Source organism: Adhaeribacter rhizoryzae (assembly GCF_008629685.1).
Taxonomy (GTDB): Bacteria; Bacteroidota; Bacteroidia; order Cytophagales; family Hymenobacteraceae; genus Adhaeribacter; species Adhaeribacter rhizoryzae.
On the sequence record NZ_VWSF01000034.1, the window covers coordinates 1 to 51902 of the forward strand.

Consider the following 51902-nt stretch of genomic DNA (forward strand, 5'->3'; position numbering starts at 1 on the left):
CTTGCTCTTAGCCGGTAACCAGCACCAGGCGCGGCTGCGGTTTGGCAGGTACGATGCCAACTACGGGGTGTTGTTGCAAGGCGACGGCAAGGGTAAGTTTACCTATGTGCCGCCAGGGCAGGCCGGGCTGGCCATCAAAGGTGATGTGCGCAGTGTGCTCCAGCTAAATAATACTTTACTCTTCGGCCTCAACCAACAGCCTCTTAAAGCTTTTAAAATAAATTCCGGAAAATTTGAGCGGCCTTTATAAATTGTTTGGAATTTTTCGGTTAAAAACAAAGCCACTTGTAAATACGCATTAAATACAAATTCACTTATTATTAAGCAAATGAAACACCTATTAATTATAGTAATTTTCTTCAGTGTTGCCGGTTGTGCATCCCAGAAAAATATTGCCACCAATAAATGGATACAACTATTTAACGGCAAAGATTTAAACGACTGGCAAGTAAAAATTACTGGCTATCCGTTGCAGGAAAATTTTGGTAACACTTTCCGGGTGAACGATGGTAAATTGCAGGTGGGGTATGAGCAATACGATAAATTTAATGATCGCTACGGGCATATATTCTATAAGCAGAAATTTTCGGCTTATTTATTAGCTATGGAATATCGGTTTATTGGCGCGCAAGCAAATGGCGGGCCGGGCTGGGCCTTACGCAACAGCGGAGCCATGATTCATTCACAAGAACCTACAACGATGGGCTTGAAACAGGATTTTCCCATATCAATAGAGGTGCAATTATTGGGCGGCGACGGCCAGCACGAACGCCATACCGCCAATTTATGTACGCCCGGTACCAATGTAGTAATGAAAGATAAGTTGTTTACGCCTCACTGCATCGATTCTAACTCTAAAACCTTTCACGGCGAACAGTGGGTGCGCGTAGAAATATTAGTTTTAGCCGATTCTATGGTGCAACATATTGCGAACGGCGACACGGTACTAACTTATTATAAACCGCAGATTGGCGGGGGTAACGTAGGGAACTATGATCCGGCTGTAAAGAAAGATGGGCAGTTGCTGAAAGAAGGATATATCGCGCTGCAAAGCGAAAGTCACCCGGTAGAGTTCCGGAAGGTAGAGCTGTTTAACCTGGAGCCTTACCTGAAAGATCGGAGAAAATTGCGGCAGGTAATACAACAGCTAGCCGCCGAAAAAAGAGGCTCTACCGCTAACCTTAACTAAACGGGTAGTTTTTGTAGGGTAAAGCTTCGTTTTATACATACAAACAGCAGGAATATTCCTGCTGTTTGTATGTATAAAATGCCAATGCACGTATACTATTTATTATTTACCCAAAATTTGTTATGTGTGGCCGTTACTCTGTTGTTACCAAAAAAATTGCCAAAGATCACCGGCAAGCTGGCCGGTTTGGCGATATTCTGAATGACCCCAATTATAATGCAGCGCCATCGCAGCCGTTGCCAGTTATAACGAATACTAATCCGGAGAAAGGAGCTTTTTTATCGTGGGGATTATTACGAGCCTGGGCAACTACAGCCAAAACCAACCGCCCCATTAACGCCCGCGCCGAAACCCTCACCCAAAGTCCTATGTTCCGGAACTTAATTGGTCGCAAGCGCTGCCTGGTGCTGGCCGATGGCTTTTACGAGTGGAAAAAGATTATTCAGGCCCTAAATACGCTATTCGATTTGCCGCAATCTCCGGGAAAAGGAAAAATAATCCGGCAGCCGTACCGGTTTACATTGCAAAACGAAGATTTATTTTCTTTTGCCGGCTTATGGGACGAATGGGTAGATAAAAGTACGGGCGAGGTGTTGAAAACATTTACAATTATTACCACCGAAGCCAACAAACTGGTTAAAGAAGTACACGAACGTATGCCCGTGATACTTACGCCGGAAGCCGAAGAACTTTGGTTGAATAATGATGAACCGGTAAACGACCTTTTAGATTTGTTGCAGCCTTACGATGCTGACCAGATGAAAGCATATCCTGTTTCGGACCTGATAAACTCCCCGGTAAATAATAGCCCCGAAGTTATCAATTCTTTGTAAATACATAATACCTTAAAAATACATGAATAAATTTTTCTGCCGAAAGGCTGATTTTGTTCTAGTTGGTCGTAAAAGCTTAGTTATCAATTAATGAAGCTGATTAGCATTTGGATAATTGGAGACAACTGCTGCCCTTGCTGCGTGTTTTCACCAGCAAGTAGTCTGTCGGAAGATTTAGAATTGGCGATGATAACACCGCCAATGGCAGCTTGTTCTGTTTGAAACCGAAATACTAAACAACTTACTATAAAAGTATGTATATCTAACCTTGCCGCACCTTAACTTATAATTATGAAAAAAATTACCAAGAATTTTACCTACGCCTTGCTGTCTTTGGGTTTATTGGCTACTTCCTGTGTGTCGTCGAAAAAGTACGAAACGGCTCTGGCTATTAACCGCGAATTGCAGGCCAACCGCGATGCTTTAAGTAAGGAAAAAGCAGCCTTGGAAGAAGAGCGGAGTACATTAGCCAAAGAAAAAGCTGCTTTAGAAGAAGAAAAGAATGCCACCGAAAAATCGCTGAAGGCCAATTTGCAAAGCAGTAATCAGCGCGTAAACCAGTTAAGTTCCGACCTGCAGGCCCAGGAAGACCGCTTGCGCGAAATGCAAAGAATTCTAGCTGAAAAAGACCGGGCGGTAAATGATTTAAAAAACCGGGTAAGTCAGGCTTTGCTGGGCTTTAAAGCCGGCGACTTAACGGTAAATGTTAAAAACGGTAAAGTATATGTGTCTTTATCAGAACAGTTGTTGTTTAAATCTGGCAGCACCAAGGTAGATCCTAAAGGTCAGGATGCGCTACAAAAACTTGCTTTTGCTTTGAAAGATCAGCCAGATGTAAACGTACTCATTGAGGGCCACACCGACGATGTGCCCATTGCCAAAGGTACCGTGGGCATGAAAGATAATTGGGATTTGAGTGTACTCCGTGCCACCGAAATTGCCCGGATAGTAACCAATGCCGGCTTAGCTCCCGAACGGGTAACGCCTTCCGGGCACTCCAAATACGTGCCAGTGGTGGCTAATACCAACCCCGAAAGCCGACAGCTAAACCGCCGCACCGAAATTATTCTGACCCCTAAATTAGACGAACTGTTTAAAATTCTGGAGCAGAATTAAGTTAATTGGAAAATCAGCCAAAAGGATTTCTTATCAGCGGAAAAGCTTTTTTGATTCATAGGTAAACTAAAACCAGGTTGACGGAAGATTATTCATCAGCCAGAAGTTTCGTAATTTCCCTGTTTGTTATACCTGCTAATCAGAAATAACAACGTTATAAAACGAAACCTACGCTTACGTGTACATGATTGGTCATTCTGAGCTTGTTGAAGTATCTATTACAGTTAGAAAAAAGTAGATTCAGCTATTTCGACAGGCTTAGCATGACCGCAATATTTTGAGCGCAATGCCCAAAGAATAATGGTATAATTTCTGGGATAGAATAAATTTAAGCAGCGACTAAAGGTAGAAGCCCTATTCTTTATAATTCCCGGATTTTAATATTCCGGAAAGCTACCGGGTCGCCGTGGTCTTGCAGGGCCAGGTGGCCGCGGCGGACCTTTGCGTAATCGTGCGTAGCAAATTTGCTAGTAGCTAATTGTTCTTGCCAGGCCGGTGAATCAAACGTGTATTCAACTACTTTTTCGCCGTTAAGCCAGTGTTCTACGTGGCCATTATTTACTAACATGCGCACCTGGTTCCACTCGCCTGGCTTTCTGGCCGCCAGTTTTGTGGGTGCCTGCATGTCGTAGTTGGCGCCGGTTTGCTGCTTCGCCGTTAAAGGTACCGGATAATGGTGGTCGTCTATTATCTGAAACTCGGGGCCTGTATGCCAAATGGCGCTGTATTGCGGACTGTCTTGCACGTAAAAGAAAATGCCGCTGTTGCCTTGCGCGCTTAATAAATATTCTAGGGTTAATTCAAAGTTAGCAAACTGCTCTTCCGAAATAATATCGCCCTGTTTGCCGGGCGTAGTTAAGGCACCGTTGCTAGCCTGCCAACCTTTAATATAAGGCTGATTAAAATTACGCCAACCGGCAGTTGTTTGGCCATCAAACAACAATTTCCATCCGGTTAATTTTTCGGCTTCTGTTAGCTTGTTCATCGTTAGATCGGTATTGTTGGGCGGAATAAATTCTTTTTCGTGCTTACAAGCAGAAGTAAACAGGCAAATCAGGAATAAGAGCAAAACAGCTAATTTCACCTTTTACATCATTATAAATTATGGCTAAGCCTGATTAATTGCTCAAGGCGTGCGGTTGTTCACCAAATCATACTACCTGTTTTTCGCTTATAAGCTTTCTGCATATAAATATATGCTGATCTATATTCAGGTTAAAAGTTTTTGTTTACGAATATTAACAAATAGCTGATGGTTAAACCTCCTTAACTTTTACTTCTCCAGGAGAAATTGATATTATAGCCATAGTTAATAAGTATGTAAATATTAAACTGATTATATATTTGCTTCATGAGGCAACCCTGTACTTTACTTTTATTTATCTTTATCCTGAAAGTGGTTTCTGGTTGCTCTTCAAAAGAAATATTTTACTTTTCGGAACACACCAACAGCGTTAAGCAAAGTGAGCAGCTACGCGCAACCAATGTAGAGGCTACTCTACCCAAAAGCACCAGTCTGTTAATTTTGGGTCATGTATTTTGTGGCTTTATTTTATCTTTTGCTGGTGCTTTTTAATGCTTATAAAGCAAAGAAAAGGCCGGTATTAGCCGGCCTTTTGTTATGAATATATTACTAAGAGCGTTAAAATTATAAAGCGCCCGCAATAATTTCGTCAACCACGTTTGGGTCCAGCAGGGTGGAGGTATCTCCGAGGTTAGCTGTTTCGCCTTCGGCTACTTTGCGCAGAATGCGGCGCATAATTTTACCCGACCTTGTTTTAGGCAAACCGCTTACAATTTGAATTTTGTCGGGTTTGGCAATTTTACCTATTTCGGCTACCACACTTTCAATAATTTCGTCTTTTAAATATTGCTCGTTGGTGGGTTCATCGTGGGTGCAGATAACAAAGGCATAAATACCCTGGCCTTTAATGTCGTGCGGATAACCTACTACGGCGCTTTCTACCACGTGTTTGTTCTGGTTAATGGCATTCTCAATTTCGGCGGTACCAAAGCGGTGCCCCGATACGTTAATAACATCGTCTACGCGGCCAATAATGCGGTACATGCCATTTTTATCGCGCTTGGCGCCATCGCCGGTAAAATATAAGCCTTTGTAAGTAGCAAAGTAGCTTAGCCGGCAACGTTCGTGGTCGCCGTAGGTTGTCCGGATCATGCCGGGCCACGGAAACTTCACGCACAAATACCCTTCTACTTCGTTTTCAGTTATTTCTGCACCGTTCTGGTCTACCAGAATGGGTTGTATACCCGGCAAGGGGTAGCCGGCGTGGCTGGGCTTCAGCGGGCTTACATTAGCCAGCGCCGATATCATAATGCCACCGGTTTCGGTTTGCCACCAGGTATCTACCACCGGGCAGCGTTCTTTGCCCACGTGAATGTGGTACCAATGCCAGGCTTCTTCGTTTATGGGTTCACCCACCGAGCCCAACACTTTTAACGAATCGAGGCTGTAAGATAAAACGTGATCGAGGCCGGCTGCCATTAACGACCGGATAGCGGTTGGCGCAGTATAAAAAATATTAACGCCGTGCTTATCTATTACTTGCCAGAACCGGCCGGCATCCGGAAAAGTAGGAATACCTTCGAACATGAGCGTGGTTGCGCCTGATAAAAGGGGACCGTAGAGGAGGTAGGTGTGGCCGGTAATCCAGCCAATATCGGCGGTACACCAGTAGACATCGCTTTCCTGATACTGAAAAACGTTGCGGAAAGTATAATCGGAATAAACCATGTAACCGCCGCAGGTATGCACCACGCCTTTGGGCTTGCCCGTAGAACCGGAGGTGTAGAGAATAAACAGCGGATCTTCCGCATCCATTATTTCGGCGGTACAATCTTTGTCTACTTTTTTCAGTTCTTCGTGCAACCAAACATCGCGGCCTTCTACCATGTTTACGGCCCAGCCGGTTCGTTCTACCACAATTACTTTTTGTACGCTCGGGCAACTGGCAATGGCTTCGTCTACTACGCGTTTTACCGGAATTTGCTTAGCTCCGCGGTTCAGGCCATCGGAAGTTAATACCACCGTAGCCTGGGCATCGTTGATGCGGTCGGCCATGGAAGTGGCCGAGAAGCCCGCGAATATTACCGAATGAACCGCACCTACGCGGGCGCAGGCCAGGACACTAAATGCTAATTCCGGAATCATAGGCATGTAAATACATACCCGGTCTCCTTTTTTTACGCCGTTATTGCGCAGCACATTGGCCAGCATGCACACTTTCTCGTGTAGTTCGCGGTACGTATAGCGCACATAGCGTTCTTTCGGGTCGTTGGGCTCCCAGATTAAGGCTAATTTATTACCGCGGGTTTTTAAATGACGGTCGAGGCAATTTTCGGTAATATTTAATTTGCCGTTGATAAACCATTTTACACTGGGTTCTTCAAAATTCCAGTCCAGCACCTTGTCCCATTTTTGCTGCCAGGTAAACTGTTCGGCAATATTGGCCCAGAAGTTCTCAGGATTCTGCACACTTTCCTGGTAAGCCTGCTGGTATTCGTCAAAAGATTTAATGGTATAACTCATGGTGGATTCTATAATTAAATATTTCTCAATTTCTTTTCAGTTATGAGATGATTCAATTTGATATATATTATGAAAATCTTTATTTAATAATTTTTTTAGTTCTTGCTGAAAACCCGAACCTAGATTTTTCAAGAAGTTCAGTGTTGTCATTATTTCATAACTCTGAATAACTATCAATACCAAAAAAAGGATAAAGTACTCCTGTATCTATATTTTTATAAACGATTTTCCTAAGCCCTATTTTGGTTGTTCCCATATATTTAACAGGTTCATAATTTCCATATGGGATATCAATCATACCTTTATTTATAGCTACTTGAAAAACATCAATATTAGCCAAATCGGATGGAATATTATTATCATTAATTTTCCTTTCAACTGCTAAATATTTGAAAGTTGAACTATTAAGTTTGTTAGAGTTCTTAATTTTTGCATCTTCTGAAAAATAAAATTTTCTTCGAGGTAAATTTTCTGAGCTCATTAAGTTTTTATAATCTTCTATTGATTGACTTAATGTTTTATAATAATTTAAATATGGAATTACTTCAGGGTCATCAATAATTTTGAAGTGGTAATAATTTAAATCGTAATTAATAACATCCAAACCATCTAGTTCATCCAAATCAACTAAAAAGAATTCAAATGTATCTTTAATACACCATTCTATATAATGTGGGTCACACATAAAAACAATTCCAACTTCGTATCCTTTATAAGTTCCAAAATCAAATCTAGAAAATCTATCATAGAATGTGTATTTTACTTAAGGAAGAATTTAAGCAAAAAAATCAAACCTCTTTAAAATAGCTTTTTTCATTTATTCAGCACCAACACCTAAATAAGTTCGCAATTTTTCGCTCTCAAACTTTAATGCCGCTGATTTTTCGGGTTGCAGCAGCGAAACCACAATACCCACTAAAAACGCCGACGACATAGACACCAAAGCCGGATTTTTCAGCGGAAATATGGCTTCTTCGTTGTGCAGAATATCGACCCAAATGGTAGGGCTGAGCACAATTAAAACCAAAGAAAGAACGGCGCCGGTTAAAATACTCCAGACCGCACCCTGGGTAGTAAATTTTTTCCAGACGATAGACATGAGCAGGGCGGGAAAGTTGGCACTGGCAGCAATGGAAAAAGCCAGCCCCACCATAAAGGCTACGTTCTGCCCTTTAAATACCAAACCTAATAATATAGATAAAATTCCCAAAGCAATAGTAGCTCGCTTAGCCACTTTTATTTCGCCTTTTTCGTCGGATACGCCTTGTTTAACTACGTGTACGTACAAATCGTGCGAAATACTGGAAGCGCCCGATAAGGTTAAACCGGCCACTACCGCCAGAATAGTTGCAAAAGCCACCGCCGCAATAAAGCCCAGGAAAGCGGTGCCGCCGGTTTGTTCGGCCAGTAAAAGGGCTGCCATGTTGCCGCCTTTATCTATACCTTCAATAGTAGGCTTGCCCACCAGTGCCATGGCCGCAAAACCAATTAAAAACGTTAATAAATAAAAATAGCCAATAAAACCCGTAGCCACAAACACCGATTTTCGGGCGGCTTTGGCATCGGGTACTGTATAAAAACGCATGAGAATATGCGGCAATCCAGCCGTTCCCAGCATCAAGGCCAAGCCCAGAGACAACGCATCCCACGGGTTACTGATAAAACCACCGGGCGCCAGCATGGCATCGCCGTACTGCTGCGTTACTGAACTAAATAAATTAGCGGGGCTAAAACCAAATTTTGCCAAGGATAAAAGAACCAGCACGGTAGCACCGCTGAGTAATAAAACCGCTTTAATAATTTGTACCCAGGTAGTAGCCAACATACCCCCAAACAGTACATAGGCCGTCATGACAAAGCCTACAACCACTACCGCTACCTCGTAAGGCAAACCAAACAGTGTTTGAATTAAACCGCCGGCCCCTACCATCTGGGCAATGAGGTAAAACGAAATCGTAAGTAACGAACCAATAGACGAAACAATGCGAATAGGCCGTTGCCGTAAGCGGTACGCCACCACATCAGCAAAGGTATATTTACCCAGGTTACGCAGCGGCTCGGCAATTAAAAACATAATTAAGGGCCAGCCTACCAGAAAACCGATTGAATAAATAAGACCATCGTAGCCTTTGGTAGCCACCATACCGGCAATTCCTAAAAAAGAAGCGGCACTCATGTAATCGCCGGCCAGCGCCAGCCCGTTCTGAAAGCCCGAAATACTACGGCCGGCCGCGTAAAACTCAGAACCGGTTTTGGTTTTTTTTGCAGCCCAGTACGTGATGTACATGGTAACGGCCACAAACAAGAAAAACATTAAAATGGAAATCGGGTTGGCAGTGCCTAAAGTGGAAGCCGTAGTGGTGGTAGTTGCCTGTAATAACAGGGTGTGGTGGAGCATAAAATATTTATTAGGAGTTAAGTACTTTGTTTTTTAATTCCTGCACGGCTTCGTCGTAATTATTATTCGCCCAGAAAACGTAGATGCCGGTTAATATCCAGGCAAAAAGAATAATGCCCAAGCCAATGGGAATGGCCCAGGTTAAGTTGGGGCTGATCTTGGCCGCCAGCGATTCTTTGCTAAAAGCTACTACCAGCAAAAAACCAATGTACACGGCCAGCATAATTAGGGTAAGCACCAGTGATACTGACCAACGTTTGCTTACTAATTTTTTAAATTCCGGACTTTCAATTATTTCGTGGGCAGAATTGGGTTGGGGTTGCGCCATTATAATAGTTTTTAGATTAAGCCTTTATCTTTAAATAAATTTTAAAAGTAAAGCCGCTCTGGAAAGAACCTGTTAAACCTTTTAATTTATTGCCCTAAATATGATAATTTAGATTTGGATTTGCAGCAGGTTTTAACCACCTGAGGCAGAATTTTTTCTTTTACCGGTTTGTTGCACTGGCTGCAAAGGCAGCATAACATAAGCTGGTAAATTTACTTTTAATAAAATAATGCTACAGGCAAACTTTAGTGGTAAATTATTAGAGGCTGGTTTAGACGAAGCCGGCCGGGGTTGTTTAGCCGGGCCGGTGGTGGCGGCGGCGGTTATTTTGCCGCCCGATTACCACCACACACTGCTCACCGACTCGAAACAGCTAACCAAAGAACAGCGCGAAATATTAAGGTCCGAAATTTATAAAGAAGCGGTTTGCTGGGCAGTAGGAGAGGTGTCGCATACCGAGATTGACCAGTTAAATATTTTAAATGCGTCGTTTCTGGCCATGCACCGGGCGGTAGCCAAACTAGCTCTAACGCCCGAATATTTAATTGTAGATGGTAATCGGTTTAACGCTTACCAAAATATCGAGCACGCCTGCATTGTAAAAGGCGATTGCAAATATTTTTCGATTGCAGCGGCTTCGGTGCTGGCCAAAACGTACCGCGACGATTTAATGCAAACATTAGCGCTGGATTATCCGCATTTTGGCTGGGAGCATAACGCCGGTTACCCCACGGTTAAGCACCGCGCTGCCATTCGCGCCCACGGTACTTCGCCGCATCACCGTTTAACTTTCCGGTTATTACCCGAAGATTTATCGGCTGCAGAAAAAATAAAAAAAGCAGAACGAGTTGTTTAGGCATAAAAAAGCCTGCTGGTAAGCAGGCTCTGTAACTTTTAAAGCATTTGCAGGAGCTTATTTTATTTTTAATAAATCTAAAAATAAGCTGAAGCTATCGATGGTGGAGCCGTTTTTGCCTCCGAAAGAATCGAAAGTTAAAGGCTTTACAATGTAACCGCTAATATTTAAATTTTTGGCAGCAAACCGGTCAACGTCTTCGTTAGAGGTGGTCATAATAAAAACGTTTAAATCGTGCAGCAACGGGTCCTGCCGGATTTCGTTTAAAAACTCGATGCCGTTCATTTTGGGCATGTTAATATCCAGCATTACTACTTTGGGTAACGGTTCTATTTTGGGATAGCCTTCGCCCCGGAGCATCTCTAATGCTTCGCGCCCGTTGCGGGCTATGTGTAGGGGCAAGTTTACATTAATTTTTTTTAGCTCCCGCTCCACGTTCCTGATATCCAGGTAATCATCTTCTACTAATAATATACTTGCCTCTGAATCCATAGTATTTAGTCTTAATCACTGTTTTATTTTGGATTTTCAGGATTAGATTTGGGCCAGGTAAAAGTAAAGGTGGCGCCTTTGCCTTCGGCTGATTTTACCTCTATAATACCGCCGTGCCGCTGAATTATTTTTTTTACAATGGCCAATCCTACTCCTGTACTTTCCAGTGCATCCCGTTCCTGCAGTGTCTGAAAGATGACAAATATACGATCATGATATTCCGGATCAATACCCGGTCCATCATCGGTAACGGAAAAACGGTAATATTGTTCTTCTTCCAGGCACGTAACCCAAATCTGTCCGTGGGGCTTATCGTGGTATTTAATGGCATTACTCAGCAGGTTCGAAAATACTTGCTGCAGGGGTACGCGGGCGGCAAATAATACCGGCATACCCGGCACAATATTAACGGTAATTTCACGCGGTGGCGCAACCATATCTATGGTTTCAACCAGCAGTTGGTGCACATCTACTATTTCCTGGGTTTCCTGTATCCGTCCTACTTTAGCCAGTGCCAGAATGCCGTTTATCAGGTTTTCCATGCGGTGTACCCGAATGCGCATCAGCATTAAATATTCCTGAATATTCGGGGGTAAATCCTGGCCCATGTCTTCTTCTATCCAGCGCGAAGCGTTTTCGATACCCCGTAACGGTGCTTTTAAATCGTGTGATACCACGTAGGCAAACTGGTCGAGTTCCTGGTTTTTAGCTTCAAGTTCGCTAATGGTGCGGTGAATGGTGGTGGCCATTTTATTTAACGATACTGATAAATAACTTAGTTCGTCGCGGGTTTTATCGGTTATTTGAATGCGGTAATTTCCCTGCGATATCCGGTTGGCCAACCCAACCATGGTCATGATGCGGCGCGAAATAGTACGCGAAATATAATAGGCCCAGCCCAAGCCTAATAATATAGAAATAATGGTAAGAACCGTAGAGGTTATGCGGGTTTGGTTAATGCTGTTTTTTAAAATGGTATTGCGGGCCTCGCGTATTTTGTATTCAATGGCGTTAAAGCCCTTAAATAACTGACGCATGTCATCCATCATCAGCTTGCCTTTAAGGTTTAACACTTCTTTGCCACTGGGTAAACTTTGCAGGCTGGGGGTTGAATTTTGGGTACTTGCTTTTTTTTCAGCTATTAGTTTTTCGGTGTACGTGCGCTGCCAGCGTTCGTGAATGGTACGTACCTGCGCCAGTGATTCGCGTTGTACCGGCGAACTTTTTATTTTGGCGGCCAGTTCATTAAACATACCCGGAATATGTTTTTGCGCCTCGTAATAAGGTTCCAGAAATGCTTCGTTGCCGGTAAGCAAATAGCCCCGCAAGCCGGTTTCCATATCAATAATATTGCGCTGCAAAGCCGATGAAATGCGAATGACCACTTGCGATTGGGTCACGTAATCGCTATTATCCAGAATATCATCGGACAAGCGAAAGTTATGATAGATGCCCGCCGAAAAAATAAGAGAGATAAAGACGTAACCAGCAAAAATTTTGGTTGATAACTTCATGCGGTTTGGTAAATAACCAATCGGTTTCTGTTAATTTATTGCGTTGGGTTTGTTTGGGTTAAAATGCGGGCGGTTTCTATAATTAAGAAATTTCTGCTTTTTCCTGAATTTGTTGTAAAAGCTTTACAATATTTTCGGCCAATATTTCCAATTGTGGCAAACCCGCCAAAGCTTTTTCGGTTTGGTCTGCTTGCTTCAGGTTAACTAAATAAATGGCATGATCGTGAATATCGCGGTGTACTTTTTCCAGTTCATGCATTTCGGGCAAATTATTAAACCGGGTTAAGCCCACGTCGTAAATCCATTCGCCAAAACTGCATTGCCGGTAATTTAAGATGGGCCCCAGCGGTGTATCTGAGCCGTATAAATAAGATTTTACTTTCGATTTAAAAACAATGTGCTTGATTTTGGCCGATTCAAATACATATTTCAGGTCGCTCATAGTAAGAAAAGTTTTCAGGCCCAATTTTCTGTTACTGGCAAAGACCCGGTTGTTTAGCAAAAGTAAAAGAAGGATTTAATATTTTACTCTTTTAGCCGGTTTATGGTTAGCGTCCTAATCGTAACCTTGCAATATATCTGTTATTCCTTTTTTTTGAAGCTGGTTAAAATAAATTACTTTTGCGGCAGCTTTTGCCCATAACCTTAGCCCATGGATTTAAAAAAAGTTGCTCTGAACAGTGTGCACGTGGCGCTTGGCGCTAAAATGGTGCCTTTTGCCGGTTATAACATGCCCATACGGTATTCTTCTGACTTAGACGAACACCATACCGTGCGCAAAGCCGTTGGTATTTTTGATGTTTCGCATATGGGCGAATTTTTGGTAAATGGCCCCGCCGCTTTAGATTTAATTCAGCGTGTTACCTCCAACGATGCCGCCAAACTTACCCCCGGCAAAGTGCAATATTCCTGCTTCCCCAACAACCAGGGCGGCATTGTAGATGATTTATTGGTGTATTGCCTGGCACCGGCCGCATACATGCTGGTAGTAAATGCTTCTAATATTCAGAAAGACTGGGATTGGCTGAACCAACACAATACCGGTGGCGCCGAGCTAATAAATATTTCGGAAGAAACTTCTTTATTTGCCGTGCAGGGCCCCAACGCAATGGCCGCACTGCAACCGTTAACTTCTTTAGAATTAGCCGGCATGCCCTATTATACTTTTGCCGTCGGCGAATTTGCCGGCGTACCAAACGTAACTGTTTCGGCTACCGGTTACACTGGTTCGGGCGGTTTCGAAATATATTTGCCTAATCAACAGGCCCAACTAGTGTGGGATAAAATAATGGCCGCTGGCGAGCCTTACGGTATAAAGCCCATAGGTTTAGGTGCCCGCGATACCCTGCGCCTGGAAATGGGTTTTTGTTTGTACGGCAACGATATTAACGATACTACTTCGCCGCTGGAAGCTGGCCTGGGCTGGATTACCAAATTTACCAAAGCCTTTACCAATTCCGAAAACCTGAAAAAACAAAAAGAACTGGGTGTAGCGCGTAAACTAGTTGGTTTTGAAATGGCCGAAGCGGGCATACCGCGCGCGCATTACGAAATATTAAATGCTGCCGGCGAAAATATTGGGGAAGTAACCTCGGGTACGCAATCGCCTTCGTTGGGCAAAGGTGTGGGTTTGGGCTACGTACAAACTGCTTACGCACAACCCGGTATCGAAATATTTATTAAAGTCCGGAATAAATCGCTGAAAGCAAATATTGTGAAATTGCCTTTTTACAAGAGCGCCTAAAAATATAGCAGCAGCCAGTAACCAAAAATCCGGCTGCTTTTTTCTTTTAAACAAATTTATTAATTATTTATCTGCGGATTTCTTACCCAGAATATTCTTCCAAAATATGCCTTCGATTGATGTTTGTTTTAGCCCGGAATTGCTGCACCTGTATAATTTAAGCGGCAAAGTGGCAGTAGTGGTAGATGTGTTACGGGCTACCTCCTCTATGGTAACCGCTTTTGCCCACGGCATCGAAAAAATTATTCCGGTAAGTACCCTGGACGATTGCCTGACGCAAAAGCAAACGGGTTATTTAACAGCTGCCGAGCGCGATGGCCGCAAAGCCGAAGGTTTCGATTTGGGTAATTCGCCGTTCAGTTACATGGAAGAAAATATTAAAGGCAAAACCTTAATTATGACCACGACCAACGGTACCCACGCCATCCGGTTGTCTGCGGCTGCAGATAAGGTATTGGCCGGCGCTTTCCTGAACGTGGGCAAGGTGGCCGAATTTCTAGAAGCCGAAGGCAAAGATGTGCTGGTGGTTTGTGCCGGCTGGAAAGGCAATTTTAACCTGGAAGATACCCTTTTTGCCGGAGCCCTGGCCGAACGCCTGAAAGATACCTTCTCGGCGGCCAACGATGCCACCTTAGCAGCCCAACACCTCTACCGCCTTGCCCAACCCGATATGGCTGGTTTCCTGGCTAACTCCTCGCACGTGCAGCGCCTCAAGAATTTAGATATTACCGAAGACGTTACTTTTTGTCTGCGCGAAGATGTGTACGAAGTGGTGCCGGTATTGGCCGGCGACAGCCTGGTGCCGCTAAAAAGTTTGCCCGTAAGTTAAGTTACCTGTAAGCTAGATTATTTAAGTTTTTCGTTTTGCTGGTGCCGGTCGCGGTCGCGGTTGGTTTTCTTTTGCAGATTGGCTTCCAGCGCTTGGGTTAAATTTATCCCGGTTTGGTTAGCCAGGCAAATTATTACAAATAATACATCGGCCAGTTCATCGCCCAGTTGTTTGCCTTCGTCGCTTTTCTTAAACGATTGCTCGCCGTATTGCCGCGAGATAATCCGCGCCACTTCGCCTACTTCTTCCGTCAAGATGGCCATGTTGGTGAGTTCATTAAAATACCGCACGCCATTTTCTTTAATCCACTTGTCAACGGTTTGCTGGGCTTCTTGTATGGTCATTTTATTAGTTAGGGGTTAGTAGTTAGTAATTAGGTGTTAGTTAAGTTAAATTTACTGGCTTTTCTGGCGTGGATTTACTTTCGTGCTCGGTTTGCTGCTCAGGATAGTCACGGAAGTAAATCCGCGCCATAGTGAGGTTAGGGGTTAGTAATTAGTAATCTTAGAACTGATTCAAAAGATTCTCAGCTGCCCTGGCTGTGTCTTATGACCAGCCAGCACTAGTACATACCTTCTTAATTTACTGATGGTATAAACAGGTAATAGCATCAAAATATTGAATCCGTTAAGAACCCGCCTTAAAGTTTAACCGAAAATATTCAAAAACAACAAGCCTTACTCCCGGTTTTTAGAATCAATAATAATGGTTACAGGACCGTCGTTGAGCAGGCTTACTTTCATATCAGCACCAAAAATACCGGTTTGAATGGGTTTACCTAAATCGGTGGTTAAAACCTGGATAAACCGTTTGTAAAGCGGTACGGCAATTTCGGGCGGTGCGGCGGCAATGTACGAAGGCCGGTTGCCTTTTTTGGTGCTGGCGTGCAGCGTAAACTGACTGATAAGCAAAATATTCCCGTCTACTTCCTGCAAACTCTTATTCATCTTGCCGGCTTCATCGTTAAATATGCGCAATTGCACCGTTTTCCGGGAAAGCCACTGCAAATCTTCTTCGGTGTCGTCGGCGGCAATGCCGGCCAGCAACAGCAACCCTTCGTTTATAGCGCCGGTTACTTTCCCGTTAATAGTTACCGAAGCCTGACTTACCCGCTGAATTACCAGTTTCATAATATTTTAGTTGTGCTTTAAATTATTTATTATTTGCGTTTTTAAGATGCGACTGATTAGTTGGCCGAAGCGCCCGAAACCCTTGTGTTAGTAATTTTCCCCGCATTTCTACGTTAACTGGTAAAGCATAAGTACACGGCAAGGGCGCATTCCAACACATGAAGCCTTGCGCCGGCATCCAGATTATGGTATTATTTAGCTTAACTTTTTTTAGAGTTACTTCTGGTTGTTTAGCCGGCAAAATTAAGCGGCTTCGGAAAATAGTTTGCTGGTGCCGGGCTACATAAACGGCATCGCGTAAATTATTTAGCCACCAGAGCGCAAATAATAGTAAAACCAACCGATTTAAAATGGTAAATACCGACGCTTTAAGTGTAGTTAAAGCTAAATATATTGGGTAAAAAGCACTAATAAACAAGAAAGTAGAGCCAAACCGAATACTGGGAGCCAGCCAAAACCAATAAACCACGCACCCATAGTTAATGAGCCAGAGTAAATAATGCCGTTTAAGTAACTCAGACGAAAACCGGCGGCGGAAACCTGGTAGCAAGCCCAGAGCCATTAGCAGCGGCGAAAATAAGGCAGCCGTTAATAAAATTTGTTCGGTGGGGGAGTGGTCCTGGAACCAAATGGGTACCCATTCCTGAAATTTTAAATCCAAAATACCTTTCCAATCCGGGGAAAGCAAAATAGCCACGCTGTGCACCATGTCTTTCTCATCCTGTACCAATTGGCGGGGTACTTCCCAATCAAAAGCAAAAAGATCCAGTGCCGGTAAAGGAAAAATCAGGTAACCCGATAAAACAACGTTCCGGATAAGCCACGGCAGCACTATCCAGCTAAAAGAAGCAACCAAAAATAAGAGCCACTTGCGGTTTATTTTAATAGAACCAATATACCCTAAGTAAAAAATAAAACCCAAAGCCGGCGCCACCGATAGTTTTACGGTAACGCAGGTTAGAAGCAGCAAAATTAGCGCGGCCGGGTAAAAACTGTTTACCTGGTTGGTTGGCGGTTGGGCAGTTTGCAACAGCAGCAAAAATATAAAAGCCACCAAGATAGCCGCTGGTATATCGGGTGTGGGCGACGACAGCCAAACGTTAAAAAAATACAAGTTAAGCCAGAACAGGGCCGCTAAAAACAAGCCGATTTTGTTATTACGCTTTTCGCGGAAATTCTGAAATAGGTAAGCCAGGGTAATGAAGCCAAAAAGTAAAACCAGGTAGCTGTTTAGCGCAAAAATTGGCTGCCCAACTAAAGCAGAAAAAGAAAACAGCGCCGACCATAAAAAGTAGCTGGAGTTAAAAGCATACCGGCCGGCCAGATTGCCCAAGCCCGGTATAACTTTATACTGCTCAATCCACTTAATGCTTTGGGTATGGTAAATGCCTGAATCGTCGTTGACGGGCGTGGTAGTAGCCAGGTAACTTACGTAAAGCAGCAGTAAGCCGCCCCAGATAAGCCAGGCAAAATAATGCGCTTTCATTTTACCCCACCCCGTTAGCAGGTAGCGCAGGTATATTTTGCGTTTATAAATGCTATAACCCGCCGCCAGCAAACCTATGCCAATAGGCAAGCCAATATTTAACGGCCAGAATAAAGATAAACAAGCGGCTAAGCTATTTAAAACACAAAGCCCGGTTAAACTCAACAGGTAAGCCGGCGGCAAAGGCGAGTTAGTAGTATTTTTTTCTGGTTTAAATATTTCGTACAAAAACAGCCCGCCGGTAAAGCTGATGAAAAAAATATAAAGCCAGGATAGAAGAAGCGCTACCAAAAAGTTTTTTATACCGGTTAAATAAACCGAAAGATAAATAAAAGAATATAATAATATAATCGGGAAGCAGCGTGCGAGGTATGCAGCTTACTTTACAGCAATATAGCCGGGCATTAAAGCCAAAACCTTAAATATTGCAGCACGCCTGCCCAACTATTTAAAATAAATTCAGTTAGTTATTTTAATTATTTTTGCGGGTTATTTATTCTGTTGGATGCCGAAGAAACTACTTTTCTATTCTTTTGGATTGCTGGTGCTGGTAATTGCCGGTATGTATGGCTTTACCAAATGGACCGAATCAAGAGAAAAAGTAAACTTATGGACGCTGGTACCCGAAGATGCCGTGTTTGTGATAGAATCGTCGGGGCACGACAGCTTGTTGCAGCGTATTCAGGAATCTGATTTGTGGAATAATATTGCTTCGGTGCGGGCAATAGAAGCCATTAGCGAAAATATTGCGCAGCTCGATAGCCTTTCGGGTGGCCGCAAAGAAGGCGCTTCGCGTTTTTTAAAACGCAAATCCTTGCTCACCTCGCTACATGTGGTTAGTAAAACCAATTTCGATTTTGTGTTTTATATTCCGGTAAATACCGTTGGCGAACACCGGTTTATCAGGTCGTTGGTCGATAACATAGCCAAAAGCCCCGATTTTGAAGAAACATCCGAAGAATACCAGCAAATGCAGATTTTACATACCAAAAATGTAATTAACGGCGATAGCTTTTCTTTTTTTACTTATCACAACAACCTAATAATTAGCGCCAACCCCGAATTAATAAAAGAAATAATCCGGAAAGTAAACCGCAAACAGCTAACCTCGCCGGCCGCCGAATACGAAAGCATTAATTACCTGAGTCAGCCCGATGTATTTGCGCATGTTTTTGTGAATTACCGGCATTTACCGCAGTTTTTAAATATTTTTCTGGCCGATGCCCTCGAACCCGAAATAACGTATCTGGCTAGTTTGTGCCGCAGCAGCATGCTGGGTTTTAAGCACCAGCGCGGTAAAATATTCCTGAATGGCTTTTCGAACCCCGAGCCGCTGGCCGAATCTTTTTACAGCCGCATAAAAGAGCAGCAACCAAAGCCATTTTTGTTGCGCAATTTTTTACCCACCCGCACGGCTTTGCTCTTAACCTTTGGCCTGGATCGCCTGACTAACTTTAAACATATTCTGGCCGAAGATAAAAACACGAACTGGCCCGCCCGCCAGGTTATTCTGGCCGATAGCCTGACCCGCACGTTCCGGAACGAACTAGCCGTGGCGTACCTTACCACCGATGGCAAAGCAGGTGAGGCCGAAAAAGTAATATTTGTGCAGGGCGATAATCCGGCCAAAACCAACGGTATTTTAAATGCTATTATTAAAGAAAGCATTGCCGGTGCAGCGCCCGGCTCGGAGTGGGAAGTGGCGGGTAATTATACCATTAAACAAATTCCGGTACCACAGTTTCCCTTGTTATTGTTCGGGTCGGTGGCGCAAGGTTTTGAAGCATGTTATGTTGTGCAGGTAGATAATTATTTGGTGTTTGGGAAAAGTGTAAATGCCCTGCGCCAGGTATTAACCGATATTCAGCAGCAAAACGTTTGGGCCAATAACGAGCGGATGAAAGCTTTCCTGGAAAATACGCAGCAGGAAACCAACTTTAGTGTGTACCTCGATGCCGATTTAATATGGCGCATTTTGCGAAACAACGTCCGCGAAAAACAACAAAGCAGCTTGCTCCGCCACGAAACCCTGATTAAATACTTCAGCCAGTTGGCCCTGCAATACAGCCGGCAAGAAGACCAATATTATACCAGCCTGGTAGTTACCCACCCCGTAGCCACAGATACTGTTTCGCGCGAAATCCAAACCTTTAAACCGCAGTACAAGAGTAGTTTTGGCAGCGAATTAATTTCGGCACCTTTCCTGATGAATAGAAGCGTGGGCGGCGCTTCCCGCATTCTGGTTCAGGATTCATCGTTAACCTTACATGCTTTACGCGATAATGGGCAAATTGCCTGGTCCGATTCTTTGGTAGATAAAATTTTAGAACCTGTTTACCCGGTTACTTTTGGCAGCGATAAACGGGTAAAATATTTGTTTTCCAGCCGCAATATTATTCATTGCCTCGACCAGAACGGCCGCGATATTCAAAACTTCCCGTTTAATTTACCCGATTCGGTGCAGGTGCAGCGGCTAACCTTATTGCCGGAAAATAATGGTTTGTTTTTGGTACAAGACCAATACGGGCAATTATTTATGTTTGATATGGTGGGAAATTTACAGCCCGGTTGGGGACCCAAGCAAGTGGGCAGCCCCTTAGCCGCGGCCCCGCAATATTACAACGTAAACGGGCGGGAAGTAATTTTAACGCTGCACCAAAACGGCTACGTGTATGCTTTTAACCTGAACGGCCAACCTTACCCGGGTTTCCCGTTGGCTGTTGAAGGTAATTTCTCGGCGGGCGTATTTGCTAAAATTGGCAAAACTTTCCGAGCCAGCCAGGTTACTGCCGTTACCACCAATGGCAATATTTTAACCTTTAACCTGGCCGGGCAAGTACAGCAGCGCCAAAAATTACCGGCTAGCAATCAACCTGCCGAATACCAATTGGTGGCAGAACCCCAGGGCAAATCTTATATTGTGGTGCGGCAGGAGCCAGGCCAAATTAGTTTGTACAGCCAAACCCGGAAATTATTGCTCCAGAAAAATTTTATTACCTCTTCGCCCAAACTAATACAATATTTCGATTTTGGTACGCTCAACCGTATTTACGCAATAACCGAAACTGGCCCCGCTAAACTTTACCTCTATAACTACCGCGCCCGGTTAATTGGCGGCCAGCCCCTACCCAATAAATTACCCGTAGCTTTAGAATATAGAGAAGCTACCCAGACTTACACTTTATATTCTGCCCAAGGCAAAGAGCTGCACAAATTCTGGTTCCGGGATAAATAAACTGGATTATATATTTGCCAAACTACTTGCTGGTGCAAACACACAGCAAGGGCAAATGTTCATCAGATTAATAAATTGCTTAATAGCTTCAGAAGATAAAAAGAAAATAATACGGCGGAATTTTGGGAATCAAGCTTTAAAGATAAACAAACCATGTGGGGGTTTGAACCCGCAGATTCGGCTGTGGCAGCAGCAGCGTTGTTTAAAGAAAATGAGCTTAGCAAAATTTTAATTCCGGGGTTTGGCTATGGCCGAAACGCAAAAGTTTTTACTGATAATGGATTTGAGGTTACCGGAATTGAGATTTCAGAAACGGCAATTAACTTAGCAAAGAAGCACTACGGCAATAAGGTAAAAATATATCATGGCGCGGTAAGTGCGATGCCGTTTGACGAGGAAGTATACGATGATATTTTTTGTTATGCTTTAATTCATTTATTAAACGCACAAGAGCGCATAAAGCTAATAAAGGCTTGTTACGGGCAACTTAAACCTAACGGTTACATGGTATTTGTGGCCATTTCGAAGCAGGATAAAGCTTATGCCCAAGGAAAAAAATTAAGTAAAGACAGATTTTTATCCAGGCATGGCGTAAAACTTTTCTTTTATGATGCAGCATCAGTAGAGAAAGAATTTGGCAAATACGGCTTAACTGAAGTAAAAGAAATAAGTGAACCGGCCAAAAATACGGAGAATAAGTCCGCTCAAATATTCTGGCAAATAACCTGTAAAAAGAAGGCTTTACCAGTATGAATCTGTTTTACGCCAATTTCAAAAGTTGTTTTTTAAAGTCGGTTATTATTAACCCGACCAGCTCAACCAACCTTTGCGCCAGAAAAAATAAAGCTGAACCAATACCAGTAAACCCATCGCGCTGAGTACAATAATGTAACCGTACGGGTGGTACAACTCGGGCATATTTAATTTATTAACGCCGCCGTGCGGATTCTCGCGCGAAAAATTCATGCCGTACAAACTCGCAAAAAAGCTCAACGGAATAAAAATGCTCGAAATAATAGTAAGCACTTTCATGATTTCGTTCATGCGGTTGCTTACGTTCGATAAATAGAGTTCCGTGAGGTTGCCAATCATTTCGCGGTAATTATCAATTAATTCTATTACCTGAATGGTATGGTCCGAAGCGTCTTTAAAATAAGGCTGCATTTCTTCGTCGGGCACCATGTCCTCGTCGCGGAGCATTTCGTTTATTTTATCGCGCTCCGACCAGGCAATGCGGCGCAGTTTGTTTACTTCGCGCCGGATGTTCAGAATCTGGTTTAAGGTTTTTTTATCTGGTTGCTCAAATAAACTATCTTCCAGCGACTCTATGTATTCGCCTATCTGTACCAATACCACGAAATAATTATCGATAACCACATCCATAATGGCGTAAGCCAGGTACAAAACCGGCCTTTTGCGAAGCACACCTTTGCCGGCTTTAATGCGCTCCCGCAGCACATCAAGGCAATCTTCGTAATCGCTCTGGAAAGTTATTACACAATTAGTACCGGTGAAAATGGAAAGCTGGTCGTCGTTGATGCACTTATCTTTGGTGAAATTTATCATCCGGGAAATAATAAACAATCGGCCATCATCTTCTTCTACTTTGGGGCGTTGGTAGTCGTTTATTACATCTTCCATTTGCAACGGATGAATATCAAAATCCAGAATAAATTTTTCGAGCAAAGGCAGGTCGGCGTAGCCCCGTACATCTATCCAGTGGCGGGCATGGGGGTGTTGCTGGTAAAACTGGAAAAGTTCTTCGTAGGTACTAAATTCGTTTTCCGCGATAAAGTCTTTATCGAACGACAATAAAATTAAGCGCGGTTTTAAAGCGCCGGCCGGCACGTATAAATAGCCCGGCTTGCGCCCTACTTTATTGGCGGCAATGGTTTGTTGCAAAACTTTTGGTTTTAATTTATGAGTATCCATGCGGGTGCGGATATTTTATGGCAAGCTTTACGCAATATAACTACTGTTGGCTAACTTCTTTACCCTGCTTTTAAGATTAATTATCCGGCGCAAATTAAGAGGTCGGTCTTCTGAAATTATCTCTAGGTGGTTTTAAAAACAGGCTTTTAAAGAATTTGCACGCGGGCTAAACCGGTAAGTTTGCCCATTATTTCTGTTTGCAAATTTTTCCGGACGCTGAGCGTAAGGCGGCAATTAATATTAAAATCCTGGCTGAGCATTGGGAGCTTGTATTCTTTAATCAGGCTCATGATGGGGTTCATTTGCTCATAATCGAAGAATATTTCTAAAGTTACCGTTTCTACTTTTTCTATTTTTTCGGCTGCTTTTAAGGCTTCGGCGGCGGCGGTGCGGTAAGCCGTTATCAGGCCACTTACACCCAGTTTTATGCCCCCAAAATACCGGATTACCACCACCAAAATATTGGTTAACCCCGCCGAGCGGATTTGGCCCAGAATTGGGTCGCCGGCCGAATGGTTGGGTTCGCCGTCGTCGTTGGCGCGGTATTGGTGGCCGCCGGTGCCTAGTTGGTAAGCGTAGCAATGGTGGCGGGCATCAAAATATTCTTTTCGTAACCCAGCTAAAATATTCTTAATTTCTTCCTCGGAACTTACCGGGTACGCATACGCCAGAAACTTACTGCCTTTCTCTTTGTAAATGCCTTCGGCGGGTGCGGCAATGGTCAGGTAAACGTCGGAGCTTGCTTCGGGCATTATTATTTCGTGGTTAAATATTCGCTAATTTCCTGGTACGATAATAATACCAACGCCAGCACGGCTGCCGCTACGCCCGCTAAATTAACCCGTGATAAACGCTCCTTAAATAATATATAGGCCGCTACCATACCTAGCAAAATAATACAGATATTAATAACCGGGTACAAAAAAGCGCCGTCGTTGTTAAACGCACTCAAGCTTTTGAGTAAAAAGTAAATAGAAAAATAATTAGGAATACCCAGCACCACACCACCCACCAGGCTTCTGAAATTAAACAAATTTCTTTTAAATATTGCCTGGTAAAGTAATATTAAAGTACCCAGCGTGGCACTGGTGGCAAAGGAAAAAGTGGTAAAAACGCCGGCCTCGGCTGAAGTTAAGTAATAATGATTGGTGTAGTTAATGAGCGCATCGCCTATGCCGGAAAAAAAGAATATTAATAAAGGTAAGGCCAAACTAGCCAACGCCGGTTTAGTTGCATCTGCTTCGGCGTTAGAACGGGCGGGCAAAGAAGAAAGCATAATAGCTATTAAAGCCACGCCCATGCCCAAATAATTAAGCCAGGAGTAATTTTTTAAATTATTCTGCAGAACCAGCAAGCTTACCAGAACCGGAATTACGAGCGATATTTTAGAAGCTACCGAGGCGGCGGTTACACCCACGCGCTGCGCCGTAATGGCAATGAGGTAAAAAGTAAAAATAAACAAAGAACCCAAGAGCAACGCAAAAGAGAACCACTTTGTTTCTAGTACCTGGTTAAGCGCTGGCACCGGCGAAAACTGAAGAAAACCAACCACGGTGCAGGTAATATAATTAACTACAATGGCCGGAAACGTGGGTACCCGGAATATTTCGTAAAATTTAAAAGTTAGTATTAAAAATACCGTACAGCTTACGCATGCCAAAAGGTAAATCATAAATTTAAATTAGCTTTTTGCTTTCTAGCCCGAGTTTACTTGTTTGATCAAACCTAGTATTTATTCTCGGCCGTAAATCCGGAATCTGTGTTAATTTTGCGCTGAAACTGTAAAGATGGCGCAAAATATTCCGGCAAAGGTACCTAAGGTAATTAAATTTGATGCAATCGGCTCAGCAACCGAAGGCTTCCTGTTTTCGACGCAGGCGGCCGAAAAAGTGCCTTTTAGCGTAAGACGCACTTTCTGGTTGCAAGGCGTACCGGAAAATTATACCCGTGGCCACCACGCGCATTACACTACCCAAGAAGTACTAATTCCGTTACAAGGCAGCATTATTGTTACTACCCAAAGTGCCGCCGGCGAACAAATATTCACTTTAGATTATCCGGATGCTGGCTTGTATATTCCGGCGCTTTGCTGGGTTACTTTAAATTTTTCGCCGGAAGCCTTGCTGTTGTGTTTGGCCTCTACAGATTATAACGAGAAGGATTATATTCGGGATTACGAGGAGTTCCGGCGGATTTGTTTAGCTTCGGGGTAATATTTACGCCTTATCTGCCGCTCCTAAAACATGCCCCGCTACTTCTCTAACCGCCAGATAAATTATGCCGCTTGGGATGCGTGTGTGGCAGCATCGGAGCAGCGGCTGGTGTATGCTTTGTCGTGGTACCTGGATGTGGTATCGCCGGGCTGGGCCGGATTGGTGGAAGAGCAGGATGGGCAATATGTAGCCGTAATGCCTTTGCCGATAAAGCAGCAATTCGGTATTCATTATTTAGCGCAACCTTTGTTCTGTCAGCAATTAGGTTTTTTTGCCATAACCAATGCCGTTCAACCAAAACAATTTGTAGCGGCAATCAAACGCCATTTTTCTTTAATCAGCAAATACACCTTTAACACTAGTAATACTTTTCTCCTTAACCCCGAAGAGAAATCTGATTTACACGTTTACCAACATTACACGCACCACCTGAATTTAAACCAAAGCTACGAGGCTATTTACCAAAATTATTCCCGCGACCGGAAACTGAACCTGAAGCGCAGCCAGAAAGCTGGTTTAATTATACGGGAAAGTACCGATATTGAAATTTTAATCCGGTTGTTTAAAGAAGATGCTGCTACCCGCATCCGGGGCGGTGTTTCGGAGGCGGCTTACGGGCAATTACAACAACTTTACCAGGTACTAGCAGCCAAAGGGCTGGCTACTTTGCTTTACACCCAAACTTCCGCCGGCGAAATAGATGCCGGTTGTTTGTTTGTGACCTACGGTCAGAAAATTATTTACCTGTTTAATGCCGCCTCAATAGCAGGGCGTAGCCGCAACGGCCGCTCCCTAATGCTGGATTATATGATTCAAAAATACGCTGGCCAACCTTATATTTTCGATTTTGAAAGTCCAGCGGATATTTCGTCTATCATTCGGGTGTACCAGGGGTTTGGTGCCGAGCCGGCGCCATTTTATACCATCACGCAAAATAATTTACCAGTACCGCTTAAATTTCTGAAGAAAGCCCGGCAATTTCTATATCTAAAGGTAATAGCTAACTTTACGGCTAAGCCCAGCAGTTAAACCCAATGTTATCTTTTCTGAAATCTTCTTTTTGGTCGTTGCTGTCGGTGGGCTCCCGTACGGTTAGTGCTTTAATTATAAATAAAATAATTGCCGGTCAGTTTGGCCCCCAAGGCATCACGCTGCTCTCGCATTTTCAGAACTTAGTAACGCTGGCTACTACTATTCCCATCGAAGGCATAAACGTAGGCCTGGTTACTTATTTGGCGGGCAAAGAACCCAACAGCACAAATTACCGTCGGTATTATATGGCCGGCATATTTTGGCAGGTGTTGGTATTTTTTGTGGTAACCGGTATAATTCTGAGTCAACAGCATTTTTACCTGGGTACCTTTCTGCAACAAGTTAACCCGGTTAGCTGGGGCATATTTTTCTTTCTGGGCCTGGTGTTTTTTTTAGTAACCGCTTACCTGCAAACGCTTATGCTGGCCCGGCAGGAACTGCGGGCTTATACTATTTTAATATTTGTTTCCAGTGTTTGCAGCGCTCTTTTTATCTGGTTATTTCTGCGGGAAATACCTTTAGCCAGTATATTATTGCTGTACCTGGCCAGCCAAGGTGTAACGGCAGTTGTGGCGCTAATTATTGCGGCCCGCAAAGGTTGGTTACCTGCCTGGACTTGGGAAGGCCTGAACAAACCTATATTGCGCGATATTGGTAAATTTATTTTAATGGCGCTTACGCTGGCCATTTGTTCTAAACTGGTAAACTTTTACGTGCGCGATTTAATGATCAAGCGCTTCGATTTGTACCAGACCGGTTTGTGGCAGGCCATGGTTAAGCTATCAGATAATTATACAATGCTTTTTACTTCGCTTATCAGCATGGTATATTACCCCCGGGTAGCTGCCTTAGTTCAACAGCCCGAAGCTTTGCGGCGGTACGTGCGGCAGGTATTTTTTATATTAGTGCCAGCCATTGCGGCGGGTTTGCTGTTGTTTTACGGGCTGCAGCGGTGGTTTATTATTTTGTTGTTTAACCCGGATTTTTTACCCGGCGCTTATTTGCTCGATTACCAGGTATTAGGCGATTTTTTTAAAATGTCGGCCTGGATATTATCTTACCTCATGATGGCCCAGGCTCGCACCGGTTTGTATATTTTGGTGCAGGTGGTAGCTGCCGGTTTGTACTTGCTTATTCTTTTCTGGCTGGTAAATAAATACGGCTTACCCGGCGTTACCATGGCCCATTGTGTTAGTTTCGGGTTATTTCTGGTGTTTAACCTTATTTTTTTCCGGAAGTTAATATTCTGATGCAGCCACTGGTAAGTATTATTTGCCTTTGTTATAACCACCGGCCGTATTTGCCGGAAGCCCTGGCTTCCGTTCAAAACCAGACGTACCCCAACTTGGAAATAATTATAGTAGACGATGCCAGCACCGATGACAGCGCCGAATGGCTGACTAATTATTGCCAACAATATCCACAAATTAAATATATCCAACACACCCAAAACACCGGCAATACCCGCGCCTTCAACGAAGCCTTTAAACTTTCTGCCGGCGAATTTATTATTGATTTTGCCACCGACGATGTGTTATTGCCCAACCGGGTAACCGAACAGGTAAAAGCTTTTCAGGGCTTAGACCAAACCTATGGCGTGGTATATACCGATGCAGAATTGATAGACGAATATTCTAAATCAATCGGACACTTTTACCAGCGCGATGCGCAGGGCAAGGTTATTTCCCGCACCCCTTCGGGCTACGTTTTTACCGATATTTTAAAATACGCTTTTCTTTGTCCGCCCACGCTTATGTTCCGGCGAACTTTACTCGAAAAAACCGGCTGCTACGACGAAACGCTGGCTTACGAAGACTTTGACGTGTGGGTGCGATCGGCACAGGAATTCCAGTTTTATTTCCTGGATAAAATATTAACCCGCCGCCGGGTACACGCCGCTTCTTTATCGCATCAATTATACACGCCCGGCGATAAACAACTGACTTCTACTGTAATAATTTGCCGAAAAGCGCAAAAATTAATCCGAACATCCGCCGAGAAGGAAGCTTTAATAATACGCGTGAAATCTGAACTGCGGCAAGCCGTTTTTACCCAGAACTTTCCGGAAGCGCGGGAGTTGGTAAGATTACTGGAAGAACTCACCTATTTAAATTGGCCCTACCAGTTGTTAAAATGGGCGGCCGTGTCGGAAATCCGTCTAGGTTTTATCCGGAAATGGTATTACCATTGGGTTTACAATAAAGCCTGAGCATGACTAAGAGATTTTTCGGGAAGTTAGAAGCGCTTTACGCCCGCCGGGTAGATGCCCTGGGTTTAGCTTTTTTCCGGATAGCCTATAGCCTGGTTTTATTACTGGAAGTAAAACAGCTTTTTACCTTCCGGAGTCTTATTTTTACCGAGGTTTCTACGCCCATTTACTTGATTACAAGTTTGCTTTTGGTATGGGCAGTGGCTTTGGTTTGCTTGTTCCTGGGTTACTATACGCGTCTGGCTGCCTTAATCAATTATATTATCGGGGTTTACATTGTCTGGCAAATGCCGGACTTTAAATACCACCTCGATTTTGTAATGACAACCGTTAATTTTCTGCTGCTTTTTCTACCGGTCTCCGTCAGTTTTTCGCTCGATGAATATTTAGAAAAGAAACAACAACCACAAAAGCTCCAGTCTACCCAGGTGAGCAGCCTTTATAACTGGTTGCTGGTTATGTTGGGTATTGGTTTAGTTTACCTCGATTCGGCGGTTAATAAATTAGATTCGCCTATGTGGTTATCGGGTTTGGGTTTTTGGCTGCCGAGTTCACTGCCGCAAAACGCCCAAACTAATTTGTCGTGGTTGTTAAATCAGGAATATTTGGCACGGTTTATCGGCTACGGAATATTGGTGTTCGAAATCTCTTTTATTTTTCTTATTCCTTTCCGGGTTCTCCGCTGGCCGCTAATTATTGTTGGTATTTTACTGCACCTGGGTATTGGCCTTGCTTATCCTATTCCGCACTTTGCTTTGCTGATGTTGGCCCTGTATATTCCCTTATTGCCAGATATTTTTTGGCAAAAATTGCGCAGGGTTTTTAGGTTGCCACAACTCCAAACCAAAGCAGCGGTTAACGTTTCGGATGAACTGAAATCTGCCGGAGGTATTCGCAGCAAAAGCACTTGGCTAACTTTATTTATGTTATACGCGGTTGTGGGGCAAATTATGTGTATGCTGGCCGCGCCGTTAGTACAGGATTTTGCAACTAAAAATCAGTTAAAAGGTATTCTGACGACATCGCAATATTTATTTAAGCCCTTTTATTTTGTAAATCAGAAGCTGCTGGGCATTGTATCGCACGATATTTTTCTGGATAAGCATTTTGCAGATTTCGACCAGCTAATAAATATTAGTTATTTGGAAATTAACGGTAATATAAAACCATTGCCACTTTTTACCCAAACCGGTCAGCCCGGCGCTTACAGCACCGGCCGCCTCTGGACCAAGTGGGCGTACCGCGTAACCGGAGCCAACCCAGATAAAGAAAAGCTAGCAGCCGGCATCGAGCAATTTGCCTTTTTCTGGGCCAGGCAGCAGAAAATAAATTTAGATATTGCGGTTTTCCTGGTCCGAATTAAAAGAATAGAAACAATAAATAATTGGGAGAAACATTTCCTGAACCACCAAATAAACCAGCCTTGGATAACGGTGGGGCGGGTAGTATGGCAAAATCAGCAAAGCCGGATTGAATGGTTTAGGGGGAAAGAATTACAGAAGAAAAATAATCTGTAAACCGGTTGGGTTCCGATTTTTAATTATAACTGCTTAATATTGCCGGGTAAATTTAAACATAACAGGTGCCAGCTAGCCAGGAAAAAGTTATTCAGGTTGTTCGTTATTCCCCAACGTACCGGGATTTGTGGAACCAATTCAACCACCAGGCCATAAATGGATTATTTTTATTCGACCGGAATTACCTCGAATACCACCAGCAACGTTTCCAGGATCATTCTTTATTATTTTTTCAGGAAGAAAAATTAATTGGTATTTTCCCGATGAACGAAAATGCTGGTGTTGCTTTTTCGCACCAAGGCTTAACGTTTGGGGGCTTACTAATTGGACCGCGGCTGAAAATTCATGGTTACCTAGCCGCTTTTGAAGCGCTATTAAATTACTTACGGCAACTTAAATTCACGAAGCTTATTTACAAAGCAATACCTTTTATTTTTCAGCAGCAGTTGGCGCTCGAAGACCATTATGCTTTTTTTAGGTATGGCTTTGTGCTAAAAAACCGGAGCCTTTCTTCTTGTATTGATTTAAGCCAGCCCGTACCGTATACCAAAGGCCGCAAGTGGAGTTTAGCGAAAGCGTTACAAGCTAACTTAACTGTAACCGAATCGGAAGATTATGTAGCTTTTATGCAATTGGTTGGGCAAATTCTGGAAACTAAATACGCGGTGCAGCCTACCCATACCACCGAAGAAATAATTTACCTGGCCGGCAAATTTCCGCAAAATATTAAACTGCTGGCTGTTTATCAGCAGCAGGAAATGATAGGCGGCACCATTATTTACCTGAGTAGCCAGGTTGTGCACTTGCAATATATTGCCACCAACGATGCCGGTAAGAAATTGCACGCTCTGGATTTAATCATACATCATCTGATTCAGACCTATCGGGCAGAAAAGAAATATTTAAACTTTGGAATCTCGCCGGGTCCGGATGCCTACGGGTTAAATACCGGCCTCATTCAAAATAAGGAAAGTTACGGAGCCCGGAGTTTACCGCACGATATTTACGAGCTAACCTTGTAACCTATGCGCGTGCATGATAAATAAAGGTAGCATTTTAAATAAATCTGCAGCGTTCTGGCTACCAGTTTTACTTTTCGGCCTTACGTATTTGCTGCTGGGTTTTCACTACGAAACCAACGACGATGTAATAATCTCGCTGCTTTTGCGCGGCATTCTCGTTCAGCCGCCTTTAAGCGATTTATCGTTGTATTTTCATGGTCTGAGCCACGGATTGACATTGCTCTATAAACTGGCTCCGCAAATTCCTTGGTACGGCATGTTGTTGTATGCCCTGCTTTTTACCGCTACCGTTTTGGCTTTTATCTTTCTGCAAGGTCACGGATTGGTTCGCAAGCGATTTTGGTGGGCCTGGTTCTTTTTGTTTTTTCTGGCCGGTTGGTACGAGCATATTTTCTGGTTTAATTACATGCGGGTGCCCTTATTATTAACAGGTACTTGTTATTTACTTTTCCTGAGCCTGTGGGGTAATAAAAATAATTTGTTTGTAAGAATAATGTTGGGCTTGCTGTTTCTACTAGCGCTGTGCATTCGGCCTAGTGCGGCTTTGTTAGGGTTAGCGGTAGTTTGGCCGGCTACCTTCCTGTTATTACCCAATAAAGTAAAGGCCTGGTTAAAGTGGCAATCATTGCTATGGTTTGCAGTTATTGGCCTTGGTTTTTTTGTTGGGCTACATTTTACCCAATCGCCTGCTGCAAAAGAATACCAGCGCCTGGATTGGCTAAAATCTACCGTAATAGATTTCGAAATTTACGAAGCGCAACCCCAAACAGATGCCGATAAATTAGCTTTTAAAGCAATTACCCAATGGTTTATTGTTGATAAGCAAGTCATTAATGAGGCCTATTATGCACGCGCCGGAAGCATTAACTTATCTTATATATTATTAAAAGTAGCGCCAATTAAACTAGCAGCTTTGATCACGTTGTTGCTGCGCGATCATTTTCTGGTGCTGGCACTTAATGTTTTTTTATTAATATTTATATTATTCAATCATCAGCGGTACGCGGGTTTTAACCGGAAAATAATATTTGCCTACCAAGTATATTTTTGGTTATTAATATTGGCAATTGGTATATTTATGAAATTGCCGCCGCGGCTTATTACCCCTTGTTTAAGTTTATATACGTTGGTAAATGCCGCCGTATTTTTAAGATTTAACTACCCGGCAGCGCCTAAATTTAGAGCCAGTAAATTAATAGGGTTAATATTCGTGCTTTTGTTAGGGCTGCAACTTTTTAAAATAGTTAACCGGGCCAAGTGGCAAAAAACAAATCAAGAAAATAATGAGGCATTTATTGCTACCGTTAAAAATTCATTTCCGGAAAAAATAGTAGTTACCAGTGTGTTGCCCGATTATTTTCGGTCGCTTTCGCCTTTCCGGAATTATAATTTTGGGCCTAAGGCAATATTTTTATTAACGGGTTGGCAAACATTAGATCCGGCAAATCAGGTATACTTTAAAAAACTTACCGGACAATCAGATTTTGCTAAGGCAGTTATTGCATTAGCGGGGCGTGCAAACACAGTTTGGCTTATGTCGCCTGAATTTTATAACTTTCTGCAAACGTATTTTAAGATTTTTTGCGGGCAAAATTTAACTTTAAAACCCGGTCAGAATTTAATTGAAGGCAATGCGCCGGTCCAAATTTATTGGCCAGCTAATTTGCCGTAAAATTTAATGGCTTTCTTAAAACATTAAGCATTACTTACATCTTTAACCGGTATAACTACGTATTAAAAGCAACTAAGAAAGTTATTTCTGGTTAAATATAAGTAAATGGGTGGCAACGCTTAAAATAAAGTTAGTATATTTGGTGTTTAATATTTTTATAGTATAAATTAAATGATTGCAGCTATCTCTTCCCGGGTGGAAGTCCTCAAGTATTTAGAATCGTTTGTAGCCGAAAATTTATCCAGCTTCTTGAAAACGGTTGAAGAAAGCTGGCAACCTGCGGATCTGTTGCCGGACCCTCGTCTGGATAACTTTTTTGATGAAATAAAGCTATTGCGGGAGCGGGCTAAATCGCTATCCTACGATTTGTTTGCCGTTTTAATCGGCGATACCATTACCGAAGAAGCCCTGCCAACCTACGAAAGTTGGCTTTTCTCGATCACCGACATGCCCAATAACCCCGACAGCGCCTGGACCAAATGGAACCGCGGCTGGACTTCGGAAGAAAACCGGCACGGCGATTTGCTCAACCGCTATTTGTTTTTATCGGGCCGCGTAAATATGCGCGAAATGGAAGCTTCTACGCAATATTTAATTGCCGATGGCTTTGATTTGCAAACCGACATGGACCCGTACCGGAGCTTTGTATATACCAGCTACCAGGAAACCGCTACGCAAATATCGCACCGCCGCGTAGCCCAAATTGCTAAACGCGAAGGCGATGTGGTGCTGGCTAAATTGTGCGGTTATATTGCCGGCGACGAAGCCCGCCACGCCAAAGTGTATAAATCTTTTGTAGATAAAATATTTGAAGTAGACCCGAGCGAAATGATGCTGGCCTTCGAAGATATGATGCGCAAAAAGATTGTGATGCCGGCCCACTACATGCGCGAATTAGGCGTTGAAATTGGTCAAACTTTTGGTCACTTTACTGATGCCGCCCAGCGAATTGGCGTTTATACCTCGCACGATTACGTAAATATTCTGGAAGATTTAATTAAAGACTGGAAGGTAGAGCACATTACCGGCATGAATGAAGCTGGCGAAAAAGCCCGTGATTACATTATGGCCCTACCCAACCGGTTAAAGCGGGTAGCCGAACGCATGAAGCCGCCCCAAAGAGAATATAAATTCCGTTGGATTGATTAATTTCTAAATTATATAAAACAAAAGCCCTGGTTTAATTAAATCAGGGCTTTTGCTTTATATTTAATACAGTTAGTAAATTTTTATTGTTATAGCTGCATTTCTGCTTTTCGGCATAGCTTTCTAGATCTAATTTTCGTATAGCTTTTTTGTTTCCCTAATATTTATCTAATACTATTATCAAGTGGGTAATGCGTCATCTACAGGCGTCATGTTGAGCCTGTCAAAATAGCTGAATCTACTTTTATACAGTAGTAATAGTTCCTTCGACAAGCTCAGGATGACCAATAATGTAGACTTTAGCGCAGGTTTCGCTTTATGATGGTATAATCAGCTAAATAACTTAAATTTTTAAGTATGAAATTCACTAAACAATAGCCTTTTGCGTTTGTTTAAGTACTAAACACTAAAACCAGCACCCACCCGGAAGCAATCAGTTAGCGCAGCCGAAAAACAGGAGTAAAAAGAAAATCTGTTTCACCTTACTAAGCAATTATTCTGGTTAAGTAGTTTTGTTTGTACCGGCCTTTACCTGCTCATTCGTTATTAAACCGCAACTTGGCAGAAAGGCAGCAGAAAATCAGCCGGAATTGTTGTAAATTAGGGTTATGGATTTAGTGCAGTTGAAAAATTTTCTAGCAATTTAAATTTTATAGAATATGGCAGCCGGATATAGATTTACCGATTATATACCACCCCAAGACGATAAAACCGGGTTTGAGTCGTTGCTGCAGATTTTTATGCAGCTTATTACCATTACGTCCGGCGATGTGGGCGAAGCGCTTTCGTGGCTTAGCTCCCTGGATAAACAATATAACCTCACCAATAACGAGTACGGCATTGGTAACTTTATTGAAGACCTGAAAGCCAAAGGCTATATTGATGAAAATGAACAGCAGAAAGGCTCTTTTGAGCTTACCTCTAAAAGCGAAATAAACCTGCGCCGCAGTGCTTTAGAAGAAATATTTGGTAAGCTGAAAAAGTCGGGCAAAGGCAACCATACTACGCCGCATACGGGGCAAGGCGACGAGGCCAGCACCGATCGGCGGGAGTTTCAGTTCGGCGATACGCTGGAGCAGATTGCCATGACCGATTCTATCCGGAATGCGCAGTTAAACCACGGCTTGGGCGATTTTTTCCTGACCGAAAATGATTTGGAAGTAACCGAGCGGGAACACAAAAGCCAGACTTCTACCGTACTCATGATTGATATTTCGCACTCGATGATTTTGTACGGCGAAGACCGGATTACGCCTGCCAAAAAAGTTGCCATGGCTTTGGCCGAGCTGATTACGCAGAAGTACCCGAAAGATACTTTGGATATTATTGTTTTCGGCAACGATGCCTGGCAGATTACGATTAAAGATTTGCCCTATTTAACCGTAGGGCCTTACCATACCAATACCGTAGCGGGTCTGGAACTGGCCATGGATATTCTGCGCAAGCGCAAAGCTGCCAATAAGCAAATATTTATGATTACCGATGGCAAGCCAACCTGCCTGAAAGAAGGCTTACGTTATTACAAAAACAGCTTTGGCCTGGACCGAAAAGTAGTAAATAAAACCTTGACCCTGGCTGCCCAATGCCGCCGGATTAAAATACCAATTACCACGTTTATGATTGCCTCCGACCCGTATTTAAAGCAATTTGTAGATGAATTTACGAAAGTAAACAACGGCAAAGCTTATTACAGCAGCCTCAAAGGTTTAGGCCACTTAATATTTGAAGACTACAGCCGCAATCGGCGGAAAACATTTTAAGTAAGTACTAATATTTACATTCATTTTGAATTTATTATTGATGTTACGCAGAATTTAAAATCATCATGAGGGTATCCACACCTGTCATTCAGGAGGAAACTATTTAGCAAGCAGCCAAATAGTTTCCTCCTGAATGACAGGTGTAACCTTCTGAAAGCGAATGAATACATGACTTAATTTTGCGTACTGTCATTTTTATAGTTAAGAGCTATTATCCATTGTAAAAACTGATTCATGAATTATAAAGATGTCACCCCCCAGAATTTATTAAAAATTACGACGCTTGGGCAATTGCGGGCGGCTGGTTACGAACCTAAATCAGTAAAACAGGAATTGCGCGATAATTTAATTGCAAAACTCCGGAACAAGGAAGAAGTTTTCCCGGGCATCTGGGGCTACGAAGAAACCGTTATTCCGGATATGCAGCGGGCTATTTTATCGATGCACCACATTAACCTGCTCGGTTTGCGCGGACAAGCCAAAACCCGCCTGGCCCGTATGCTGGTTGAATTACTCGATGAATATATTCCGGTTGTAGCTGGCTCTGAACTGAACGATGACCCGCTGCAGCCTTTATCAGTATTTGCGAAACATTTAATTCAGGAGAAGGGTGATGATACGCCGGTAGCCTGGATGCATCGCTCGGAACGTTATACCGAAAAACTGGCCACGCCCGATGTATCGGTAGCCGATTTAATTGGCGATGCCGACCCGATTAAAGCCGCCACTTTAAAACTGCCGTATTCCGATGAGCGGGTTATTCATTTTGGTTTAATTCCGCGTTCGCATAGGGGAATATTTGTAATTAACGAATTACCCGATTTACAGGCCCGTATTCAGGTTTCGCTGTTTAATATTTTGCAGGAAGGCGATATTCAGATTCGGGGTTTTAAAGTGCGTTTGCCGTTAGATATTCAGTTTGTGTTTACGGCTAACCCAGAAGATTATACCAACCGCGGTAGCATTGTAACACCGCTTAAAGACCGTATCGACAGCCAGATAATCACGCATTACCCAAAATCGATTGAGGTGGGTAAAAAAATTACCTTGCAGGAAGCTAGAATTCACGAAGAGCAACAGCAAATTGTTACTACCAACCAATTGGTAAGCGACCTGATTGAACAAGTGGCCATGGAAGCCCGCGAAAGTGAATTTGTAGATGCCAAAAGTGGAGTATCAGCTCGTTTAACCATATCGGCTTACGAAAATACCATTAGCGCCGCCGAACGCCGGGCGCTGATAAACGGCGAAACGCAGACTTTTGTGCGGATAACCGATTTCTTAGCAGCCGTGCCGGCACTTACGGGTAAAGTAGAATTGGTGTACGAAGGCGAGCAGGAAGGCCCGTCTATTGTGGCCCAAAAGCTTATGGGTAAAGCCATCCGGAACCAGTTTCTGAATTATTTCCCGGACCCCGACAAGCAGAAAAAACTAAAAGAGCAAAATGCTTACAAGAAAATAACCGATTGGTTTGGTGAGGGCAATACGTTGGACGTTCTGCAGGATATGTCGGCGGCCGAATACAACAAAAGCCTGAACAGCGTGCCGGGCTTATCTGCGCTGGTAGACAAACTCCACAGTAAATCTGATGCGCAAACCAAATTATTTCTGATGGAGTTCTGCCTGCACGGCTTAGCCGAACACAGTCTTATTAGTAGGAATAAATTAACGGCTGGTTTGCAGTTTAAAGATTTATTAAGCAGTATGTTTACCATGCCCACTTTCTCCGACGACGATGACGACGAGGAAGATTATGGTAAACGCAAGAAGCGGTAATACTTGATTATTTATTTTTCATTAAGAAGAGCAGCCAACGGGCTGCTTTTTTTATTTACTCCTTTTTCTTCCGGACTGCCAATTCTTTATCTATTTTAATAAACCGGTAATCGTAAACAAAAGGCTCTTTAGATTTGAGGCTTACTTTGCTAAAATCAGGGTGACGGGAATTAATTACAAAGTTGTATTCGGCGGGAACCACGGCCGAAGGCACTTTTAAAAGCAAGGTTTTGCCGGCTTCGTACCAAGCCGAACCGATGGGTTGGGTTTGTGCGTAACTGCTTTCTAATTTCCAGCCAGTTGGTAATTCTTGAGGTGTAATGGTAGTAATGGGTAAATCATCTGGTACTTCCAGTATCATTACCACAAATCTTGCACCCAGTATGCCTTGACCCATTTTATGTACCATATTTTCCATGGAAGCCAAAGAGCGACTGGAGCCGGAATAAATAACAAACTGGCCATCGTAGTTCCAGCGGCCCGAGAAGCCAGGCGCGTACAGCCGGTCAGAGAACCGTTCAAAAACAATCCGGTAAAGCTCCATGCTTAAGCAGCGTAGCCGTGGGCCAGGCGCATTAGTTGTTTCTCTACCTCCATAATGCCCGATATAGAATGCAATAATTCCATGGGACTTTTATTTTCCAATCCCGGCGAGGGGATACCCAGCCAATCCATAAATTCCGGCGTAGAGCCAAATAATTCGTCGCCGAATGAAAAAAGGCGATGCAATTGCAAGAGCTTTTCGGCCGAATCGCGGGTAAATAGTTTATTAGATTTGCGGTAATTATCTACTGTTTTGGGATCAATGCCTACCAAACTGGCCAGTTCATCTTTACGCAAGCCCGAGTGCCGGAGTAAATTAATAAAGTAAATGGCATCTACGCCTTCCTGAGCCTTGTTTACTAAAGCCAGGTTATCTTTTACCACAAATAAATCATCAACAAGTGCTGCCATATAAATGCTAATTATTAGTTGCTGATTTAAATATACGGAAATTTTCTAAATAAAAATGAAAATTTCCTGAAAAATATTACTGGTTAGGTTCTGCTGAATCTCTGAAAAGTAAAAAGGTGAGGAATAACATACCTTTTTTAGGTAAGCTCCAGTAAAAGAAAATTCAAAGCTGCCCGAAACCAATAATGGAAATATTCCTAACCGAACTAATAAATGAAAACACACCGGCTTTAATAGCTAGTCCGGCCCAGATGGGCGTAGAAGGTACCATAATTAACCTGGTACAATGGCTGAAATTATTGCTGGAAACTTTAGGCGCGCTGATTATCGGAATTGGGGTATTCATAGCCGGTTATTACTTATTCCGGAGACTGGTACCGCCGGAGCAAACCAATTATAATCGTATCCGGATAATTCTGGCCCGTTATTTAGCGCTGGCGTTGGAGTTTCAGTTAGGAGCCGATATTCTCTCTACGGCTATTGCGCCCAGCTGGGACCAAATTGGTAAGTTAGGCGCTATCGCTATTATCCGAACTGCTCTTAATTATTTTCTATCCAAAGAGATGAAAGAAGAACGGGAAGCCACCGGCCAAACCGACTTAAAAGAAGTACCGGAAAATAAATTAACGTAAAAAGAATACGGCGGAGAAATTTTGAAAACTAAAAGTAGGATTAAGTTTAAGCAAGCGTTCAGGAGCGTATACCTAATTCTTCGTTTTAAAGCCAAATAATCGGCTATTTAGATAAAAGTAGGGCGACAAAATTACTTTAATATACAAATTTTAAATAGTTTATATACTTAAAACTTATTACTTATAACTTTCCACTTACTTAGATAACACAATTATAAAGGAGTAAACACCACACAGCTATATGCCTATTTGGATAATTGCAGGCTTTTGGGGATTATTGGCCGGATCAGCGTTGCTGCTGGGTGCCGCTATCGGTTATTTTGCACCTGTAAGCCAGCGGGTAATTGCCAGTATCATGGCCTTTGGGAGCGGGGTTTTAATTTCGGCGCTGTCTTTAGAGCTGATGGATGAAGCGTTCAGGCAAGGCGGATTTGATGCAACGGCCATAGGCTTTTTAAGCGGAGCGGTTATTTTTACCCTGGCTAACTGGTTATTAACCCGGTGGGGCGCTCACCACCGAAAGCGCTCTGGTACCCAACAACCCACCGAATCCCAAACCAGCGGCAGCGGCATGGCGCTGGCCATCGGGGCCTTAATAGATGGAATACCGGAGTCTATAGTAATTGGCATTAGCATGATTGCCGGTACAGGGGTAAGTTTGGTAGCCGTAGCCGCCATTTTTTTATCTAACCTGCCCGAAGGCTTATCTAGTGCGGCCGGCATGAAAAAAGCAAAACGCTCGGCCGGCTATATTTTTGGGGTTTGGGGAAGCATTGCGCTAATTTCGGGAGGCGCGTCCATTGCCGGATACACCATTTTTGATCATTTTTCCCAGAATGTAATAGCCGGTATAACAGCGCTGGCAGCCGGGGCCATTCTGGCTATGGTAGCCGATACCATGATTCCGGAGGCTTTTGAGGAAGCTCATAATTTTACCGGGCTTATTACAGTACTGGGCTTTTTAACGGCATTCTTTCTGACAAAATTTGCCTAACCATAATAAATAAAAACGCCATCGAATATTTTCAATGGCGTTTTTATTCAGGTAAAATTTAATTAAGCCTCGTTTACCACAATTTTTTCAATCTTATCGCCGGCTTTAATCTGGTCGATTATATCTAAACCTTCTACCACCTTACCAAAGCAAGTATGGTTACGATCGAGGTGAGCAGTATTGCGGCGGCTGTGGCAAATAAAGAACTGGGAACCACCAGTATTACGGCCGGCATGGGCCATCGATAAAACACCCCGGTCGTGGTATTGGTTATCGCCGGTTAGTTCGCAATCAATTTTATAACCTGGGCCACCGGTTCCAGGCTGACCTTTAGCACCTTCACGGGTATTAGGGCAACCGCCTTGTATCACAAAATCCGGAATAACCCGGTGAAAGGCTAAGCCATCGTAATAACCCTTTTGGGCTAAATCAGTAAAGTTTTTAACCGTTTTGGGCGCATCCTGCTCGTAAAACTCTACTTTCATTATGCCTTTCGCGGTGTGGATTTCAGCTGTTTTCATAAATATTTAACTGGTTTAAGTCGTAAACAATCCGGCAAAGTTAAAAATTCAGCCGGAGAGAAATTAGAATAAGTTAATTTTTTACGATTGCTTAGGAATACTATCAACTAATATCTACCGCCGGTTATCTTCTTCGGCCAAAATGCTGCGGTAACTTTCGTAGCGGGTAAGGGCAATCTGGCCGGCCTTAACTGCTGGTATTACGGCGCAACCTGGTTCGTTCAGGTGGCGGCAGTTGTAATATTTGCAATCGTTCATGCGGTCGCGGATTTCCGGAAAAAAATGGCCTAACTCGTTGTTTTCAATATCAACCAACCCCAGTTCTTTAATGCCGGGGGTATCAATAATAAAAGAGTTAGGGTTAACTTCAAACATTTCGGCGAAGGTAGTGGTGTGCTTGCCTTTATCGGAGTAATCCGAAATTTCAGAAGTTTTAAGCGCTAAATCGGGTACCAGTTTATTTATTAAAGTTGATTTACCTACGCCCGAATGGCCCGATACCAAACTGGTTTTATCCTGCATTACGGCTTGTACAGCCTCCAGCCCAATTTCTTTTTCCGCGGAGCAGGAAATGCCGGGGTAGCCAATCTGGCTGTATAAACCCGAAATAGCTTCTTGGTAGCGACGGTCTTCTTCGTCGTATAAATCTATTTTGTTGTAAATAATCGTAACCGGAATATCATAGGCTTCAGCCGTAACTAAAAATCGATCGATAAAACCAAAAGAAGTGCGCGGCGACACCAGCGTAACTACCAGCAAGGCTTGATCCAGGTTGGCCGCAATAATATGGCTGTGCGCCGTTTTGTGCGTCGATTTACGGATAATGTAATTTTGCCGCGGCTCGATGTGGTTGATGATAGCCGTATTTTCTTCGGAAGCTTCCCGCTCAAACATAACCCGGTCGCCAACGGCTAATGGATTGCTAACTTTAGCATCTTTTAGCTTAAACTTACCGCGTAACCGACAAGGATGCAGGTTGCCATCGGCATCGCGCACCAAATACCACGACCCCGTCGATTTAATTACTACTCCTTTCATACTTTTTGCAGCCATTGGTGTACTTGTCCCAGAATAATATCGGTAGCACCGGCCTGTTCGTGTACGTAGTTTTTTGCTTTGCGGGTAATAGCTTCGCGCTCGGCAACATTAGTAGCTATGCGGGTAAAAATAGCAGTTAGCTCCGCCGTATTCTGAATAGGGTTCGCCACGCCCAGTTCTACCAAATCTATTGCTTCCTGAAATTTAAGGTAAGTTGGCCCGAAAAAAAGCGGTAACCCAAAAACCGCCGCCTCCAGCGTGTTGTGCAAGCCTTTGCCAAAAGCCCCGCCAATATAGGCATAGGTGCCGTAGCTATAAAGCGAGGAAAGCATGCCAATATTATCGATTAACAGCACCTGGTAATTGGCTACGGTAGCTTCCTGGGCCTGCGAAAACCGGATGGCTTGCCCTGGTAAATCAGCTACTATTTTATTTAATTCGTCCACATGAATCTCGTGCGGGGCAATAATAAATTTAACCTCGTTGGTGTGCTGCTTTATAAACGGTAGCAATATTTCCATATCCTGGGGCCAACTGCTGCCCACCACAAATATAGGTTTGCCGGCTTTAAATTGCTCTACCAACGGAATAATTTTAACCGATGCCACCGTTTGCAGCACCCGGTCAAAACGGGTATCACCGGCTACCGTAATCTGGTTAAGACCAATATTTTGGAGTAAGGCGGCAGAGGCTTGGTTTTGCGTGAAAATATGCGTGAACAGCTTTAGGATGCCGCGGTAAAAGCCACCGTAAGGTTTAAAAAATAATTGCGAAGGCCGGAAAATAGCCGAAACCGATATAGCCGGAATTTGCCGGCGGTGTAGTTCCGCTAAATAATAATACCAGAACTCGTACTTCACAAAAACGGCAAGCTTGGGCTGTACCAAATCTACAAACCGGCGGGCATTAGCCGCGCTATCCTGGGGCAGGTAAAATATGTAATGCGCACCGGCGTAGTTTTTTCGTACCTCATAACCGGAAGGGGAGAAGAAAGTAAGCAATATTTTATACTGCGGATATTCCGAAGAAAACTTCTCGATTAATGGTCGGCCTTGCTCAAACTCGCCCAACGAAGCACAATGAAACCAAGCCACCGGTTGGGTGTTACCCGCGAGTTTATTTGGAATCTGTTCAAAAATATCTTTCCGGCCGGCTACCCATTGGGCTGCTTTCGCGTGAAAAGGCGCACTGACTTGCAGCAGCAGGCCATAGGCTTTGGTACCAAGAGAGTAGAGGAGGCGCGACAATATTTTAAACGTTATAGGGTACAAAAGTAAAAAGCCCCCGTTTAAAACGGAGGCTTTCTCAAAACTAATATTTAAAAAGAATTAGTTATTAGATAAATAACTGGCAACTCCTTGCGGTGTAGCCAACATGGCTTCTTTACCTTGTTCCCAGTTAGCCGGGCAAACTTCGCCTTTTTCTTCAAAGTGCTGTAAAGCATCAATCATGCGCAGAACTTCTTCTACGTTACGGCCCAGCGGCATATCGTTTACCAATTGGTGACGCACTACGCCTTCTTTGTCGATTAAGAATAAACCACGGTAAGCAGCCGGTTCACCGGTAAAGATCAACTCGCCGGCTTCGTTGTAAGAGTAAGCACCCGCTAATACATCGTAGTTCGTAGCGATGGTTTTAGAAGTATCGGCTACTAACGGGAAAGTAATGCCCTGAATACCACCTTGTTCTTTTGGGGTATTTAACCAGGCAAAGTGGGCAAAATGAGAATCGGTAGAGCAACCAACCACAGCTACGTTACGCGCTTCAAAATCGGCTAAACGCTCCTGGAAAGCAATAATTTCGGTTGGGCAAACAAAAGTAAAATCGAATGGCCAAAAGAAAAATACAACATATTGCTTACCTACATATTGTTCTAAAGAGAAATTTTCTTCGAATTCTTCGCCGTTTACCACAGCGGTAGCGCTAAAAGAAGGGGCTTTTTTTCCGACTAATACTGCCATAATTAAATTATTTAGATTTAGGGTTTAGATTAAAAATTTAGGTTTAAGCTATTTTTCAATAAAAAATATTCAGGTTAAAACTTAATTGCCAGCGCTTTTGGGCAGCCGTTTCTGAGGTAATTAAAATTGCCGAAATCTCCTGGCCAGCTTCGTGATGCAATCATTTGGATGGTGGTTTTCAGCGCATTGGCCGATAATTGGGTTTGCAACGCCAAATGGTCAATCTCCGGTTTAAGCGACAAAGCAGCTAATAAAATTTATTTATCTCTGATAATTTTGCAAAGCTATAGCCTTTTCGTTAATAAATCAAAAATATTCTAAAATTTGGTTGATTGCCTTTAACTACCGGGTTGGTAAATAATTAAGAAGAAAAGTAGGGTAAAGTCTTGGCTTTTTAGCGGAGCAGCCAACGTGTATTATCTCCAAATTGAAGAGGTAAAACATTGGTAAAGCGCTAGTTGCTAATACGCTGGGTTCGAAATCATTTAAGAGTAATATTTTACCAGAAAAATATAATTAACTATATTTGATGATTAAGGTTAGCTTAGTCGTTCTGAGTAAATCCTGATTTATATCTTTTGCTTAGCGCAATTTGTCAAGAGAATTTTTTGGGTTATACAACAGGAAATAGAGCCAAGCCGGTTGAAATTTAAATTCGCGTAAGTTTATATTATTAATGACCTCTAAAAGAATATTTTTTTCCTTCGCTTTTATTTTTTGTATTCTTTTTGCGGCGACTGCCCAAACCAAAAAAAGCGGTTCATCGGTTTCGCCGGCTCCTGCCAAACCCGATAATATTCCGGTATTTTTCAAAACAAATCAGCTTTGGGTCGATTCGGTTTTTGCAACCCTTAGTCCCGATGAACGGATTGGCCAGTTAATTATGGTGGCGGCTTATTCTAACCGGAATAAAAAATTTGAAGATTCTATTGCCAATGTAATTGCCCGGCATAAAGTAGGTGGCCTGGTGTTTTTCCAGGGCGGACCCGTGCGGCAAGCCAAACTAACCAACCGCTACCAAAGCATTTCTAAAGTACCGCTGCTGATTGCCATGGATGCCGAATGGGGCTTGGGTATGCGCCTCGATAGCACGGTAAAGTTTCCGTACCAGATGAGCATGGGCGGCATCCAGAACGAAAAACTGATTTACGATATGGGTGCCGAAGTAGCCCGTCAGTTTAAGCGCATTGGCATGCACATTAATTTTGCCCCGGTAATAGATGTAAATAATAACGCCGATAACCCGGTTATTAATTTCCGGTCTTTTGGGGAGAACAAGCACAATGTAGCCCGCAAAGGCGCGGCTTACATGAAAGGCATGCAGGACAAAGGCATAATGGCCTGCGCCAAACACTTTCCGGGCCACGGCGACACTGACGTAGATTCGCATTATTCTTTGCCTAAAATTTATTACAACCGCAAGCGCCTCGATACCTTAGAAATGTACCCGTTTAAAGAGTTGATGCGGCAAGGCCTAGGTTCGGTAATGGTAGCGCACTTAAATATTCCGGCCCTCGATACTACCACCAATTTGCCTTCTACGTTGTCTAAACCCATTGTAACCGATTTGCTCAAAAACGAACTGGGTTTTAAAGGCTTGGTAATTTCGGATGCCATGAACATGAAAGGCGTAACGAATAATTTTCCGGACGGTACCGCCGATGTAAAAGCTATTTTGGCCGGCAACGATATTATTGAATTTTCGGAAAACGTAGAACGGGCAATTACTTTAATTCGCGAAGCCATAGCCAAAAACCAAATTACCCAGGAAGAAATTGACCAGCGCGTAAAGAAAATATTAGCGGCTAAATATTGGGCCGGTTTGCACAAGTTTAAACCAGTAGCGTTGAAAAATTTGTATGCGGATTTAAATAACCCGATGGCTAATTTCATCAACCGCAAACTCACCGAAATGTCGGTGACGGTGCTGCGCAACAACCGCAATACCTTGCCTGTAAATAACCTGGATACCCTCCGGATTGCGGCCCTCGCCATTGGGGTTAAAACCGCCACCCCTTTTCAGCAAATGCTGAACCGCTACGCGCCCACCGATAATTTTTTTCTGCCGGCTAATGCTTCTATCGATTACCTGCGCGATCTGAAAAACAAGTTACAGAAGTATAATTTAATAATTGCGGGCGTACACGATTTAAGCGCCCGGCCCGCCAGCAACTACGGCGTGAGCGCCGAAACCGTGGTTTTTGTAAAAGAACTGGCTAAAGGCAAGAAAACCATTCTGAGCATTTTTGGTAATGCTTATTCTTCCGCCAAATTCCAGGATTTAGATAAACTGAACGCGGTTATTATGGCTTACCAGGAATCGGTGAATGCGCAGGAAGTGGCGGCCGAAATAATATTTGGTGGTTTAGGCGCTAAGGGACGTTTACCGGTTACGACTTCGCCGGCTTACAAAGCCAGTATGGGCATAGCTACAACGGGCGGCACCCATTTTAAATACAGCTCACCCGAAGATATTGGTTTAAGTTCCAAAACTTTCAGCCGCATCGATTCCTTGGTGCAGATTGCCATTCGGGAGAAAGCCATACCGGGCGCCCAGGTGTTGGTAGCCAAAGGTGGTAATGTTATTTACCAGAAATCGTTCGGGTATCATACTTACGAAAACAAGGTGCCGGTTAATAATTCCGATATTTACGATCTGGCTTCGGTAACCAAAATAAGTACTTCTATTGCGGCCCTGATGAAACTGCAGGACGAAGGCAAATTTGATTTTAATAAAACCGTAGGCGATTATTTGCCGGAGTTTCGGGGTTCGAGCAAAGAAAACTTGGTGTTTAAAGAAATATTAGCTCACCAGGCCCGGCTCCAGGCCTGGATTCCGTTTTGGCAGGTTACCAAAAAGAAAAACGGCAAATTTAAGTGGTATACCTTTAAAGCCGATTCGTCGGCCCGGTTCCCGACAAAAGTGGCGCAGAATTTATACATGCACCGCAACTACCACAATAAAATATACAAACAAATAAAAGAATCGCCGCTGAACGAAAAAGCCGGTTACGTGTACAGCGATTTATCTTTTTACCTGTACCCGGTTATTGTGGAGCGCCTGACCGGCAAAAAGTTTGAAGAATATTTGAAAGAAAACTTTTACAAACCGTTGGGTGCCCAAACGCTTACTTTTACTCCGGAAAAATATTTCCCGCATAGTCGCATTGTGCCCACCGAGTACGATTCTTTGTTCCGGAAGCAATTATTGCACGGAACCGTGCACGACGAAGGAGCTGCCATGCTGGGCGGTGTATCGGGCCATGCCGGTTTGTTTGGCAACGCCAACGATTTAGCTAAACTCATGCAAATGTATTTGCAAAAAGGTGAAGTGGCCGGGCGGCGCTACATCAGCGAAGCTACTTTAAACACTTACACCAGTTGCCAATTTTGCCCCACTAACCGCCGGGCTTTGGGCTTCGACCGCATTAATTCGCCGTACGTCGAGAACGGCAATGCAGCCAAAGGTGCTAGCCCGGAAAGTTTCGGCCATTCGGGCTTTACCGGTACTTTCACGTGGGTAGATCCCAAGTACGATTTGGTGTATGTCTTTTTATCGAATAGGGTACACCCCACGCGCAACAATAATAAACTGAGCCAGTTAAATACCCGCACCGCCGTGCAGCAGGTTATTTACGATGCCATTGAAGAGGCTGCCAAAACCCAGGCCCGTCGGCAATAGGTTTAATATTTAATTAAATAAAAAACAGGGGTAGCAATATTTTAATTGCTACCCCTATTTTTTTGTTATAATATAGCTAATTAACTTTCAGTTACCTGGGCTGCTTTACGGTTAATATTGTTCTTGGCTAAATCGTTTAGTTTGGTATCGGTATTTTGCTCTTCCTGCAAAGTTTGGCGCAGCAGTTCGGCCACCACTTTAAAACCTAAGCCATCGGCCAGGTGAGCGGCCGTTCCGTAACCCGAAATTTCATAATGTTCAATTTTTTGCGCACCGCAAATTAAAGCTGCATCTAAAGCTTCGGGCGTGGCATCTTGGTGCATTACTTTTTCGCCTTCGGCAATTAAGCCTTTCATGCTGGGGTTATCATCGCCTTCCACCTTAATATTTAGCAGTTCCGCGGCCTGTTTCAGGCGTTCTATTTGTTGCTTGGTTTCGTCGAGGTGTTGCGTAAAAGCGGCTTTAAGGCTACTGTCCTGGGCATTTTCGATCATGCGGGGCAAGGCTGCTACTAATAATTCTTCGCCGCTGTAAAGTACCTGTATTTCGTGGTATAGTAAATCGCTCAAATCTTTTAATTCGCTCATAGTTTTATCTGTTTAGGTTATAAATTTTGCGTAAGCCTTATCTGTTACGCGTTAGCTTGGCTGGAGTTGGTAAAGAATTTATTGTTTTAGAAAGAAGTTAGGCCGCGTTGGAGCACCAGTAAAATAATTGCGAACCGAGCAATATTTACGTATATTTCTGATAAGCAACAGGTAAATATTGTAGGTGCTGTTGCACAGGTGCAGAAGTCCGGCTTTTTATGCTGAAAAGAAATATTAAATTATTTAGTAAAGGTTTTACGCTTGATTAATCATTTAACTATGTTACATGCTATTTATAGTTGCTTATCAGGAGAAACCCGGCGCTGCCTGAAAATTATGAGTTTAATATTGCTGCTGGGTGTTACCGTGGTGCCGCAGGTTTGGGCGCAGGAAGCAGATAGAATAAGGGTAAAGGTGGGCGACAAGATAGAAAGCCATGAATTTGCTTCGGCGGCTTACCGTTACCCGGTTTTTAAAGATGCGGTTATTAATTACACCACTGGCGGTCTGGCCCAGGGAAAGTTGAATTACCACCAAATATTGAGTGAAATGCACTTTATCGGGCCCAAAGGCGACACGCTGGCGTTAGATAATTTGTATCTGGTAAAGTTTGTGGCTATCGGAGATACCAAGTTTTACTACGACCCGGAAAGGAAAGGTTTCGGCGAAGAAATTGCTGATTTTAAAACAGTAAAGCTTTTGATAAAGCATAAATTTAAACCCTCTGATAAAGAAAGAGGCGTTGCTTACGGGCAATATTCAAACGCATCGGCAACTAAAACCTACAGCACTTACGCGGTTAATGGGCAAATTCAACAGTTAAGCCCCAACGAATATTTAGTTTACGCCAAAATGGCTAATTATTTTATCACTGATCAGAACAATCAATTTTATCTGGCCAATAAAGCATCAGTAGTAAAAATATTTAGTAAGCAGAAAACCGCTATAGGCAATTTTATTAAAGAAAACCGGATTGATTTTCAGAAGGAAGATGACTTGAAAAAATTACTTACTTTTTGCACCCAATAACCTCTATAAGAGATAAAAAGTAGTAACTGAAATATTAGTATTTCGATTTTTTGCCAAATTTAGTCTTCTAAACTTTTTAAAATGCCCATTAGATTTAGCTGAAACATAAACAGACGGGTTTCGGAGCGGGAATAGCGATAAGTGGCATTGCCGTTCTGATCTACCAGCACATCTCCTTTTTTTACGTAGGTGGCCAAAGGGCTTTCTAAATATACCAATCTTAAATCGGCGTAAAAGCTTTTGCGGGTATTAAGCGCAAACGAAACGCCTGCAGCCAACCCATAATTAATTACCGTACTGGTTTGTTTACCAACTACTATGGGGTCTTCGTCGCGTAAAGAGGTGAAAAAGTCTTCTTTAATTTTAGTGCGGGAATTAAAAACCGTAATGCCGGCCAGGCCATCGAGGTAAGGAGTGGCAAAGGTTAAGCGCCGGGGCTTCAGCCTTACGAGGGCGTGCATGGGAATTAGGCTGTGCGTGGTTTTTACTTTATAGGCGTTGCTGCCGGTGCCTACAGGTTGTTTTTCGATGCCAATGGGCAAGTAGCTAAAGGTAGCGCCTAGTTCAACGGGGGCAGTACCCGCCATTGGCCGGACGGTAAACCCGAAGGTGCCGCCTTTGCCGCGCCCGCTGGGGTAGGTTTCCCGGAACTGACCGGTTGGTTGTGTGTAAGCCATGCCAATAAATGCAGAGCCGGTTGCCCTGCCGGGCAAAAGCATCTGGGCCCGCACCAGGTGGTTCAGTCCTAAAAATACAAGCACGTAGACCAACGCATATTTCATACTTCAAAATTAAATATTCTGCGGGTTAAGTCCTTTCAAAAAGTTCTTAATAGTTTTGGTAAAAATTAACTCTAAGCCTCCGCCGCCGTTTATTGGTAGAATTATTGCTTTATAGTCAAAAATTTGAGGCAAACCTTTTATAATAATATTTTGTCCTGTTAGTAGGTTATTAATTTTTATGATAAAATCAACTTATATTTTAGCTTTTGGTTTATTGTTTAACCAATTAGCAAAGCCGGAGGTTGCGGTGGCTAATTCGCAGCGCAAAACAGATAAAATTACCCCGGCCGATACGCTGTCCAAAGCGCCGGCGAACTGGTTTAACCTGGACCCCCGCGACAATCAGGTAATGGGGGTAAGTACCGAAAAAGCTTACGAATATTTAAAAAACCGGCCTTCTAAAACTGTAATTGTTGCGGTTATAGATAGTGGGATTGATATTGTGCACGAAGACTTAAAAGATAAAATCTGGCGCAACGAAAAAGAGATACCCGGCAATGGTAAAGACGACGATAATAACGGCTACATAGACGATATAAACGGATGGAATTTTATTGGGGGCAAAGATGGCCGCAACGTAGAGCACGATACCCAGGAACTAACCCGTTTGTACGTGCAGTTGCGCGATAAATTTGAAGGACCGGCGGGTGCAAAGCTTCAGAAGAAAAGAAAAGAAAAAAAGAATTTTGCGCTCTATCAGGAAATAAAAGCTGCGTACGAAAAAGAACTGAAAGAAACCCAGGAGCAATATTCGCAATTTCAGCAATTGCAAGGGGCTTACCAGAATGCCACCGCTATTTTAAAGAACCAGTTAAACAAAGAAGATTTTACCCTGGAAGATCTGGAAAAACTAAATTCTACGAACCAGCAGGTAAACCAGGCCAAAGCCATTATGTTGTTTATGGCCGAGAATAATTTTACCAAAGAAACCTTTGCCGAAGGCGAAGATTACTTTATGAACAAATTAAAGTATAACCTGAACCCTAATTTTAATCCGCGCGATATTGTTGGTGACAATTATGATAATGTAAAGGAAAGAAACTACGGTAACAGCGATGTAACCGGTTCTTATGCCGACCATGGTACGCACGTTGCCGGTATAATTGGGGCTAATCGCACGAATAATTTGGGTATTAAAGGTATTGCGGATAACGTTAAAATTATGGTAGTTCGGGCCGTACCCAACGGCGACGAACGCGATAAAGATATAGCGAATGCTATTTATTACGCCGTTGATAATGGCGCGCAGGTAATAAACATGAGCTTTGGTAAAGAATATTCTCCGCAAAAAGAAGCCGTAGATGCAGCGGTTAAATATGCCGCCGATAAAGGCGTGGTATTGGTACACGCCGCCGGCAACGATGGCAAAAATATTGACCAGGAAAAAAATTACCCCAGCAAAATATTGGCTAACAACAAAGAAGTAAATAATTGGATAGAGGTGGGCGCTTCTTCGTTTAGCGGCAGTGGTAAACTGGTCGGCGATTTCTCTAATTACGGTAAAAAAAGCGTAGATGTGTTTGCGCCCGGCGTAGATATAAATTCAACTATCCCAAAACAAGGCTACAAAGAAAACAGCGGTACCAGTATGGCGGCGCCGGTAACCAGCGGCGTTAGTGCATTGCTGTTATCGTATTATCCTAATTTAACAGCCGTTCAGGTGCGCGATATTATTCTGCAATCTACTTACAAAGTAAACGATTTAAAGGTGAATGTTCCCGGTGCTCAGGAAGGTAAAACGCAGCAGGTGCCTTTAACAGATTTATCGGTAACCGGCGGCATTGTAAATGCCTACGAAGCGGTAAAACTAGCCGAAACCATCAGCACCAAGCAATAGTCTTTAAATTTTATTGCTGCTCAGAACCAGAAAGGCCACTTGAATAAAGTGGCCTTTCTGGTTGTAGTAATAATTCCTATTATCATTATTTCATGGGAAGGCTGAACAGGCATTATTCTAAAATGAAGGTTCTTTGTTGTGCATTCAGGATGCTTTGGAATGCTGTGGTACTTTTTCGGCCTTTTAGCTTTCGCTGGTGCGGCCTTTCTTCTGGAATAGATTAACCCTTCCGCCCTCCGGGCACCTTCCCTAAATTAGGGCTACGATTAGGACACAAATTTTTGGGCCAGGGTCCACCCGTGCAAGATATGCTGGAAGTAATTCCAACCGCGCAAAAGGGTAATCACCCCCGCCTGCTTTTCGTGGGGTTTCCACCCGCCTAATCGGGCTATTATCCAGTAGCACCATTGTAAAGAGTCTTGGGGGTAAGGATTCCGCTGCTTGGCTGTTTTTCCTTCATAACGTTTTTGTAAAGCCTGCATACAAGCGACTTCCTGCTGGGTAAAGCTTTCTGCCAGCGGCACGGCTTCTTTCTGTTTAGAAGCCAGGTGCAAGAGCATTATCTTGCTAGCGGCAAACAAAGCCAGCAGCGTGAGTTGCACTAAAGCTTTGCCGGTTTCTAAATCCAGCAGTTCCACCTGCAAGCCTTTCTGCTTTAACAGCCGGAAGACCTGCTCAATGTTCCAGCGCAGACTATACCAGTAGATTAGCTGCTGCGCCTGTTGTTGCGTTTGGATGGCATGGGTCGTGAGCAAGCGCCAGTAAATGGGCGCTTGCCCGGCGGGTGCATCTATTTCCTTGGCTTCTACCACATACAGGGCTTTGCCCACGCCTTTCATAACTAACCCCACTTTTGCCCAGCGTAAAGCCACTACCGCTTGCCTGGCTACGCGGCCGCGGCGGGTTTCG

At 43.4% G+C, this 51902-nt stretch carries 47 protein-coding genes and 1 pseudogene; 24 read left to right on the forward strand and 24 right to left on the reverse strand.

Features of this window, described 5'->3' with window-relative positions; genetic code table 11:
* The 4 genes from F0145_RS26385 to F0145_RS24690 all read left to right on the forward strand — a co-directional run.
* Window positions 1–250 (forward strand): hypothetical protein (locus tag F0145_RS26385; protein ID WP_190277636.1); only part of this gene is annotated, 250 nt, incomplete at its 5' end.
* A gap of 78 nt (window positions 251–328) precedes the next feature.
* On the forward strand, window positions 329–1189 hold the full coding sequence (locus tag F0145_RS24680; RefSeq protein ID WP_150093101.1) for a 3-keto-disaccharide hydrolase: 861 nt from the start codon (window positions 329–331) through the stop codon (window positions 1187–1189).
* Between the two features lie 122 nt (window positions 1190–1311).
* On the forward strand, window positions 1312–2022 hold the full coding sequence (locus F0145_RS24685) for an SOS response-associated peptidase (protein WP_150093103.1): 711 nt from the start codon (window positions 1312–1314) through the stop codon (window positions 2020–2022).
* Between the two features lie 291 nt (window positions 2023–2313).
* Window positions 2314–3138 carry an OmpA family protein gene (locus F0145_RS24690; RefSeq protein WP_150093105.1) on the forward strand — a complete coding sequence of 275 codons (825 nt, stop codon included), beginning with the start codon at window positions 2314–2316 and terminating at the stop codon, window positions 3136–3138.
* A 361-nt stretch (window positions 3139–3499) separates the two neighbouring features.
* On the opposite strand, the gene F0145_RS24695 is transcribed toward F0145_RS24690, so the two are convergent.
* The 5 genes from F0145_RS24695 to F0145_RS24715 all read right to left on the reverse strand — a co-directional run bounded on the left by F0145_RS24695 (window position 3500) and on the right by F0145_RS24715 (window position 9411).
* Entirely contained in the window at window positions 3500–4222 is a 723-nt protein-coding gene (locus F0145_RS24695; RefSeq protein ID WP_150093107.1) for a 3-keto-disaccharide hydrolase, read from the reverse strand.
* A gap of 564 nt (window positions 4223–4786) precedes the next feature.
* Window positions 4787–6685, reverse strand: a complete 1899-nt coding sequence (gene acs / locus F0145_RS24700) for an acetate--CoA ligase (RefSeq protein ID WP_150093109.1) — start codon at window positions 6683–6685, stop codon at window positions 4787–4789.
* A 154-nt stretch (window positions 6686–6839) separates the two neighbouring features.
* Complete coding sequence (locus F0145_RS24705) at window positions 6840–7370, reverse strand: hypothetical protein (protein ID WP_150093112.1); 531 nt, start codon at window positions 7368–7370, stop codon at window positions 6840–6842.
* A gap of 132 nt (window positions 7371–7502) precedes the next feature.
* Entirely contained in the window at window positions 7503–9083 is a 1581-nt protein-coding gene (locus F0145_RS24710; protein WP_150093114.1) for a sodium:solute symporter family transporter, read from the reverse strand.
* A gap of 10 nt (window positions 9084–9093) precedes the next feature.
* Window positions 9094–9411: a DUF485 domain-containing protein gene (locus F0145_RS24715; RefSeq protein ID WP_150093116.1), complete on the reverse strand. Its 318-nt coding sequence runs from the start codon at window positions 9409–9411 to the stop codon at window positions 9094–9096.
* A 229-nt stretch (window positions 9412–9640) separates the two neighbouring features.
* Here F0145_RS24715 and F0145_RS24720 point away from each other — a divergent pair, with 229 nt between their 5' ends.
* Window positions 9641–10267: a ribonuclease HII gene (locus F0145_RS24720; protein WP_150093118.1), complete on the forward strand. Its 627-nt coding sequence runs from the start codon at window positions 9641–9643 to the stop codon at window positions 10265–10267.
* Window positions 10268–10324: 57 nt separating this feature from the next.
* Here F0145_RS24720 and F0145_RS24725 read toward each other — a convergent pair whose 3' ends face one another.
* The 3 genes from F0145_RS24725 to F0145_RS24735 form a co-directional block, all read right to left on the reverse strand.
* Complete coding sequence (locus F0145_RS24725) at window positions 10325–10759, reverse strand: response regulator (RefSeq protein ID WP_150093133.1); 435 nt, start codon at window positions 10757–10759, stop codon at window positions 10325–10327.
* A gap of 23 nt (window positions 10760–10782) precedes the next feature.
* Window positions 10783–12273 carry a sensor histidine kinase gene (locus F0145_RS24730; RefSeq protein ID WP_150093135.1) on the reverse strand — a complete coding sequence of 497 codons (1491 nt, stop codon included), beginning with the start codon at window positions 12271–12273 and terminating at the stop codon, window positions 10783–10785.
* An 82-nt stretch (window positions 12274–12355) separates the two neighbouring features.
* On the reverse strand, window positions 12356–12715 hold the full coding sequence (locus F0145_RS24735; RefSeq protein ID WP_150093137.1) for a CZB domain-containing protein: 360 nt from the start codon (window positions 12713–12715) through the stop codon (window positions 12356–12358).
* Between the two features lie 210 nt (window positions 12716–12925).
* On the opposite strand from F0145_RS24735, the gene gcvT reads away from it, so the two are divergent.
* The gene (gcvT, locus tag F0145_RS24740; RefSeq protein ID WP_150093139.1) at window positions 12926–14017 is read left to right on the forward strand and encodes a glycine cleavage system aminomethyltransferase GcvT; all 1092 of its coding nucleotides are present in this window, start codon (window positions 12926–12928) and stop codon (window positions 14015–14017) included.
* Between the two features lie 106 nt (window positions 14018–14123).
* Entirely contained in the window at window positions 14124–14846 is a 723-nt protein-coding gene (locus F0145_RS24745; RefSeq protein WP_150093142.1) for a 2-phosphosulfolactate phosphatase, read from the forward strand.
* Window positions 14847–14863: 17 nt separating this feature from the next.
* Here F0145_RS24745 and F0145_RS24750 read toward each other — a convergent pair whose 3' ends face one another.
* The 3 genes from F0145_RS24750 to F0145_RS24760 form a co-directional block, all read right to left on the reverse strand.
* Window positions 14864–15190 carry a nucleotide pyrophosphohydrolase gene (locus F0145_RS24750; RefSeq protein ID WP_150093144.1) on the reverse strand — a complete coding sequence of 109 codons (327 nt, stop codon included), beginning with the start codon at window positions 15188–15190 and terminating at the stop codon, window positions 14864–14866.
* A 333-nt stretch (window positions 15191–15523) separates the two neighbouring features.
* A complete protein-coding gene (dtd, locus tag F0145_RS24755) occupies window positions 15524–15976 on the reverse strand; it encodes a D-aminoacyl-tRNA deacylase (RefSeq protein ID WP_150093146.1) in 453 nt (150 codons plus the stop codon).
* Window positions 15977–15998: 22 nt separating this feature from the next.
* Window positions 15999–17753 (reverse strand): LIC_10190 family membrane protein, encoded by a 1755-nt coding sequence (locus tag F0145_RS24760; RefSeq protein WP_150093148.1) that lies wholly within the window; start codon window positions 17751–17753, stop codon window positions 15999–16001.
* A gap of 214 nt (window positions 17754–17967) precedes the next feature.
* Between F0145_RS24760 and F0145_RS24765 the strand changes: the two genes are divergently transcribed.
* Both F0145_RS24765 and F0145_RS24770 read left to right on the forward strand, forming a co-directional pair.
* The gene (locus tag F0145_RS24765) at window positions 17968–20697 is read left to right on the forward strand and encodes a DUF3352 domain-containing protein (RefSeq protein ID WP_150093150.1); all 2730 of its coding nucleotides are present in this window, start codon (window positions 17968–17970) and stop codon (window positions 20695–20697) included.
* 123 nt (window positions 20698–20820) lie between these two features.
* Window positions 20821–21450 (forward strand): annotated as a pseudogene (locus F0145_RS24770) (class I SAM-dependent methyltransferase); the annotation flags it as partial.
* 48 nt (window positions 21451–21498) lie between these two features.
* Here F0145_RS24770 and corA read toward each other — a convergent pair.
* The 3 genes from corA to F0145_RS24785 all read right to left on the reverse strand — a co-directional run bounded on the left by corA (window position 21499) and on the right by F0145_RS24785 (window position 24301).
* On the reverse strand, window positions 21499–22629 hold the full coding sequence (corA, locus tag F0145_RS24775; protein WP_150093154.1) for a magnesium/cobalt transporter CorA: 1131 nt from the start codon (window positions 22627–22629) through the stop codon (window positions 21499–21501).
* A gap of 146 nt (window positions 22630–22775) precedes the next feature.
* On the reverse strand, window positions 22776–23381 hold the full coding sequence (locus F0145_RS24780) for an IMPACT family protein (RefSeq protein WP_150093156.1): 606 nt from the start codon (window positions 23379–23381) through the stop codon (window positions 22776–22778).
* Window positions 23382–23383: 2 nt separating this feature from the next.
* Window positions 23384–24301: a hypothetical protein gene (locus F0145_RS24785; RefSeq protein WP_150093158.1), complete on the reverse strand. Its 918-nt coding sequence runs from the start codon at window positions 24299–24301 to the stop codon at window positions 23384–23386.
* A 115-nt stretch (window positions 24302–24416) separates the two neighbouring features.
* Between F0145_RS24785 and F0145_RS24790 the strand changes: the two genes are divergently transcribed.
* The 10 genes from F0145_RS24790 (at window position 24417) to F0145_RS24835 (ending at window position 36976) form a co-directional block, all read left to right on the forward strand.
* Window positions 24417–24842, forward strand: coding sequence for a sugar 3,4-ketoisomerase (locus F0145_RS24790; protein ID WP_150093160.1), 426 nt, complete (start codon window positions 24417–24419; stop codon window positions 24840–24842).
* A gap of 30 nt (window positions 24843–24872) precedes the next feature.
* Entirely contained in the window at window positions 24873–25871 is a 999-nt protein-coding gene (locus F0145_RS24795; protein WP_150093162.1) for a GNAT family N-acetyltransferase, read from the forward strand.
* Window positions 25872–25876: 5 nt separating this feature from the next.
* Window positions 25877–27124, forward strand: a complete 1248-nt coding sequence (locus tag F0145_RS24800; protein ID WP_150093164.1) for an oligosaccharide flippase family protein — start codon at window positions 25877–25879, stop codon at window positions 27122–27124.
* On the forward strand, window positions 27124–28083 hold the full coding sequence (locus F0145_RS24805) for a glycosyltransferase family 2 protein (protein WP_150093166.1): 960 nt from the start codon (window positions 27124–27126) through the stop codon (window positions 28081–28083). The genes F0145_RS24800 and F0145_RS24805 overlap by 1 nt, the downstream gene beginning before the upstream one ends.
* Window positions 28084–28085: 2 nt before the next feature.
* On the forward strand, window positions 28086–29600 hold the full coding sequence (locus F0145_RS24810; protein WP_150093168.1) for an HTTM domain-containing protein: 1515 nt from the start codon (window positions 28086–28088) through the stop codon (window positions 29598–29600).
* Window positions 29601–29665: 65 nt separating this feature from the next.
* Window positions 29666–30622: a GNAT family N-acetyltransferase gene (locus F0145_RS24815; RefSeq protein WP_150093170.1), complete on the forward strand. Its 957-nt coding sequence runs from the start codon at window positions 29666–29668 to the stop codon at window positions 30620–30622.
* A gap of 13 nt (window positions 30623–30635) precedes the next feature.
* On the forward strand, window positions 30636–32294 hold the full coding sequence (locus F0145_RS24820; protein WP_150093172.1) for a hypothetical protein: 1659 nt from the start codon (window positions 30636–30638) through the stop codon (window positions 32292–32294).
* 171 nt (window positions 32295–32465) lie between these two features.
* On the forward strand, window positions 32466–33443 hold the full coding sequence (locus F0145_RS24825; protein WP_150093174.1) for an acyl-ACP desaturase: 978 nt from the start codon (window positions 32466–32468) through the stop codon (window positions 33441–33443).
* 656 nt (window positions 33444–34099) lie between these two features.
* Complete coding sequence (locus F0145_RS24830; protein WP_150093176.1) at window positions 34100–35200, forward strand: vWA domain-containing protein; 1101 nt, start codon at window positions 34100–34102, stop codon at window positions 35198–35200.
* 234 nt (window positions 35201–35434) lie between these two features.
* Window positions 35435–36976, forward strand: coding sequence for a sigma 54-interacting transcriptional regulator (locus tag F0145_RS24835; RefSeq protein ID WP_150093178.1), 1542 nt, complete (start codon window positions 35435–35437; stop codon window positions 36974–36976).
* A gap of 55 nt (window positions 36977–37031) precedes the next feature.
* Here the strand turns inward: F0145_RS24835 and F0145_RS24840 are convergent, their stop codons facing one another.
* Together F0145_RS24840 and parS are read right to left on the reverse strand one after the other, a co-directional pair.
* A complete protein-coding gene (locus F0145_RS24840; RefSeq protein WP_150093180.1) occupies window positions 37032–37520 on the reverse strand; it encodes an RES family NAD+ phosphorylase in 489 nt (162 codons plus the stop codon).
* A gap of 2 nt (window positions 37521–37522) precedes the next feature.
* A complete protein-coding gene (gene parS / locus F0145_RS24845; RefSeq protein WP_150093182.1) occupies window positions 37523–37930 on the reverse strand; it encodes a type II RES/Xre toxin-antitoxin system antitoxin in 408 nt (135 codons plus the stop codon).
* 185 nt (window positions 37931–38115) lie between these two features.
* Between parS and F0145_RS24850 the strand changes: the two genes are divergently transcribed.
* Together F0145_RS24850 and F0145_RS24855 are read left to right on the forward strand one after the other, a co-directional pair.
* Complete coding sequence (locus F0145_RS24850; RefSeq protein WP_150093184.1) at window positions 38116–38562, forward strand: DUF1622 domain-containing protein; 447 nt, start codon at window positions 38116–38118, stop codon at window positions 38560–38562.
* A 241-nt stretch (window positions 38563–38803) separates the two neighbouring features.
* Window positions 38804–39556 carry a ZIP family metal transporter gene (locus tag F0145_RS24855; RefSeq protein ID WP_150093186.1) on the forward strand — a complete coding sequence of 251 codons (753 nt, stop codon included), beginning with the start codon at window positions 38804–38806 and terminating at the stop codon, window positions 39554–39556.
* Window positions 39557–39618: 62 nt separating this feature from the next.
* Here F0145_RS24855 and F0145_RS24860 read toward each other — a convergent pair whose 3' ends face one another.
* From F0145_RS24860 to F0145_RS26390, 5 genes are all read right to left on the reverse strand, one after another.
* A complete protein-coding gene (locus F0145_RS24860) occupies window positions 39619–40077 on the reverse strand; it encodes a peptidylprolyl isomerase (protein ID WP_150093188.1) in 459 nt (152 codons plus the stop codon).
* 114 nt (window positions 40078–40191) lie between these two features.
* A complete protein-coding gene (gene rsgA / locus F0145_RS24865; RefSeq protein ID WP_223816228.1) occupies window positions 40192–41130 on the reverse strand; it encodes a ribosome small subunit-dependent GTPase A in 939 nt (312 codons plus the stop codon).
* Window positions 41112–42362 carry a 3-deoxy-D-manno-octulosonic acid transferase gene (locus tag F0145_RS24870; protein WP_150093190.1) on the reverse strand — a complete coding sequence of 417 codons (1251 nt, stop codon included), beginning with the start codon at window positions 42360–42362 and terminating at the stop codon, window positions 41112–41114. Before F0145_RS24870 ends, rsgA begins: the two co-directional genes overlap by 19 nt.
* An 81-nt stretch (window positions 42363–42443) precedes the next feature.
* The gene (locus tag F0145_RS24875) at window positions 42444–43076 is read right to left on the reverse strand and encodes a peroxiredoxin (protein ID WP_150093192.1); all 633 of its coding nucleotides are present in this window, start codon (window positions 43074–43076) and stop codon (window positions 42444–42446) included.
* Window positions 43077–43150: 74 nt separating this feature from the next.
* Window positions 43151–43318 carry a hypothetical protein gene (locus tag F0145_RS26390; protein WP_190277637.1) on the reverse strand — a complete coding sequence of 56 codons (168 nt, stop codon included), beginning with the start codon at window positions 43316–43318 and terminating at the stop codon, window positions 43151–43153.
* Window positions 43319–43752: 434 nt separating this feature from the next.
* On the opposite strand from F0145_RS26390, the gene F0145_RS24880 reads away from it, so the two are divergent.
* Window positions 43753–46758, forward strand: coding sequence for a glycoside hydrolase family 3 N-terminal domain-containing protein (locus tag F0145_RS24880; RefSeq protein WP_150093194.1), 3006 nt, complete (start codon window positions 43753–43755; stop codon window positions 46756–46758).
* An 80-nt stretch (window positions 46759–46838) separates the two neighbouring features.
* Here F0145_RS24880 and F0145_RS24885 read toward each other — a convergent pair whose 3' ends face one another.
* A complete protein-coding gene (locus F0145_RS24885; protein ID WP_150093196.1) occupies window positions 46839–47345 on the reverse strand; it encodes a YciE/YciF ferroxidase family protein in 507 nt (168 codons plus the stop codon).
* A 279-nt stretch (window positions 47346–47624) separates the two neighbouring features.
* On the opposite strand from F0145_RS24885, the gene F0145_RS24890 reads away from it, so the two are divergent.
* Window positions 47625–48374 (forward strand): hypothetical protein, encoded by a 750-nt coding sequence (locus F0145_RS24890; RefSeq protein ID WP_150093198.1) that lies wholly within the window; start codon window positions 47625–47627, stop codon window positions 48372–48374.
* 59 nt (window positions 48375–48433) lie between these two features.
* Here the strand turns inward: F0145_RS24890 and F0145_RS24895 are convergent, their stop codons facing one another.
* Window positions 48434–49156 (reverse strand): hypothetical protein, encoded by a 723-nt coding sequence (locus F0145_RS24895; protein ID WP_150093200.1) that lies wholly within the window; start codon window positions 49154–49156, stop codon window positions 48434–48436.
* Window positions 49157–49334: 178 nt separating this feature from the next.
* Here F0145_RS24895 and F0145_RS24900 point away from each other — a divergent pair, with 178 nt between their 5' ends.
* Window positions 49335–50993: a S8 family serine peptidase gene (locus F0145_RS24900; protein ID WP_223816229.1), complete on the forward strand. Its 1659-nt coding sequence runs from the start codon at window positions 49335–49337 to the stop codon at window positions 50991–50993.
* Window positions 50994–51259: 266 nt separating this feature from the next.
* Here F0145_RS24900 and F0145_RS24905 read toward each other — a convergent pair.
* On the reverse strand, window positions 51260–51902 hold a 643-nt coding region (locus F0145_RS24905), incomplete at its 5' end, for a transposase (RefSeq protein ID WP_150093204.1).

Coding starts and splice junctions, on each gene's coding strand:
- F0145_RS24880 (WP_150093194.1), top strand. CDS start 43,753: ATGACCTCTAAAAGAATATTTTTTTCCTTCGCTTTTATTTTTTGTATT.
- F0145_RS24805 (WP_150093166.1), top strand. CDS start 27,124: ATGCAGCCACTGGTAAGTATTATTTGCCTTTGTTATAACCACCGGCCG.
- F0145_RS24895 (WP_150093200.1), bottom strand. CDS start 49,156: ATGAAATATGCGTTGGTCTACGTGCTTGTATTTTTAGGACTGAACCAC.
- F0145_RS24890 (WP_150093198.1), top strand. CDS start 47,625: ATGTTACATGCTATTTATAGTTGCTTATCAGGAGAAACCCGGCGCTGC.
- F0145_RS24800 (WP_150093164.1), top strand. CDS start 25,877: ATGTTATCTTTTCTGAAATCTTCTTTTTGGTCGTTGCTGTCGGTGGGC.
- F0145_RS24725 (WP_150093133.1), bottom strand. CDS start 10,759: ATGGATTCAGAGGCAAGTATATTATTAGTAGAAGATGATTACCTGGAT.
- corA (WP_150093154.1), bottom strand. CDS start 22,629: ATGGATACTCATAAATTAAAACCAAAAGTTTTGCAACAAACCATTGCC.
- F0145_RS24685 (WP_150093103.1), top strand. CDS start 1,312: ATGTGTGGCCGTTACTCTGTTGTTACCAAAAAAATTGCCAAAGATCAC.
- F0145_RS24735 (WP_150093137.1), bottom strand. CDS start 12,715: ATGAGCGACCTGAAATATGTATTTGAATCGGCCAAAATCAAGCACATT.
- F0145_RS24765 (WP_150093150.1), top strand. CDS start 17,968: ATGCCGAAGAAACTACTTTTCTATTCTTTTGGATTGCTGGTGCTGGTA.
- gcvT (WP_150093139.1), top strand. CDS start 12,926: ATGGATTTAAAAAAAGTTGCTCTGAACAGTGTGCACGTGGCGCTTGGC.
- F0145_RS24710 (WP_150093114.1), bottom strand. CDS start 9,083: ATGCTCCACCACACCCTGTTATTACAGGCAACTACCACCACTACGGCT.
- F0145_RS24785 (WP_150093158.1), bottom strand. CDS start 24,301: ATGATTTACCTTTTGGCATGCGTAAGCTGTACGGTATTTTTAATACTA.
- F0145_RS24820 (WP_150093172.1), top strand. CDS start 30,636: ATGATAAATAAAGGTAGCATTTTAAATAAATCTGCAGCGTTCTGGCTA.
- F0145_RS24830 (WP_150093176.1), top strand. CDS start 34,100: ATGGCAGCCGGATATAGATTTACCGATTATATACCACCCCAAGACGAT.
- F0145_RS24825 (WP_150093174.1), top strand. CDS start 32,466: ATGATTGCAGCTATCTCTTCCCGGGTGGAAGTCCTCAAGTATTTAGAA.
- parS (WP_150093182.1), bottom strand. CDS start 37,930: ATGGCAGCACTTGTTGATGATTTATTTGTGGTAAAAGATAACCTGGCT.
- F0145_RS24795 (WP_150093162.1), top strand. CDS start 24,873: ATGCCCCGCTACTTCTCTAACCGCCAGATAAATTATGCCGCTTGGGAT.
- F0145_RS24840 (WP_150093180.1), bottom strand. CDS start 37,520: ATGGAGCTTTACCGGATTGTTTTTGAACGGTTCTCTGACCGGCTGTAC.
- F0145_RS24810 (WP_150093168.1), top strand. CDS start 28,086: ATGACTAAGAGATTTTTCGGGAAGTTAGAAGCGCTTTACGCCCGCCGG.
- F0145_RS24705 (WP_150093112.1), bottom strand. CDS start 7,370: ATGTGTGACCCACATTATATAGAATGGTGTATTAAAGATACATTTGAA.
- F0145_RS24900 (WP_223816229.1), top strand. CDS start 49,335: ATGATAAAATCAACTTATATTTTAGCTTTTGGTTTATTGTTTAACCAA.
- F0145_RS24745 (WP_150093142.1), top strand. CDS start 14,124: ATGCCTTCGATTGATGTTTGTTTTAGCCCGGAATTGCTGCACCTGTAT.
- F0145_RS24730 (WP_150093135.1), bottom strand. CDS start 12,273: ATGAAGTTATCAACCAAAATTTTTGCTGGTTACGTCTTTATCTCTCTT.
- F0145_RS24855 (WP_150093186.1), top strand. CDS start 38,804: ATGCCTATTTGGATAATTGCAGGCTTTTGGGGATTATTGGCCGGATCA.
- F0145_RS24720 (WP_150093118.1), top strand. CDS start 9,641: ATGCTACAGGCAAACTTTAGTGGTAAATTATTAGAGGCTGGTTTAGAC.
- F0145_RS24835 (WP_150093178.1), top strand. CDS start 35,435: ATGAATTATAAAGATGTCACCCCCCAGAATTTATTAAAAATTACGACG.
- acs (WP_150093109.1), bottom strand. CDS start 6,685: ATGAGTTATACCATTAAATCTTTTGACGAATACCAGCAGGCTTACCAG.
- F0145_RS24750 (WP_150093144.1), bottom strand. CDS start 15,190: ATGACCATACAAGAAGCCCAGCAAACCGTTGACAAGTGGATTAAAGAA.
- F0145_RS24860 (WP_150093188.1), bottom strand. CDS start 40,077: ATGAAAACAGCTGAAATCCACACCGCGAAAGGCATAATGAAAGTAGAG.
- dtd (WP_150093146.1), bottom strand. CDS start 15,976: ATGAAACTGGTAATTCAGCGGGTAAGTCAGGCTTCGGTAACTATTAAC.
- F0145_RS24850 (WP_150093184.1), top strand. CDS start 38,116: ATGGAAATATTCCTAACCGAACTAATAAATGAAAACACACCGGCTTTA.
- F0145_RS24680 (WP_150093101.1), top strand. CDS start 329: ATGAAACACCTATTAATTATAGTAATTTTCTTCAGTGTTGCCGGTTGT.
- F0145_RS24690 (WP_150093105.1), top strand. CDS start 2,314: ATGAAAAAAATTACCAAGAATTTTACCTACGCCTTGCTGTCTTTGGGT.
- F0145_RS24715 (WP_150093116.1), bottom strand. CDS start 9,411: ATGGCGCAACCCCAACCCAATTCTGCCCACGAAATAATTGAAAGTCCG.
- F0145_RS24790 (WP_150093160.1), top strand. CDS start 24,417: ATGGCGCAAAATATTCCGGCAAAGGTACCTAAGGTAATTAAATTTGAT.
- F0145_RS24875 (WP_150093192.1), bottom strand. CDS start 43,076: ATGGCAGTATTAGTCGGAAAAAAAGCCCCTTCTTTTAGCGCTACCGCT.
- rsgA (WP_223816228.1), bottom strand. CDS start 41,130: ATGGCTGCAAAAAGTATGAAAGGAGTAGTAATTAAATCGACGGGGTCG.
- F0145_RS24885 (WP_150093196.1), bottom strand. CDS start 47,345: ATGAGCGAATTAAAAGATTTGAGCGATTTACTATACCACGAAATACAG.
- F0145_RS24780 (WP_150093156.1), bottom strand. CDS start 23,381: ATGCCCGAAGCAAGCTCCGACGTTTACCTGACCATTGCCGCACCCGCC.